Origin of the sequence: Neisseria mucosa, assembly GCA_003028315.1 — a bacterium.
GTDB classification, from domain to species: domain Bacteria; phylum Pseudomonadota; class Gammaproteobacteria; order Burkholderiales; family Neisseriaceae; genus Neisseria; species Neisseria mucosa.
Genome location: CP028150.1, coordinates 980,415 through 1,038,085, shown reverse-complemented (window position 1 = coordinate 1,038,085; position 57,671 = coordinate 980,415). Strand labels below are relative to the sequence as shown.

Below are 57,671 nucleotides of genomic sequence, written 5' to 3'. Positions count from 1 at the left end.
AAATAAGGGGTTCAAAAACCTGCTTCCCGATAACCGCCGGGTGCGCAGTTTGGAAGACGTGCCCAAAGGTCGCGGGATAGATGGTATATACGGTAATCCTAATCCGCCGCCGCCGTACATTGTTACGGAGACGAAGTTCAGGACGGCAGTCGGGGAGTACGTGGACAGCGACGGGACGCTGACGAGGGCGAAGAATGTCGAGGGGCTGTTGGGGAATACCAAGGACGGGAAGCAGATGAGTAATAGGTGGATTAAAAATAGATTGGAAAAAGAAATTGGTGATGCACAAGCAAGGAAAGTTGAACAAAGCTATGAAAGTTGGCTGATGATAGTCGGACCGGACGGTAAAGTCGAAACCATCTACAAATTGGATCAAAATGCCAAAGTCGTTGGTACGGTTAAAATTTAAAAAGGAAAGATAATGTGTGAATTTGAAAAGAACAAACGGGCTATTTATTTGATAGAAAATAATTTTCTTCGTAAGAAAAAATTTTTGGAGGAATATAAAGATATAGAATTTTGGTCTATGGAAATTCCTGAGTGGATTGCTGGGCAAGGAGAAAAACAGGTGCGAAACTGGTATTCAAGCCGTAGCGATACACAACTGTCAGACTATATGAAATACGTCCAGCTCCTCTATTCCGCAGGCATTCCCATGCCCGAAGTCGTTTCCGCCACCCATGACATGCTCGAACGCTTCCACAAGCATTTCGACATTGATTTCCCCGAAGACAAGCTGCAACTGTGGGAAGCCGATTCCTACGCCTACATCCTTTGGCTGCTGGGGCTGGCCGTATTGTCCAACCATAAAGAAAGCCTCAACCGCATCCCCGGCTGGCTTTCACCCGATTTGGACGAAAACGGAGAGCGCATTCTTGGCGGTGCCCCACTAGTGGATGCACCGATGAAGGCATTGCTGGATTTGGTCGGATATCGGGGCAGGGTTCAGGTCAATCCCGAACCGTTTTTTCCAAAAAGCGTCTATATGCTGATACCCGACATCATCCATCCGCCCAAGAATCCCGACAACCCGTTTGAACCTTCGGGCATTCCTCGCGGCAGGCTGCTGCGGGACTATCTGAAAGGCTGGTACAAAACTAATAAGGATACTTATTGGTATGACTACCATAAAGTCAGGGATGGAGAATTGTTCTTCGGCTACTGGGCATTTGAAACCGCCATCTTTACCCTGCTGCTTCATGCAGATATGGAAGGTCAACCCTTAAAGGCAATGAGTTTTTATCCGAAGGACTATATCGAATATGCCCGCAAACACGGGTTTGCGGTATTGGACGGCATATAGGATGGCAATGGGAAAGGCCGTCTGAAAACTGAATTTCAAAGGAAAAATAATGTGCGAATTTGAAAAGAAAAAACGGGCTATTTATTTACAAGAAAAATTTTATATTGAAAATAAGAATTTTGCTGAAACAAAAATACAAGAAGATGTTTTGTCCATACAACCTCCTCAATGGATTTTGGATGATCCTTTTCAAGGTGCTCGGCGTTATCATAGAAAATTAAGTTGGACTCAAATAACTGAAGCAATGGAATATACCCAACTCCTCTATTCCGCAGGCTGCCCCATGCCCGAAGTCGTTTCCGCCACCCATGACATGCTCGGACGCTTCCACAAGCATTTCGACATTGATTTCCCCGAAGACAAGCTGCAACTGTGGGAAGCCGATTCCTACGCCTACACCCTCTGGCTGCTGGGGCTGGCCGTATTGTCCAACCATAAAGAAAGCCTCAGCCGCATCCCCGGCTGGCTTTCACCCGATTTGGATGAAAACGGAGAGCGCATTCTTGGCGGTGCCCCACTGGTGGATGCACCGATGAAGGCATTGCTGGATTTGGTCGGATATCGGGGCAGGGTTCAGGTCAATCCCAAACCGTTTTTTCCGAAAAGCGTCTATATGCTGATACCCGACATCATCCATCCGCCCAAAAAACCCGACAACCCGTTTGAACCTTCGGGCATTCCTCGCGGCAGGCTGCTGCGGGACTATCTGAAAGGCTGGTACAAAACTAATAAGGATACTTATTGGTATGACTACCATAAAGTCAGGGATGGAGAATTGTTCTTCGGCTACTGGGCATTTGAAACCGCCATCTTTACCCTGCTGCTTCATGCAGATATGGAAGGTCAACCCTTAAAGGCAATGGGTTTTTATCCGAAGGACTATATCGAATATGCCTGCAAACACGGGTTTGCGGTATTGGACGGCATATAGGATGGCAATGGGAAAGGCCGTCTGAAAAACCTCCATTCAGACGACCTTTCTACCGTTTATCCCATTTGCTTTACCGTTGATGACGTTCAAGTTACCATACGAACCTCATTGTCATCTTTAAAATCAACGCCATGACTGCCCGCCAATCCTACCATCTCACCTTCGCCCGTTTCTCCCCCTCCCTCTCCGTCAAATCCTTTACCGCCTCCGAAGCCGCCAACACCGCCTACCGCGTCGAAATCACCGCCACTTCCACCGATTCCTCCCTGCCGCTGTCTTCCTACCTCAACCAGCGCGCAGCGTTTGAAATCCGTCCGCAGGAGGCCGTATTGTCCGAAGTCGCCGCCGCTTTTTCAGCCGGTTCGGACGACGCTCCGGCGAAACAATGGCAGGGCATTGTGACTTCATGCGAGAAGCTGTCCGTATCCAAGGATGAAACCGTTTACCGCTTTGTTTTAGAGCCGCGTTTCGCGGCTTTAAAACATTTCCAAACCTCCCGACTGTTCCAACACCAAACCGTCCCCGACATCATTACCGCCGTCTTCAAGCACCACGGCTTCTCCGGTGTCGACTACCGTTTCCAAAAAAGCCGCAGCTACACCGTCCGCGAGTATGTGACCCAGTATCTCGAAAGCGACTTCGCTTTTATCAACCGTCTGTGTGAGGAAGAAGGCATCTGGTATGCCTTCGAACAGAATGAACAACATGGCGATGTGGTCGTCTTCGGCGACAGTCCCGAACACTACTTGCGCAGCCAAGGCCTACCCGTTTCCTACCGCCCCCATGCCGGATTGGAGAGTGTCGGTACCGAAGCATTATTCAACCTCAGCATCCGCCACAACCCCATCGTCGAAGGCATACGCAGTGCCGACTACAACTACCGCAGCGCCGATACCGACCTCTTCGCCGAAACCGACAACAAACAATCCGAAGAATCTGCCGACAACACCGTCTTATTGGGCAAACAGCAAAACTGGGGCCTTCATCCCAAAACCCCCAACGAAGCCCAAGTTCAGACGACCCTGTTGAACGAAGCCGTCCTCTGCCGTCAAACCGTCGCAGCTGGCAGCGGCAACGTCGTCTCCATGACACCGATGAAGGTGTTCCAAACCGATACCGCCTTCCCCGAAGCACCTGACGGCTGGCTGGTACTCGGTATGGAACACAGCGGCAGCCGCGATACCGCCTACAGCCACACCTTTACCGCCATCCCCGCCCAACTCGCCTACCGTCCCGAACGCACCACCCCGCGTCCGCATATCGACGGTACCTTGCCGGCACGGGTGACTGCGGCGGAGAACTGTACCTATGCCTATATCGACGATATGGGACGTTACCGCGTCAAACTCCCGTTTGATTTGGACGAATGGAGTCCCGGCGGAGAAAGCCGTCCCGTCCGACTGGCCAAACCCTATGCCGGTCCCGAATACGGTCTCCACTTCCCCTTACACGAAGGCACCGAAGTCATGCTGTCCTTCGTCCAAGGCAACCCCGACCGTCCGTATATCTCCGGCGTCATGCACGACAGCGCCCATCCCGACCACATTCCTGCCGATTGGAACACAAGGAACGTCATCCGTACCTGGGCGAACAACAAACTCAGGATGGAAGACCAAAAAGGTCAGGAACACATCAAACTCGCCACCGACTACCAAAAATCCCAACTCAACCTCGGCCACATCGTCGACTCAAACCGCAACAAACGCGGAGAAAACGGCGAAGGCTTCGAACTCAGAACCGACGGCTGGGGCGCCGTACGGGCGGGTAAAGGCATACTCGTCAGCGCACAAAACCAAGATGCCGGCGGCAAAGTGCTGGATATGGACGATACCATCTCCCAACTCGAACAGGCACTCTCCCTGGCCAAAAGCCTGAACAAAGCCGCCCAAACCGCCAACAACCACCACACCGACGAAGCAACCCAAAGTGGCCGTCTGAAAGACGCCCTCAAAGACCTGAAAGAAGCCGGTTTGATCCAAACCGCCCCGGCCGGCATCGCCACCGCGACCCAACAAAGCCAACTGCACACCGCCAATGAAAATATCCACCTGGTAAGCGGGGCAAACACCGACATCAGCGCCGGCCAAAGCCTGACCGCCCATGCGACAGAGAGCCTCAACCTGTTTGCGCAAAGCCAAGGAATCAAAGTACAGGCCAATCAGGGCGCAGTCACCGTACAGGCACAGAATGACGAATTGCAGCTGAATGCTTTGAAGGATGCAACGTTAACCAGCAGCGCAGGAAAAATCACCATTGCTGCGAAGGAAGAGATTCTGATTACCTGCAAGGGGGCGTATATCAAGCTGAGCAACGGGGAAGTGGAGATCGGGAGTCCGAAGGTGGTGCGGGTGAGGGCGCCGTTGGTGGTGAATGGGCCAAACAGCATATTAAATAAAGTATTTCTTCCTGCCTCTCCTCTTCATAGATATGGTCGGCAATTTGTATTACAAGATGAATTGACGGGGGAGGTTTTAGCAAATGTATTATATAAAATTTATCAGGATGATAGACTTGTAATAAAAGGAAGGACAGATAAAAATGGACTGACTCATTATGTAACCACCACAAATCCTGAAAATATCCGCATTGAAATTAATACAAAGGAGTAAATTATGGCTAACGTTGGACGGCAAAATGCAAAAACTGAGTTATTAAATACGACTAATACAGGAAGCCCGGTCGTCGTGCCATTGCCTCCTGAATCTAGAGAGCTGACTGCAGGGGAAATTTCTTTGGCAAAATTGATGTTTAAGGACTCGATACCATATAAAAAAGTAAGGATAGTGAGAGGGGAGTTATTGGGAATGCCCGACCATTCTGAGAATGCAATGACGCCGTTTGGAGAAATACACTTGCCAAGTAAGAAATATGATGAAATCAAAGATTTTTATAATGGTTCCATAGAACAAAAACGATGGTTCATTCACGAAATGGCTCATGTCTGGCAGTATTTCGCCATGGATATCTGCGTTGCGTGCAGGGGAGTTGATATTGCAATGAAGGGCGGTTATTCACAAAAACATCCGTCTGGAAGATTAATGGCATATGCTTACGATTTATTAGGAGTGGATGCAAAGAAGGAGTTTAAGGATTTCAATATAGAGCAGCAGGCTGATATTATTTGTCATTATTATTTGGCTGTATATCATAGAAATTACTCAGTAAACCAAACTCAATTTCCTACTTTATTAGCTCAGCAAACAAGGAGGGAGTATATTTTAAGGGGCTTTTTGAAAAATCCAACGGATAAAAATTTAAAATCTATTGAGTGGAACTGGGGAATAAATGACCAAAACAAAAGTATTTTAGGAAGGGCAGTAAATCATAGATTCTATCGAAGAGGGACAAAATTTTATTCATTTTAATCTTCTTTAAATAAGGATAAGGATATGAATAGGAGTATATTTTATTGTGCTATTCTATTATTAAGTCTTGAAGTATATGGATTTTCATCATCACCATATCCTGATGGAAATGTGAATGTTTTTATTAAGGATAATAAACCATGTATATATATAGATAAGTTAAATTTAACAGGAGGATATACTTTAATTGTTAGTTCTACAAAAAGTTTGACTGAAGATGAATTTTGGTTATATAAAAACTCATTTGAAAAAAATTATCCTACTAGAGATAATTGCATTATTGCTGATGACACTAATTTCAAAGGTCTAATTTTTAGAAATAATGCAATTTATAATTTTTCATTAGAACCAAGTGTAGTACCTGAATTTGCTGATTTCACTGGTATGGCAAGTAGTTATTGCCTGAAAGAGAAAAATGGAAAACTTGAATTATATTATTCAAACTTATCCATTGATGAATGTCGGGAACAAAAACAAAATATTTTTGTTGAACATACCGAAATTTCTAAAAAACAAGAAAATTGGTTTAATTTATTGATTAAATGGTTTAAGAATTTATGGAAATGATAAAAAATAGACTGATTTCTACATGCTATTACGCCATGGGGAGATATTAATTTTCCCCTCGTTCCTATTTCCCAAAATCGTATGCCAGATGGTCAATATCACCATTATTATATGGATGATTTTACCCTACGAAGTAAAGATGGAAAAATTCCGGCTAATCCATCACTTTTAGTGCATGAGGTAACCCATGCGTGGCAATATCAGTATGCAGGAATAATCTTTAGTGTAATAGCATTAGAATGTCAAGCATTAAAATTTGCATATAATCCGTATAATTATTCATTATCTGAAAAGATGAAACCTAGACAACAAGTTTTAAGATCATTAAAGATCAAAGGAAAACTACCAGATGCGTTGTTCATGGATGTTACGCCATACAATCCAGAAGCGTTAGCTTCTATAGTGGAGGATTATTATTATCGATTTTTAAGACAAGATAAGAATGGAAATAAGATGCCAGATATGGGAACAAGGTTTACCCATAACAAACAGGGAAATGCAAATAAGAATGTAAATGATTATATTATGGTATTGAGTGGGTATGTTATGGCATAAGGATTTATGAATGAGAGACGCTAAATTAGAGGTAGAAAAATTTATTTATATGCTAATCCCAAAAATTGTAATTGGTTTAATTACTATTACCATTATATTTTCTTTTTATATTTATTTTTCAGCTCTTTATGAAAAACGAACAGTAAAGTTAGATGCTATTTTAGATTCACAGAAGAATGTAGTTGTTTTTTCTCCTGAACTTGAGGAGGATGACTACATTTGGGAATTTATTCTAGGAATTTTTAAAAATGGGGAATATCTTCATGAATATGATGTTAATATTTATTGCCAATATCAAGAATGGGATAAATTTAAAGAAGAGTGCATAAAGAAATCTATAGAACAGCAACCTAAAAATAAAGAAAAGGTTATTCTTGCTGGACAAAATACAGTTATTATTCCTAGAGCACTATTAGATAAAGGAACATTTTCTGTAGCTGTTCGAACAGGAAAATATGAAAGAGAGTCTTCAGTATTATGGTTCTGCTTCACGAATGGGGAGTTAGTTGTAGAAAATAGCCTTACTGAAACAAACTCAAGGTTTACAGAACTTTGCAGATCTAACTTCGATAAATCTGAGTGATATTAAAATATGAAATTTATATAAATATGTTAGGCCAATAGTTATCTCAGATTGCTATGTAATCTTTTATTGGAAAAGTTTACTAAATGGAGTTTTTAAATACACTGTCTATAAAGAAAAACTCTATCTCAATGGTATCTTGGTACTGAAAATAATTAAATAGGAAGATAGTAAATACCTAGCGGTAGTAGGAGTCCGCGCATTATAATGCAGTTTGGTACCGAGAAGAAAGATGGAACAAAGCGCAGCGAAGCCGAAATCCTCGCTATCTGGGACACCGTATTGCCAACTTTAAAACCAATTAAGTAAATTAAATTTGATAAGGAAGGCCGTTTGAAAAATACCATGTTTTTCAGACGGTCTTCTTCTCGTTTATCCCTTTCCCTTTACCATCAGCACGATCATAGATACTATACCTTTATCATGATATTATGTTTTGCTGGAATAGCGAAGTTGCATACAAACACCGTAGCTGCAGGGTGAGTTTCTGCGCTTATATCACACCCTTTCTCGATTAAATTGACTATTATGCACAAATCCCTCAAATATACCCTAATAGTTTTAGGCTTTCTGGCAGCAATGTTTATTTGCTTTCTCCTTTGGTTGCAATGCAATCCTATCCATATAGGAGGCGCCAACGGTCAGGTTAAACCCGCGTATTGCAGCATAGGGGAAAAATGGCAAGAAAAACAACGGAAGAAAGAAACCATGAAGACCATTGAAGAAATCAAAAAGAACCTTGAGTTTACCTGCGTGCATGAAAAACGCCCACCTCTATCCGAGGAAACACAGCAACTCTACAACTACGCGCTGCACCGTGATTTGAACCATATGTGGCCTGGCCAGAGGGGAGACGGTTTTTGGGATGAACTATTGCCCTATTACCGCATTGCTGCCGCCAACGGCGACTATAAGGCAAACATACGGCTGCAGTTCCTGCTTAGCGATGGCTGGACGAAGGTTCCCGATATTGAGGCTGAAGCCGAAACCCAGAAATTGTATAAAATGCTGCACAAACAACTTCCAGCTACCGCCTACTATCTGCTTAAGGGCTACATCGAAGATGGCTACGGTGTCAGTGCACCACCCGACAGTGAGCTGGCATTTTTACGCAAGGCTGCGGATATGGGCAGCAGGGATGCACAATATGCACTGGCGGAAAAAATAGCTTGGCTTGATGATGAACCGACGCGGGAGTTTCGACTGAATTTGATGCGCAAGATACACCAATGTGCTTCTGAACAAGGACAGGGGGCTTCTTCTTTAGAACTGGGTAGCCATTTACAGAATAGGGATAGATTTGATGAAGCAGTAAAGGCCTATCATCAAGGAACAAAAAATGGTAACCATTTGTCTGCACTTATTCTTTCTCATGCATTTAAGGCAGGAAAAGACAAAGGTAGTAACGACTTTTTAGATGTTGAAGCTGATGAAGAACGTGCCCGCCGTTATGACATTATTAATACCTATCTTTCAGATTACGGATTCATGTCGCCGACCGTTCCTGATTTGGATGACATCGTCCCGCTACCGCCGGCACCTTTACCCGCATGGGACGGCAAAATCGCCTTTCAACGCTGGGTGGAGGGAGAAGAACCCCAAAAGCCCTCGGACGAACTGATGAAAAAGCTAGCAGATAAAGTAGGATTGGACATGAAAACGGGGCTACCTTTGCCTGAACAGTCCCAAACTGAAGGCACTAAGGCTTATCCTACCTATCCTTATCAATCGAGCTCGCGTGGACCGAAAACACTTTCTTTGTGGAGCAAGTTAAAAAAACTGATTTCTTAGGTTTAGTTGCTATTTGAAAGTTTTCCAGATCGCAGTTTTGAGGTAAGAAATTTATGAAGTTTTTACGCAACAAATTGAGAAAGAATAGGTTAGGGTGAAAACTCAACGTTTACCAAAGTCGTCTGAAATTTATACATTTCAGACGACCTTTTCAGTTAAAAATAGTAAACCGCTCCGAAACGCGGTAAAAAAAGCAAATATCAAAGTCGGCAAACCGCCACTGCATCCCCTATGCGAATTTTTACGCCTGGATCCTAAAGTCTCCCGATTGGATTGACTATTATGCATAAATCCCTCAAATATACCCTGATAGTTTTAGGCTGTCTGGCAGCAATGTTTATTTGGTTTCTCCTTTGGCTGAAATGCAATCCCATCCATATAGGCGGTGCAAATGGTCATGTTAAACCCGCGTATTGCAGCATAGGGGAAAAATGGCAAGAAAAACAACGGAAGAAAGAAACCATGAAGACCATTGAAGAAATCAAAAAGAACCTTGAGTTTACCTGCGTGCATGAAAAACGCCCGTCTTTGTCTGAAGAAACGCAGCAACTCTACAATTATGCTCTGCACCGTGATTTGAACCATATGTGGCCTGGACAGAGGGGGGACGGTTTTTGGGATGAACTATTGCCGTATTACCGCATTGCCGCCGCTAATGGCGATTATAAGGCAAACGTACGACTGCAGTTCCTGCTCAGCGATGGCTGGACGAGGGTTCCTGATATTGAGGCTGAAGCCGAAACCCAGAAATTGTATAAAATGCTGCACAAACAACTTCCAGCTACCGCCTACTATCTGCTCAAAGGCTATATTGAAGACGGCTACGGTGTCAGTGCGCCCCCCGACAGTGAGCTGGCATTTTTGCGCAAGGCTGCGGATATGGGTAACAGGGAGGCGCAATATACGTTAGGTCAGATGATCAGTAATTTAGATGATGAAGAAACACGTGAATTTCGATTAAAGCTAATGATGAAGTTATATCGGTGTGCTTCTGAACAAGGGCAAGGTAATGCTTCTTATTGGTTGGGTATGTTTCTTCCTGACTATCATAAATATGATGAAGCCGTTAGAGCCTATCATCAGGGGGTAAAAAACGGTAATTATTTATCTGCTTTTATTCTTTCTAATGCGTTTAAAGCAGGAAAAGAAAAAGGAAATAACGACTTTTTAGATGTGGAGACTGATGAAGAGCGTGCTCGCCGTTACGGTATTATTGACTCTTATCTATCAACTTACGACTTCATGTCACCTACCGTTCCCGACTTGGACGACATCGTTCCGCTACCGCCTGCACCTTTACCCGAATGGGACGGCAAAATCGCCTTTCAACGCTGGGTGGAGGGAGAAGAACCCCAAAAGCCCTCGGACGAACTGATGAAAAAGCTAGCAGATAAAGTAGGATTGGACATGAAAACGGGGCTACCTTTGCCTGAACAGTCCCAAACTGAAGGCACTAAGGCTTATCCTACCTATCCTTATCAATCGAGCTCGCGTGGACCGAAAACAGTTTCTTTGTGGAACAAGTTAAAAAAACTGATTTCTTAGGTTTAGTTGCTATTTGAAAGTTTTCCAGATCGCAGTTTTGAGGTAAGAAATTTATGAAGTTTTTACGCAACAAATTGAGAAAGAATAGGTTAGGGTGAAAACTCAACGTTTACCAAAGTCGTCTGAAATTTATACATTTCAGACGACCTTTTCAGTTAAAAATAGTAAACCGCTCCGAAACGCGGTAAAATACGCTCCGTTTCCAACACGACGCCTGAATCGGCAGGCTTTTATTATGGACCTTCCCAGTTCGTTTTTACTGAACTTCCCTTCCGGTTTATCCCGAAATACACGATAACCATCCCGCCGAAATGCCTTCCCGCATCCGGCGGGCGGAGCATTTATGAATATCGAACAAACCCCTCCGAACCTTGAAAACGACGGTATCGAAAGCAACATAGAGCGTGTTTCCTCCGATTTCAATCGTATCCACGCGCTGTGCAGAATCCTCTCGCCCGCCTTTCCGCAAATTGAAGAAGGCGGGCCGATCGAGGATGAGGCGTTTAGAGTAAGGTTTGATATTTGAAATTCAATGTATATTTGGCCATAAAAAAAACACACCTTGACCTTGGCAGTTGGAAGGATGTTCAACTTTTGAGGTGTAGTTCACTTCCATTCAGACGGCCTTTCCACCACCAATCCCCCCAGCTTGACCGCCCGCTCCCGTTCAAACTACCATACCGACCCCATCGTCATCTTGGAAATACCCGACCATGACTGCCCGCCAATCCTACCACCTCACCTTCGCCCGTTTCTCCCCCTCCCTCTCCGTCAAATCCTTTACCGCCTCCGAAGCCGCCAACACCGCCTACCGCGTCGAAATCACCGCCACCTCTACCGATTCCTCCCTGCCGCTGTCTTCCTACCTCAACCAGCGAGCAGCGTTTGAAATCCGTCCGCAGGAGGCCGTATTGTCCGAAGTCGCCGCCGCTTTTTCAGCCGGTTCGGACGACGCTCCGGCGAAACAATGGCAGGGCATTGTGACTTCATGCGAGAAGCTGTCCGTATCCAAGGATGAAACCGTTTACCGCTTTGTTTTAGAGCCGCGTTTCGCGGCTTTAAAACATTTCCAATCCTCCCGACTGTTTCAAAACCAAACCGTCCCCGACATCGTCGCTGCCGTCTTCAAACACCACGGCTTCTCCGGTGTCGACTACCGTTTCCAAAAAAGCCGCAGCTACACCGTCCGCGAGTATGTGACCCAGCATCTCGAAAGCGACTTCGACTTTGTCAACCGTCTGTGTGAGGAAGAAGGCATCTGGTATGCCTTCGAACAGCATGAACAACATGGTGACGTAGTCGTCTTCGGTGACAGTCCCGAACACTATTTGCGCAGTCAAGGCTTACCCGTTTCCTACCGCCCCCATGCCGGATTAGAGAGTGTCGGTACCGAAGCACTCTTCAACTTAAGCATCCGCCACAACCCCATCGTCGAAGGCATACGCAGTGCCGACTACAACTACCGCACTGCCGATACCGATCTCTTTGCCGAAACCGACAACAAACAGTCTGAAGAATCAGCCGACAATACCGTCTTACTGGGCAAACAGCAAAACTGGGGCCTTCATCCCAAAACCCCCGACGAAGCCCAGGTTCAGACGACCCTGTTGAACGAAGCCGTACTCTGTCGCCAAACCGTCGCCAACGGCAGCGGTAACGTCGTCTCCATGGCGCCGATGAAAGTGTTCCAAACCGATACCGCCTTCCCCGAAGCACCCGACGGCTGGCTGGTACTCGGCATGGAACACAGCGGCAGCCGCGATACCGCCTACAGCCACACCTTTACCGCCATACCCGCCCAACTCACCTTCCGTCCCGAACGTACCACACCGCGCCCCCATATCGCCGGCACACTGCCCGCACGGGTGACCGCGGCAGAGAACTGCACCTACGCCTACATCGACGACATGGGGCGCTACCGCGTCAAACTGCCGTTTGATTTGGACGAATGGAGTCCGGGCGGAGAAAGCCGTCCCGTCCGACTCGCCAAACCCTATGCCGGTCCCGAGTACGGCATCCACTTCCCCCTGCACGAAGGTACAGAAGTCATGCTGTCCTTCGTCCAAGGCAATCCCGACCGCCCGTATATCTCCGGCGTCATGCACGACAGCGTCCATCCCGACCACATCCCTGCCGACTGGAACACAAGGAACGTCATCCGTACCTGGGCGAACAACAAACTCAGGATGGAAGACCAAAAAGGTCAGGAACACATCAAACTCGCCACCGACTATCAGAAATCCCAACTCAACCTCGGCCACATCGTCGACTCAAGTCGGGAAAAACGCGGAGAAAACGGCGAAGGCTTCGAACTCAGAACCGACGGCTGGGGTGCCGTACGGGCGGGCAATGGTATATTAATTAGTGCAGACGGTAAGAGTCCATCTGATAAAGTATTAAATATGCATGAGGCTATAAGTGTTCTAGAGGAAATGTTAGGATTAGCTCAAAGCTTGGATGAAGCTGCGCAAAGTGCACAAAATGAATTGGCAGAAATTAAGATACAAAGGGAGCAACTGGAAAATAGCCTTAAAGAATTAAAACAAGCAGGGATTATCCAATCCGCTCCAAATGGTATTGCTAGTGCAACTTCGAAAAGCCAAATTCATACAGCAAAAGAGTTTATTAATTTGGTTAGTGGACAAGATACAGGCATAACTTCAGGAAAAAATTTTACTGTTCATGCTGCAGATAGTCTTAATCTGTTTGCCCAAAATAGTGGAATGAAAATACAAGCGAATAAAGGTAAAGTGGCTATTCAGGCGCAAAATGGTGAATTGCAGATTAATGCTCGAAAAAATTCAGCCTTAACCAGTACAGAAGGTGAAATTACGATTGCCTCAGATAAAGGAATTTTATTAGTTAGTCAGGGAGCTTACATTCGAATTAAAAATGGAGAGGTTGAAATTGGTGGTCCAAAAATGTTGCGTTTTAGAGCTCCATTTCATGTGACAGCCAATCATTCCGAGGACTATCCTCTGGCTATCCCTAATCCAGGCAATGACGAAATGTTTGTATTAAAAGATGAACGTACGGGTATGCCTATCCCTAATTTTGCTTATAAAATTACTATGGCAAACGGTAAAATTTATCGAGGCGTAACCAATGAAAAAGGGGAGGCATTCAGGGTATATTCAGGAAGTAAACTGGAGGGGATGGTTTTTGAATCTGACGATGACGAATCTAGAGAAATTTAAATGATATAGGAATATTGGATATGGGATATTTGGTATTAATGTTTCAGGTGTTGTGGGAGGAGGTAGGCAGATACATTTTTTTTCTGGTTGTTAATGCCTACTGTATCATTAGAATGTATCAAAACCGTCATTGGAAATATTGTGCAGTTGTTTTCATTCTGCTCAATGGCTGGGTAATTTACGGATACTGGGTTGATATCATTAATTCGTATCTTTATTGGAATCAATAAGATAGTAAAAAGGCCGTCTGAATGAAACACAGGAAAACAAATTTACTGTTAGGCATGGTAGCAGCGGGCTATCTGAGTATTGTATTGGCAAACATAGGATTAAACAGAATGATTGAAGGCAACGGCAATTCCGAACAGGGAAAAGGCATGGTTTGGGGAATTACGATGGCAGATGCAATATTGGTTAACGCCACACCGGAAAATTCTTCATATTTAACATTGGATGCAGAAGCAATAGATGTATCAAATAAGTACAGTTCTGATTTTTATTTGCAGAACGGAACAGTATTGCGAAATTTCTTTGGTACGGGTTCTATATGGGGCAGAGGAGGGTATTTGGGAAGAACGGCAGAGTTTGATTTACTTCCCGAAAGGCTGACTTTTACCTATTCCTCTCAGTTTGAAAATAAATTTTATCAGTTGGATGAAGCTCTCCCGACAGACAAGATACGTCCTATGATGGCAAAAAGTTACAGGGTATTCAATAATGCAGTAGAGGACACAGAAACTCCGCAATATGAATCTCCCAATGATTTTGAATTGGCTGTTGCTCCTGACGGCTGGGTGACGCTGAACCTTACCAATGTCTTTATCCGCAAGGAATTGATGTCCTGGCAGGCAAAAGAAATCATGCCTTCTGTGGAAGAGGCTGCCAAACATCATTTCAATGAAATGTGGTATTACAGAGTCGCACGTTTTCACAATCTTGAAGAACGGAAAGAATACTTAGACAGCGTCCGTAAAGAACACCCCAATTTCTACCACTCTTATATTGATGGACCCAAAAAGGTGAGTGCGGAGTGGTACAAACAGATGCAAACGAAATATCCATGGAACTTGGAAGTTGAAGTGGATGGGGGAGAATGGAACGGCGAATACTATATGGAATTCGCTAATACAGAGCGCTGGACAGCCATAGGTAAGGATAGAATCGAAGAAGAAAAGAATACAATGAAGGCAATTCCGACTTACATCAAGATATGGTTGATCGAAAAGGAAACGGGTAAGCGGTGGGGTATTAGATTGCATCCATTTAAGACTGAAGAACAAGAGCAGAATGATTATAAAATTATATACGACGATATTCGGCTGAACAGGCTGTATAGAATATTTCAACAGGCGTTTCCTGGAAGGACTCGAGTGCATAATATTAGTACACCATCAATGAATCAGTTTGCTACTTTGAAATTGAAATTCAATGATTATTTTGAGTTGATAGAAGCATATATTCAAAAAGATGGACAAAAAATTGCATTGCCAGATGCTAAGCTCCATCAACGTTACGAAATCAACAATAATGCGTATTATTAAGGAAAGTATCATGAGTAAGGAAAAAGTAACCAACGACGGAAAGGCCACCCAAAGTAGTAACAAGGTAAAAGGTGAAGGTAAAACCAACGGTGAAACAGGATCTCAACGTGAAGTTTATGTTGACAGCTTTACCATCAATGTATTTTTTGATGGTACAAAAAATAATCTATACAACATTGAGCATAGGAAGAAAAATCCTCAAATGTATAAGGGCAAAGAAACAGCCAGTAAATATGAAAGCTATTTCAATGATCATTCCAATGTGTCGTATCTGTATCAAGCAAGAGAACAAAAAGCTAATATAGGCTGGGCTTATATCGAAGGGATCGGTACCGGTGCAGAGCAAATTAATCATTTGGATAGGGAGAACAAAGATCGTGCACGTAAAGGTTTTCCGCTGAAGGACAGAGAATATTATACAGATTCGCAACAGGGATTTGCTTTCGGTAGTGGTTATACCGGTATAGGAACCCGTGTTTTTCAATCATTTGAGAAGATTCAGACTATGGTCAAGCAAAGTTTAGGTGATCGGATCCCGACGATCCTTATACTGAACATATTCGGTTTCAGCAGAGGGGCGGCAGCTGCCAGGCATTTTTTACATAGAGTAAAAACGGAACCTCAACTGTTTAAAGGGTGGAATCTTAAAAGAGAAAGAATTATCGTCAATTTTGTTGGCTTATTTGATACTGTATCGTCATTTTCGCCGGAATATACTATACCAGAACCGACAAGTGCATTTGATAATGATGTAAAGGAATTACATCTCAATTTCGAACGCGGTTATGCAAGTAAAGTTTTTCATTTGACAGCTGCAGATGAATACCGACAATATTTCTCTCTAACAAATATAGACAGTGCCATTAATAATGGTTTTGGAATGGAGGTTGCCATTAGTGGCGCACATGCAGATGTTGGTGGAAGCTATCAATCCGAAGCGCAAAAAAAACCGTTTCCGGTTAAGAAAAATGTTCCAGGTATGAAAAAATGGTTTCAAGAGCAAGGGTTCTTTAAAGAAAATGATATTAATTGGTTAAAAAGTAGAACCTCTCAAAATGCGATGGTGGGGGCAATCGAAACTCCAGAGATGATGACAGCAATACGGAAAAATGTAATACCCAACGATTATGCCCGCGTTGCATTCAGGATTATGCGCTTGATTGTGGAAACGCACTGCAGTGACAAGGTTATTGCATTTAACAGGGGTAGGATAAAAGAGAGAGAGACTTCCCAATTTCCGGAAATCATCGAGCTACTTAACAAATTGCCTTACGATATACAAAAGGTATCCAAAAATACCTGGGGAAAAAGCTACAATTTTGAACTGAGTCAGTATTACTCACCGGAACAGGTACGGAAAATCCGTTACAAGTATATTCATTGGTCTGCAAAAGATGAACTTGGATATGAACTGAGAACAAAAAATGGATTGCCATTTAGAAAAATACACGAAGGTTGATGCCTCGTGTAGTGCTGAGCTATCCAAAATCATCTTCAGACAGTATTGATAGATAGAGAAAGGATATAGTATGAAATGGAATATTCCCGATATTCCTGAAGCAGAAGAGGTTTTCAGACCTATATATAAATGGTATTGTTTGGTAGCTTTAACAATGTTATATATTCTAGTAGCCATATTGTTATGGTTTACAGAAGATTCTACATTGATACAGAAAGCCTTATATTTGTGCCTACCTTTGCTAATTGTTGGTATTTTCTTTCTTTCTATAAGAATACATAAACAATATCAAAAAGAAGCATGGGCAGAAGAAAAAAAGCATATTGAATCTAGATGGAAACAATGGGCAAATAAAAAAATTGCGTTATTGAGGAATGGAATTTATTTACCACAAGAAATTTTAATAGATGGAATACTGAATGATACTGGGGGAACATTTCATAATGAGGTGTTTTACTTACCTGAAGATACTTTTAAGCGGGCAATATGGGAATGTTTAGAGTCATTGGATGAACTGTTGCAGGGAACTTTGCTAACCAATATTCGGTTTTATATTGATAGTGATAATTATCAATATAAGAAAGATTGTTTCGATTATTTAAAAAAAACAGCTAACTTATTTCAAAACATCATCAAAAATGATCTTTTGTGGGTTCAAGAAAATAATGGCAATATTATTGATAGCTGGATGGAAGATATGGCAGATGGCTTGCATGTGCTTATTTCACCTGCCATTAATAATTCTTCGAATGCAGAAAGTCATTTTACTGAGAATATTATATGGTTTATCTTTTCAAATGAAAAATCGGTTGAGGACAAAAAAATCCATATCAAAAATTATATTAGTAGAGGGCTTAACATTGATTCTACCAATAAAGCAGAAGTATCTTCAAATCTAGAAAAATTTCTTCGTTATAGCGATGTTGAAAATCGTGCTATACAATATTGGATTGATAGCTATAGTTTTTTGACTTTAGAAAAATACGAACTATTACCTTATTTGTTTTCGTTGAAAACAAAAAATATAAAAAAATCGGTAGAGAAGTATTTGGGGAGTTCGCCCCTAAATATGAATTGGCTTTTAATTGCCTTGACGACTAAAAACTTACATTCCAAAAATGATATAGTTATTATTATCTATTCAAGTGACTCTGAATATGAAATGAACTTAAATATAATTTCTACATAAATTTATTAGTCAACATATCAACTTTACTTTGATTATGCTGGATGGTTATATTTTGTGTTTAGTTCAGTAAGCATAGGTTGAGTTAAAAACCAATATGTACCAAGGTCCTTGGATTCGGATTTCAAGTGCAACACTAGGGTACCAGTGGTTGGAACAGATTTAAGAATAAAACACTTGGCGTTTCGTAGCCAAGTGTTTTTCTTGGCCGGTGGTTCAACTCATCTTGAACCCTGCGTATCTCCCGATCGCTGATGTTTCGGAAATCGGTTTGTTTGGGGAAATATTACCGGATGAGTCCGTTGGTGTTCTCATTTAGCCCTTTCTCCCAAGAATGGTAAGGGTGGCAAAAATAGGTTTTCGCCTTCAATGCTTTGGCTATTTTGGCGTGTTGGTAGAACTCTTTGCCGTTATCCATGGTGATGGTGTGGACTCTGGCTTTATATGCCTTTAATACCCTAATGGCCGCCCGGGCAGTGTCTTCGGCTTTTAAGTTCTTTAATTTGCAGATGATGGTGTAGCGGGTAACGCGTTCGACCAAGGTCAATAACGCGCTTTTCTGATTTTTGCCGACGATGGTGTCGGCCTCCCAATCGCCGATGCGTTTTTTTTTGGTCGACAATGGCAGGTCGGTTTTCTATGCCGACGCGGTTGGGCACTTTGCCTCTGATCCATGTGCTGCCGTAGCGTTTGCGGTAGGGTTTGCTGCATATTCTGAGATGTTGCCATAAAGTGCCGCCGTTGTTTTTGTCTTGGCGAAGGTGGCGGTAAACGGTGCTGTGATGGAGTGTGATTTGGTGGTGTTTGCGCAGGTAGGCGCATACTTGTTCGGGGCTGAGTTTGCGGCGGATAAGGGTGTCGATGTGCTGAATCAGCTGCGAATCAAGCTTAGTAGGGTTTTCGCCGGTACTGTTTGGTCAGCCGGCTTTGCCGTTTTGACGAACTGAACATCCCCGATTACAGCACCTTATGCCGCTACCGCAACTGGCTGGCGCAAGACGACACCCTGTCCGAATTGCTGGAACTGATTAACCGACAACTGGCCGAAAAAAACCTAAAAGTAGAGAAGGCATCTGCCGCCGTCGTTGACGCCACCATTATTCAGACAGCCGGCAGCAAACAGCGTCAGGCCATAGAAGTCGACGAGGAAGGACAAGTCAGCGGCCAAACCACACCGAGTAAGGATAAAGATGCCCGTTGGACAAAGAGAAACGGCCTCTACAAACTCGGTTACAAACAACATACCCGTACCGATGAGGAAGGCTATATTGAGCAACTGCACATTACCCCCGCCAATACCCATGAGTGCAACCACCTGTTGCCTTTGTTGGAGGGCATTGCCGAAGATACGACCGTCTATGCCGATAAAGGCTACGACAGTGCGGAAAACCGACAACATCTGAAAGAGCATCAGTTGTTAGACGGCATTATGCGCAAAGCCCACCGCAACCGTCCGCTGACGGAAGTGCAAACCAAACGCAACCGATATTTGTCGAAGACCCGTTATGTGGTCGAACAAAGCTTTGGTACGCTGCACCGTAAATTCCGCTACGCCCGGGCAGCCTATTTCGGACTGATTAAAGTGAGTGCGCAAAGCCATCTGAAGGCGATGTGTTTAAACCTGTTGAAAGCGGCTAACAGGCTAAGTGTGCCTGTTGCCGCCTAAAAGGCGGCCCGGATGCCTTATTATGGGGCGTCCGGGGAGGATTAGGGGGTATTGGGGTAAAATCAGGAGGTATTGGGGGAGGGAAACAGCCGAAAACCTGTGTTTGGATTTCGGCTGTCGGGGGAAGGGCTTTTTTGCAAAGGTCTCAGAATGCGAATTTCGATTTAACTTCGGCACACCGTCCCGGCAGCTAAAAATCCTGCGGGATTGGTGTGGAATTTAGGGCTAATCTACGTCAGCCCCTTTATTTAAAGGCATCATCATCATGCACGATGACCTTATTGACATAAACCGGCTGCACCAGTGTTTCTTCATGAAAGGTAGGCGACTCTGCCTATGGCACAGATGTTTTGGTAGTCATTGGGAAGCCGACAACGTATTGTGCGCAGAATGCGTTTCTTCGCGTTGGATATCTATTTGCGGTGCCAAAGGCTCATGCTCTAGCGATGGAGAATCCTGCTTACCGGTTTCAGGCTTCACTTTGAATACGGTAGTGGGGCTTCTACCGGCTGACTTTCTGCTGGCAAAACCATAGGAGCTACAGGCTCAGATACAGACAAATACTCCTCCACATCAACCGCTTTTATCGACACTTCTTCCAGTACCGGAGCTTGCGTAGTTGGTGTAGTTTCTGTTGTTATCCGTTTTTCTACTGTTACAGGCGCCTCCGTTTGGGCTGGTGTTTCTACGGTTTCAGAAGTTTCCACCTTGGTTGGCGTTTCTACCTTTTCAGGTGTTTCTACTTGGGTTGACCCTTCTACCACTTCAGATATTTCTGCTTTGACTGGCGCTTCTACTGTTTCATGTGTTTCTGCTTTGGCTGGCACTTCTACCGTTTCAGATACCTCTGCTTTAGCCGACGTATTACTTTCCTTATTTTCTACGGGTTGTCTCTCAGCTGGCGAAGTTGTTTTTGATACTACCAGAGTCTCCGAGCCAGCATTTGTAAGACCAGATTTCTCGGTATCTGCCTGTTTGGCATCCTCAGTTTTCACACTTTCTTTAACAAGGTCGTCTGGATTTGTCTTGTCTTCAGACTTTTTACCGTCTTCCGATTGGTTAGTCTGTGTAACTTCAGGATAAGGAATCGGCTCTTCTGACTTGCCTGCCGTTTCTTCCGGTTTATCCTGTTCTGCCTTAGCTTGTTGGGATTCCGTAGCTTTTAATTTCGCATTGTCTTGCTTAGACTCAGGCTTGCCTCCTGTCGAACCTGATTTCTGCTGATTAAGCGGATACTCTCGAATAACGACTTCGGCAGGCGGAGTTTCGGTATGCGGCACATGGCAGCTCTCGCCCATTTTGATGAAATCAATCCCGGAAATCAAAAAATTGGTATTTTCCAGATTTCCTCTCAGCCTGACATAGATTGGTGTGTTTTCAGGCGTATTTTTTCTGACGCTGATGATTTCCGCTGCGGCTTCATAGCCGTTTCCACTACCGGGAAGCAAAGTGTAATTGTTTTTCAAATCACAACTTCGAATCCGGACATAATTGTTTTGAGTGACCAACATGCCTTCCAGCTCTTTGGCAAAGGCGGTTTGAGCGGTTGCTGAAAGCAACACGCCGCAAGTAAGGAAAATGTGTTTAACCATATTTTATTTCTTAATTTTCAAAGTAATCTATTTACGCCAAAGAAAGCTTATGTCCGGCTGCGTTTAACGGAAACCGTCCCCTCAGGCATAAAATAAGTGTCTATCACTACCGCACCCACGTTTTCGATTTCGCATTCCAGCTGATAACACAAGACCATGATATTGTCTTTGGATTCAGTGAGGTGGATATCCAAGTTCCTTAATCTCGGCTCGTATTTCAACAAGGTTTTTCTCATAAAATACCGCAAGTCATGCGCGCTGGACGGCAGGTTTTTATAAACCATGCTGAGATCGGGAATCCCATAATCCGGCAGATGTTTCAAGGAACCGCTCCTGCTGTTAAGAATGCGTTGGATATTGTCCAAAACACTGCGAACCAACTGGAAGCTGCCCGGCAGGTCATCTATCGGCAAACCGTCGGAATAAAATCCGGTCAGTTTCTCATAGAGTGCGGCATCCATTATTTGACTTTCTTGACCGTCTCTTGAAGCAGGACTTTGTTATCCACCAATTCGATAACGACCGGTTTTTTATTGGTCAGCTGCTTTTTGGTAATCAACATTTTCCAAGTCTGCTCTTCCCCTACTTTGTTGTAGAAAGCGACGACGCCGACATATTTGGTGTCTTTATTCAGCGTTTCATCAAAGCTGATGGTCTCCCCCGGTCGGATGGTATATTGCTTGTAACCTTCCGCTAGATCGTTGCTCAAGATGGTTTTGTCTTGATTGAGCAAATCGCGATATGAGGCAACTTCATAATTTTGCTTGTCTTTCAACTGATACACTCGGACGACTGTCGACAGCGACTGCCCGCGCTCGTTTTGATTCAAACCGTTTCGTGCAATCAGGTCGATTTTCAAAATCTTGAGTTTGGTATAAAAAACACTTTTCGTTGCTTCAACCGTTCCATCTTTCATGCCTTGCCAAATCCCGCATCCTGAAAGCATGGCGCATAAAAGGGCTAATGAGCAGACTGACGTAATTCTGGTTTTTTTATTCATGATTTTCCGTTTTCTTGAAGTTAGTTTGAGTAAGTATAGTTCGCTATTTTTATTTGTTTGTCTTGGTGCATCGCACCTAAACCGGTATTAATCCCCAATATTTGTTTTTTTTCCAAACGGCTTTTGGGTATCCATTGTTTTTTAATATTCAGGTAAACACTCGCATCAAAACGACGACCCAAATAGAGTTTTAATAATTCGAGCAATTTTTGGTGCAATTGCTGCTTTGGCAACAGAAGCTGCGCGTTGTCAAATGTATCGGGTGTAATTTCAATACGCACCAAATGACTGTAATCTTTTATCCGTCCGCCCAAAGATGCGCTTCCCCCGTCTAACCGCAAACCGGCTTTCCCCAGTTTGCGGTCCTTCTCCAAAATGACCCACTGCGGCTGGAACTCTTTTACTTTTACGTCGGCAAAGGGAAGAAGGTATCTGACAATGCTGACAATCCCTTCTTTGGTTCGGGTTCGTTGGTAAAAAATACTGAACAATCCCAAAATCCTGCTATCCAGCAGAGGATGCATGAATTTCCCGTTGACCATGCCTTGCCCGATTAGGTGCAAGAGGGAACGCGATAGGTCATCCTGCCCCTCCCGTTGAAACAGAAACGGATAACGGTATTTTTTCCATGCTTGGAAAAACAGGGTCGTGATTCGGTGGTTAAAAATATCTAAAAATGCTGCCAGGCTTTCACTGCCGTCTTTATGTGTCGCAATATCGTTCAGGAAGTAATCCGGCAAAACCGCATCGACACCGTACAAACCTAAAAATGTCGTCCTGACAGTCGGCAGATCGGCTTCTGCGTCATATTCAACCGATGCAATCTCCCCGGAAGGGAAAGATAAAGACTTTACCCTTCTAAATCTTACGGTTGACTCGACAGCCTTTTCTTCATTTCCTTCGGCAAGGGTTTCCAGAACCCGGCAAAATTGGAAGAAATTCATTGTTGCCGCATTGCGTACAATAAACTCCCCCAATTTCTCTTGGAAGATTTCAGACGACCCGCTTTCGCGCTGCGCTTTATTTCTAGGAATCTCCCATAAGGGAAGCGTTTGCCTGTCGTTATTTTCTTTGGCGCTTTTGTGCGCCGTTTCTAAAACCGTGTGATAGTTGTTTTGCTGTCTTTCCATGTATATGTTTTCCCGGATGGCAGAGAAACAATGCTGAACCGGGTAAACAGGTTCAAATCAGCATACATTGCAAAAAATTCGTTCAATAATTCTCCGAACAAATAAATTTCCGCCTCACCGCTAAATGCGGTTGAATCAAATGTTACGGTAATATGAATTCCGCGATGGACTGCGCCACGCTCGATTCTCTGTACTGTTTCATGTTTGACATCAACAATACCATTCAGTCTGCGCTTGTTCAGCTCGTCTTCAGTCCAGTCGTAAATGGACAATGCCCCTTTCAAACTGTCGACATTCAATAGTGATAAATAGTTGGGTGACAAATGGGACAATATGCGCCATTGGAATCTATCCTCTGTCGGCGGGTAGCAAGACAATGTCGGCGTAGTAAGGTTTCTGACCATTTTGATATTTGGTTCAGCGATATCGTCGTCTTGAATTTGGGTTTCCCTCAGACTTTTACGCGGCAAAGCACCATTTGTCCCGACCACCTTCAATGAAAGCGTCTCAGTAGGCAATATGTCTTTTCTATCCCACAACAATCCGCCAAGCATGATAAATGTTTCATGTCTTCCTGATACGCCTTGCTTGACTTTGGTATGGAAATACCTTTCCGGCGCATCATATTTCATCAATCCGCCACGATGCTGGAATGAGGAAAAAGGAATATAGGGATAACGCTTACCTGTTTCATGATTAACCGCCTCTACCTCTTCGACGGAATAAACTTCAACGGCCATACCTTCATGTAACAGCGGCTTCACCTGATATTCGAACGCCTTATGATCCACTCGGATAGGCTCTGCTTCCATATCAAACAGATTGATGGCAGGCACGCAGTTCAATTTCAAACAGTCAGGAGGGAATCGAAGCTCTGAAGGGTATTGCTTGGAAAGAACCACATTCACGCTAAACTCATTAATCCGTTCCGACCACGCTCCGGCATCGATGCCCACTAAATCAATAAAGAAAAACTTCTGTTTGAAACAAAAATATTCCAGCAATAGTTGATAGCCGCTAAAGCTGTTATTGACTTTCTCCCACAACCTTTCATCTTCAGCAAATCCGACTGCCTTAAACTGTATATTGCCGGCAGATGGCAATTCGGCATGATGCAGGCTGATTCGCGCTGTCTGATTCAACAAAGCATGACGCAATGCGAAGGCAATCGGTTCATCAGCGGAAATATAAATTCTGATTTTGGAAAAATCTAAATTCTCTTTCTGTATTTGCCGGTGGATACCGAAAGTTAATTTGATGACGCTTTGACCATTCGCATCATAATCCAACAATGTATGCAATATGCTCAAAGGCTGGAGCGCAACATCAGCAGTGGTCCGATACAAGCATCTGGTCAATCTATCGTTGATATTGATAGGTTCGGACTGAACGGACAATCCTTTTTTAACGACTTGCCCTCCTTGCAACTTTTTATTATCCGGAATCAATTCCAAAACAGTCAGGGAAGGAATCATCCTCAGATAATGTGGCCACAGCATATGGACCAACCCCTCCGTCAATTCCGGAAAGTCATCATCTAATTTTTGTCTGATTCTCCCTGTCAAAAAAGCAAAGCCTTCAAACAGTCTTTCTACATAAGGATCGCGCGTACCTACTCTGTCTAAATTCAGCATTGCGGCACGATCAGGGTGGGCTTTTGAAAACTCTAATCCCGCCTCTTTGAGATACCGCATCTCTTCTTCATAATAGCGTAATGTGGGATCTGACATAATATATGCTTAATAAATTAATTCCAATGCACGGACAACATCTGCCTGCATCAACTCTGTCCGTAAAAATTCGAGCTGTCCGACTGCCTCAATATCTTTATTATCAAGGTTTTCACTTAATAGTTGATACCAAAGAGCATACACTTCAAACGTAAAATGTCTGTCCCACTCTTTAACTGTCAACACTTGCATCTGCTTCGAAGCCTGTTCCAACAGTTTCACTGCCCAGTCCGCCTTTTGGGCGCTTACAGCCAACCGAGCCATCATCACCCATTTCTTAACCTGCCCCGAACCTGTCTGCCACTCCGGTAATGTTTCCAACCAAGCAAATGCAGCGTCTAAACCGTGTTCTTGTGTTTGCAACAGCGCCTGTTGCCAGTAACTTTCTTGGTTTTCCTCCTGTGATGACGGTTCTAACGCTGCCTTTTGAATGGCTTGGCTACTCATCTGCTTGCGCGTGGACGACATGACCTTTTGTTCCAACCACTTAAGCGTATCGGCAGATACAAACGGGAATCCGTTATCAAAACTTAAACCGGTCAGGCCTTCGCATCGGGCCAATAAGGATTTCAACTCAAATAGTGATGAATCAACTTGGGAAAGGTATAAACCACCTAGCGCCTGTTGACCTTGCCATGCGTAATATTGCAAATCCAGCCAATAGTGATTAGCACCTTCCAAAAAAGCCGCTTCCACTTTATCGAGCAAATCGCGCCATTGCTGCTCCTGAACCAAACGATTCAGGTTTGCCAATAAATCGGCCCTCGGAGCCTTCAAACGCGTCTGACCGTTTTGATGAGGAGGAATGCCGTTCAATCCGCCCCAACGGACGGCTCGAATCATCTTGTTTGCAGACCAATAACCATCATCCTGTTCTCTCAAGTAGGCAGCATTAATCCTGACTTGGTCAAGTAAAGCTTTAGAAGAGTTAACCTTTGTGACAGTCAGACTTTCAGACGACCCTCGACTCTCTTGATGAATTTGCGGCGTTGCCACTTGCTCAACAGGCGCACTGGTCTCTTGATTTTGATTTGAACTTGTCGGTGAGGATGAAAAACGAACAGATGACTCTTCAAAATATTGCAACAATGGGAATAAGCTGGGGCGCACTGCCTCTTCCCATCCATCAAAGTAATGTTGCAACGACATCAAAGCCGATAATGTCCGCTTAAGCTCCGTAGAATCGGATAATCCTACTTCTTTAAGCATATCCAACACCCTTTCACCGGACAACCAATTTAATGCATTACGTTTTTGTACCGGCTTTTTCGGCCACAGCGACTGATCGAATTTTTGCAACAACCCGCACAAAATCTCCAAGCCGTCCGAAAACCCTGCCAATCCCCTGTCTCTCAACAAGGCAAAAATGTAATAGGTTGCCACCCTCAGGTCTTTAGATTCACGCTTCAAGAGGCGTTCTGAAGCATCCAAAATCAATTGGTAATCCATACCCGAAAGTTTGGCCAGCTCAATTTTGATGGCTTCAAAATCATCTGCATAGGCCACATCCTCGCCGCAAGGATGGTCGTCTGAAACAGGCTCCAACCATTCTTGCCAGCGATGGATATTGTTATCGGTGATAGATGTACCTTCATCACCGAGTATCAGCTTTACCCATTGAGGTAATGTCATCATTATTTAACCTCAAAAATCTTATTCGGCAGATGGATATTTTTCAGATCCAACAGTCCCAACGGTCCTTTACCGGAATTGGTTCGCATATAGAAGCGCATCAATTTGTCTTTTTCCAGCGGGAACTCGACCAGATAAGTACTTCCATCAATCGGCGTAACCCTGGATTTTTCGAGCATACGGATGAAACCAAAACGTCCGCTGATTTCCTGAGTTTTACGTATACCTTCTGCCTCGGTTTCCCAAGAAATACGCAAACCGGCATTGCTGACATCACCCGGCCATTTAAATGGCTTCCACTCTGTCTGCTGGTTGAAATAATTCAATGATTGACCATCAATAACCAAGTCAAACTGAACAATCCCTTGCGTAGATGTCGGCTTCAGCTCAAAGCTGTAACCACCTTCTCCGTTAACAAAGAAATCCTCAGAAATTGCACTCAATTTATTCAGCTGTTGCAACAATCCCGGGTTGACTTTCAATTCGCTTCCCGGTGCCACAATCCATTGATTGCCTTGTTTGGTCAAAACGCCTGCCAATTGGGTCGTTACAAACTGATTCAATGCACCTTTGTTGATATCCAAGTATTTTGCCAATACGGGAATCGAAACTTCTGTTTCTGATTTGGCAAACGGATATCTGCCACCCAACTCGGACTGCATAGGATTAACAAAATTGCTTGCCCACAGATTATTGATATCTTTTTGGGCTACGCCTGCAATCGAATCCCATACGGAATTAAATGGCAAGACAAAAACGTTGCGCGCAAACGGCAGCAACCTGTCGCCCACACCAGCCTCAATCAAACGTGCATACTGCATACCTTCAAGAAATTCATTGTCTCCGCCGTTCAAAACACCTTGCACGGCCGATCTGGCTACACCACCGGTATCGGAAGAAGACGCCATTTGAATCAAGCGTTGTTTAATGGTCGTCACTCGCTCAAGGTAGCGTTGCAGGCTCAAATCGCTCTTCGGATTGATTTGTGCATCAATCAATTGCAACAAGGTTTCAAATTCTGCTTCCAACGGTCCTGCCAGATAATCATTGACTTTACCTTCCAAAGCATTGATGTGTTCAGCTTGTGAATTTAGTACCGTATCAGCAACCCTACGCGAGCGTGCAGACAGCTGTCTTGCCGCTGCACGTTTTGCAGCATCGGTAACCGCTGGATTCACGTCGATTTTTTTGCTATCCAACTGGCTGCTTTCTTTTATGGCATGAAACAATGCCACTAATGGCGAGCGTTTGGGATCCGCATAAACATGAAGTTGGTTTACCGAGTCCAAATTAGTCGCCCTAGGCTGCCATGTAATGCTGTTCATCATGTCATACCAGGCAGCAGCATATTCTTTGAAATAACGTTCTTTCAAACTGTTAATAGCCGCTTCCGTCACCGATGCCTGATGCAGATTTCCACCCAGCACCCAATCGTTACTCTTACTGTCGTTGGCAGCTTGCTCCAAAGCAGGTTTGATGTATTTTTCCCAGCCTTCGATTGTATACACGCGAGGCAAAGGTTTACCAACATTCCAAATGCCTTTCAAATCCTTATTCAGCAGCTCTGCCAATGTAATGGTTTTCAGCTTGGCATCCGTACCTTGTACGATGCGTTTGTATAACTGCTCACTGCCTTGGTCACGGTTGATCCAATCCACTAAAATCTGACGGCTTCGTGATACCAATTCAGACTGCTCCGTCTCAAGCCAACCGGAATGGGTGGCCATGCGTGGTACGAAGAATTGAGCCAAAATCTGTGCATCTTTGGCAGAAACATTCTGTGCTGAAAGCATTTCCACCAACTTTTTCGTCAGGAATTCAGCATCTTTTTTGTCTTTGGTTTTCTCCACATGAGATGTCATCATCAAATATGCTTTCAAGTCTTGATAAGAACTGTCTTGCAGTTCGAAGTCGTCCGGAATCTGCCCTTCGAGCATAGTCAAACCATCCAACTTATTCGCAAAGAATACGGTAGCCGGGCGGCTGACGACATCTTTAACCAAAATACCGTATTTACGATACGCGGCAGCCAACAACTCTTTTCTATGTTCATAGCCCAAGAACTTGGCTGTATATTGCAAGAAATCCCTGCCGGATTCCATTTCGGTAATACTCTGTTGCAGCTTGACTAATGCTGCAACTTTTTCCGAGCGTGATTTTGCCTTCTGAATGCTTTCCAAATCAGCATTCAGACGACCTATATTTTGATAACTGCTGTGTGCCCCCACTGCAAACACACTACCGACCAACAAAGCTACGGCACTCATCGCCAGATAAGTTTTTTCCGTTTTGGACAAATGCAGTTTCTTACCAGAACCCAAAACAGACAGATCATTAAACGCACGGTAAATCAGATCTCCTGATTGTTCAGGATTATTGGTTTGAATAAACGAAACGCCGGCAACTGTATCCAGTTTTCCCAAACTCCGTTTTTCAGCAGCAATATGATCCGCCAAAGCCTGACTTTGGGAGGGCAAGGTGGCAGACAGTTTTGCAATAGGTGTTTGGCGCAAATCTTCCTCAATTAGCTGCGTACCCAATGCTGCCAACTGGTTGGCAAACTGATCCAATTCTTTCGCCAACTCCGTTGCTGATACAGTCGAACCATATTTCAAAGCATGGCTGATGGCTGATGGCATTTCATCGGTTTCATTGGTCAGATACACCTGATTAATCGGCAGCTTCCATCCGAGCTTTTTCATTAACTCGGTCAATTGCGCAGCATTTTCGTGAATTGAGGATTTTGCCTGAAGCGAAACAATGCCTTCGGCAGGACGTTTACCCACGCCCCTCAGATATTGCCAACCGCCTGCAGGCTCCATGGCTTGTGCATCAATCCAAATAGCCGGTGCGGTTTCCACCCACAACTGACGGCGGATATCCGGTAAAGAGGCTTCCAGCAAGGCAGTGTCTTGGGTGACCACAAAAATCCAAGGCTTACGATGTTTTTTATATTGCTTGGTCAGCAAGTGGATATGTCTCAACTGCTCCCAGCGTTCCGACACACCGATCAAATGGGTAGATTCCGCACTGTCACCGCTTAAATCTTCGGGATTCAGATGCTTCAAATTGGAATGTCTGTCGGACACGCCTGACCAAAGCATTCGCGTCAACAGAGGGATAAAGAATATCAACGAGGTCACTACTGTGATACATGCCCAAACAACCGCTTTGGCTGCAGATGTATCAATTCCGAATTTATGACCTAAAAAGTAGAGTAAGACTGCACTGACGATGCTTAGAATAATAACCACTATGCCAGTAAAAATTGGCTTCATAATAACTTCCGAAAAATAAACTTAAAATCTAAAAACTTAATCTGTATTTTGAATATCAGAACTTTTGAATTATTAAGATGAAAGGCTTTTTGCCAAACCTGCCCCGAATCAGGCATGCGCCCCTAAAAACCTGTGACACTAAAAGGATTATGCAATTTTGTATCTTATTTCAGACAACCCGGCACTTTAACTCCGTGCAGATTCCATTCCCCTTAGTCGCTTCCGACAGTCGGCATACTGCTGATCAAAGCGCAGCCGCATGCAGTTTTACAACCGTCCACAGCGACATCGCGCCCTTTAAACGACATATATTGACTGCCTTCGATAATCGGATTGGTTCCATGCCCAGGTATGGGGCAAGAAACCAAATCGCCTACCAGAGCGGCAGGCTTTCCTTCAATGACCATATCCGAAGACGCTTGAACCACAACGCCTCCATGAGTAGTCGAATCTCCCAGCCTGATAATATAGTGGATTAACTTTAAACCAGTACGGCGTTGCCTCGCCTTGCCGTACTATCTGTACTGTCTGCGGCTTCGTCGCCTTGTCCTGATTTAAATTTAATCCACTATACCTTTCATAGTTTTTACCTTTTTAAAAAATTTACTTATCATATCAAAAAATAAATAAATTAGTAACTACCATTAAATATCAAATTCATACCGCTTATCAAAATGGTTATACAACGGGCAAAATTACGATGGTTTGAGTGCTAATCGATTTTTTAAAATAATAAATAAAACCTCTTTTATTCAAATATTTACAACAAATTAACTTCATACTGAATCAAGACAGGACAACGCCCGACCGGTTTTAAAATTAATCCACTATAAGAGACCTTTGCAAAATTTCCCAAAATCCCCTAAATTCCTACTCAGACATTTAGGGGCTTTCTCATGAGCACCTTCTTCCGGCAAACCGCCCAAGCCATGATTGCCAAACACATCGACCGCTTCCCACGATTGAAGTTAGATCAGGTGATTGATTGGCACCCGATCGAACAATACCTGAACCGTCAAAGAACCCGTTACCTTAGAGACCACCGCGGCCGTCCCGCCTATCCCCTGTTGTCCATGTTCAAAGCCGTCCTGCCCGGACAATGGCACAGCCTCTCCGATCCCGAACTCGAACACAGCCTCATCACCCGCATCGATTTCAACCTGTTTTGCCGTTTTGACGAACTGAGCATCCCCGATTACAGCACCTTATGCCGCTACCGTAACTGGCTGGCGCAAGACGACACCCTGTCCGAATTGCTGGAACTGATTAACCGACAACTGGCCGAAAAAAACCTAAAAGTAGAGAAGGCATCCGCTGCCGTCATTGATGCCACCATTATTCAGACTGCCGGCGGCAAACAGCGTCAGGCCATAGAAGTTGATGAGAAAGGACAAGTCAGCGGCCAAACCACACCGAGTAAAGATAAAGATGCCCGTTGGACAAAGAAAAACGGCCTCTACAAACTCGGTTACAAACAACATACCCGTACCGATGAGGAAGGCTATAGTCAATTAAAATCAAAATAGGACAGTAGCGCATCGTCAAATCGGGCGTAATCAGACAAAACGGTTCGCAGATACCGCTTAATATTCGCCCACACCTTCTCAATCGGGTTGAGCTCAGGCGAATAAGGTGCAAGAGGCAATACCTTATGTCCCAATTTTCCCGCCATTTTCCGTAAGACACCCATACGGTGAAATCGTGCATTATCTAAAATAATCACCGATTTTTGAGTCAATGCGGGCAGTAGGCATTGCTGAAACCACGCTTCAAAAAAGACTCCGGTCATCGTATTTTGATAAACCATCGGAGCAATCAGCCGGTTGCCGACTTGTGCGGACACCAGAGATAAGCGTCGGTATCTTTTTCCACTTATCTGCGCTTTCACTATTTGCCCTTTCAGGCCGCGGGCATAGGGACGGAACAGGTAGCGGTCAAATCCTGTTTCATCTAAATAAACGCGTTGGTAGTCAGAAAATTCGGCCGGCTGTGTCAAATAATGCGTCACTTTGGCCGGATCTTGTTCTTTGTAAGTGGTGGTCTTTTTTTGCGCATCATCCCCATCTGTTTGAGTGCATAGCAAACGGCGGCTGGCGTACAATCAAAATGTTTGGCGATTTTATGCAGATAGGCATCCGGGTGTTGCCCAACATATTGAGCCAGTTTTTGCCTATCCAATTTGACGGCATTTAGACCGGTAACTTGATGTTTTAGGCTGCCTGTTTGTTTTTTAAGGCGAATCCACAGGTAAAGCGTGTTTCTTGACAAGTTAAATGTTGCTGCGGTTTGGCTGATGTTTTTGCATTGTTCGTAATAGTTTAAAGCTTTGTTTCTCAAGTCCGCAGAGTATGCCATGGTTAGACCTTCAAAGTTGAGTATTGTGCTATTTTGTTTTTAATTAGCTATATATCGAGAAACTGCACATCACTCCTGCCAATACCCATGAGTGCAACCATCTGTCCCCTTTGTTGGAAGGCATTGCCGAAGGTACGACCGTCTATGCCGACAAAGGCTACGACAGTAAGGAAAACCGGCAACATCTGAAAGAGCATCAGTTGTTAGACGGCATTATGCGCAAAGCCTGCCGCAACCGTCCGCTGACGGAAGCGCAAACCAAACGCAACCGATATTTGTCGAAGACCCGTTATGTGGTCGAACAAAGCTTCGGTACGCTGCACCGTAAATTCCGCTACGCCCGGGCAGCCTATTTTGGTCTGTGTAAAGTGAGTGCGCAAAGCCATCTGAAGGCGATGTGTTTGAACCTGTTGAAAGCGGCTAACAGGCTAAGTGTGCCTGTTGCCGCCTAAAAGGCGGCCCGGATGCCTGATTATCGGGTATCCGGGGAGGATTAAGGGGGTATTTGGGTAAAATCAGGAGCAATTAGGGGCGGAAATAGACGAAAACCTGTGTTTGGGTTTCGGCTGTTGGGGGAAAGGCTTTTTTGCAAAGGTCTCAACCTACCTGTTCACAGCCTGTATTGCCGTTTTTGCTTGTTAACTTGGCTTTAGCCGATTCTGCATCAGTACATTTATAGGCATTGCCCAAACTATCCATCCAAACGGAAAGTTTGTAATCAGTACCGGTTTTTGGAGTGGCAAAAAGATAATAAGCCCTGCTATTTTTAGCGTCCTTATTTTTCATTTCACCGCTGAAGTCGTATTTGGCAGCAACCTCGGGCGCAGCTTTGTAGGTCTTAACCAATCCCGTATCTCCCTCAATTTCATCTTTTATTTTAAGGGTAGGATTTTTGACTAATTCGGTTTTTAAGGCATTGTTAATAGCAAGCAGTTCCGTATGTGCTTGGGATTGGTAGCCACGTTCGATGTATCGGATATAGGAAGGGTAAGCGATGGTACTGAGGATGCCAATAATGGCAACAACAATCAGCATCTCAACCAGCGTAAACCCTTGAGATTTAGTGATAGACGTATTCATGATTTTATCTATTTATTTTATTCGTTGGCCACATAAGATTGTAGTATAACCACCGTATTTTCGTTTTTTCCCCATGCTTTGGCGGTAACGCGGTAAATGGTACGGTTGTCGGTAGGATTGGTGCTTAGGTATTCGATGATATAACGCGCATCTTTTTTCGCACCACTATTTACACCTGGATATTTTATTCCATTCACATCAATGCATTTTGTTTTCTTTCTATTTTCAGAATTAAAGCACTTATCATCCTCTCGAATCCATGCCTCAACGCTTGAAGTACCGTTGACAGTAATTGTTCCTGCTGCAGTCGCGTAGGTATTTTTACTAACCTGCGCCGCTTTACATAGACCATCAGCACAATCATCAGTAAATGGTTTTTTACCGTCTTCGATTTCATAAATGTGGTTCTCACCTTCACGCAATGCTGCTTCCGCAAGTGTGGTAGCAAATTTATGGTCGGCGTCATTTGTACTGATACGCTGCTCGGTATTATAGGACTGGGTTGCGGTAACGACGAGCAAGGCGATGACGATCATGATCATCAGGACAATGAATAATGCGAAGCCTGTTTGTGCAGAGGCTTTAGCAGGATGGTTTAAAGTAATCGGTCTGCGCATTTGTTTCCTCCGCGTACAGTCGCGTTAATTCGATAGATTTGGACTTCATTTTTATCATTGTTTTTGCCTACATTGATACTGTTACCTCCGTTCAACAGGATCTCGATGGAGGCAGGTGTTTCTTTATTGGAAAATTCTTTAGTATATTTGAATTTTTCGTCTTTTTCCTGACTTGTTCCCTGATTTTGTGCATTTCCAGCAGTGGTGGGGGTAGGGGCTGATGCGGCTTCACTTCCTTCAAAGGTCTCAGGGCATTCTTCAGTATAAAAGTAATGGATGTCCATATTTTTTATTCCCTTAATCAGCAACTGCGGATTACTCCATGTACCGTTGTCAGCCAGTTGGAAACGGTACAAACCTTCTTGCCCATCTACTGTACCAACAGCGTAAGCATTTACCTCATGTTTCATGATTGAGATATTGCCTGCTTGGGAACTATCTGACTTTAAAGCTGCTTTACCATCGGTGATTTTCGTTCCTGGCTTGGTAATGTTAGTACAATTGCTGGCAACTGCAGTTTCTGCAGGCGGATCTTGGGCATCTATGCCGTATTGGAAAATCAGTGCTTTTCCACTCGGTGTAAAGTCCTTTAAGCCTAAAGAGTCTGTTTCTCTGACAGCGGGAAGTATTGATCCAGTACCCTTGAGTTTGAATAAATCTGCGGAACCGAAATCTTGAATAACGACTTGGTCATCGAAGCCTGACATATTGAAACAGCCAAAGTTACCAGCCATACGGGCATCACGCACGATTTGGTTAGATGCATTGCGCAAATCCTGTTGGACGTTTAGACGGGAGGTTGCAGCGGTGTTCAGGCTGCGGGCGGTAAAATAGCCCGAGCTGACGGCTAGCAGGACTATCATGCTCAATGCGCTTGCCACAAGGAATTCAATCAGGCTGAAGCCTTGCATACCTGCTTTTACCGGAATGTGTGGGCGGTTTTTATTATTCATTATCTTTCCCTTACGCGTACTTGGTAGGTGTAAACAATAGAGTCTTCGTGTCTTTTTATGCCGCTTGCTGCTTTGTCGCTTTCTGCATCTTTAAGCCATAACACTTTAATAACAGTATCAGCATCTGCCTTTTTGTCACAATGAGAATTAAATGATCCATCATAAGTAGGTTCTTTATTAGAACTGTCTTGGCAGATTTCATAATGAAATTCGGATTCAGGTAAAGCAGCACGCAAGGCTTGATCGAATTGTGCGATTTGTGCTTTTGCTAAACTTTTTTTGCTCATGCTGGTTGTGGGATCTAATTTTTCGTTTTTAGGATTATCACTAGAACCGGCAGTAATGTAGTCATCAATGTATGTTTTACAAAATCCACGCTGACCATTGTTACGAGTGCATTCTTCCAGCCTTGGATTAATCAGCATACCTTCAACTAAGTTTTGAGTGAGTTGGGATACGATGGTTTGCCCTTCCGCTTCGCGTACGCTGGAAACGGTACGCAGTTGGATGGCGAGCAGGGCGAGTACGCCGATTGCGAGAACGAACATGGCCACCAAGACTTCAATTAAAGTCATACCTGCTTGGTTGGGTTTGGAAAAACTTACCGAGCTCGTTTTGGTGAATCTCGATTCACGCGTTTTCAGACGACCTTTTGTACGTAATGTCATGGGTTTCATAGAGCTATATTTTATTGTTAGGGTTGTTTATTGGATTCTGGTTTAGATTCCGCATATTTACAGAGATCGCGTGAATCTGACTTGGCGCAGATTTCTACTCGTCCGCTACTGTCAACTAACACAATGCTGGCACGAGATTTTTTGGTGCTTTCTGTGTTTGCGGCGGAATCGGTCATGCTGATTTTGATATAGCCGTCCGAGTAGGTAAAATCAGTTTTTTTAGTGGGTTTATTGACAGAATAGCCGAAAGTACCATTCGGCTGGAATGCAAAGAAAACAGGCTGTGAATCAGAATTTTTGCCACCGAATTTGACATGGTCAAATTGATAGGCAACCTTATCAACACCCTTATGGTTATCAATATCCTTAGGGTTTAAGAGGGCAGCACGCAGGGAAATATCCACTTTGTCTTTGTATTCAATATCGTTATCTTTATCAGCGTAGGCAAGCAGGCCCTTCTGTTTGAAATCGGCGTTACACTTACCATCATGAACCCCATTTTTTTTGAATTGCACGGGACAGACATAGACAGGGAGATTGAGGCGGACTGCTTCGGCTCGTGCAAAACGCAAGAGATTTGCCACCTGCTCTGCCTGACTGGCTGCGCGGCGGGAGGCAATCCATTCGCTCATATTGGGAAGGGCGATAGTGGCCATGATGGCGGTAATAGCAATCACGACCAACAATTCGATTAAGGTAAAACCTTTTTGTTGTGCGTACATGAGTAGTAAAAACGTCTAGAGTTAAGTAATGTGTTTTATTATCCGACTTAGAATATTTTTATCGCCGGTAATTATGCGGTTTGGCTCATTCTAAACGATATTGGGATGAATTGCCTAATAAAATATGAAATTTGCTTGGTTTTTAGACTGATTTGTCTCAATCTTCCATCAATGCCGATTCGGGAATGTAGGCTGCATTGTCGAATTTGGTAAATTGTCCCATCCAAGTGAGGAATACTTTCCCGACAGGACCGTTACGGTGTTTGCCGATAATACATTCCGCGAGACCTTTCATGGGCGATTCTTGGTTATAGTATTCGTCTCGGTACATAAACATAATCAGGTCGGCATCCTGCTCGATGGCACCGGATTCCCGCAAGTCGGACATCATTGGGCGCTTGTCGGTACGCTGCTCTACGGTACGGCTCAACTGCGACAAAGCAATAACAGGAACTTGCAACTCCTTCGCCAAGGCTTTGAGGGAGCGCGAAATTTCGCCGAGTTCTGAGGCGCGGTTGTCCGAGCGGCCTGAACCTGCCATTAATTGCAGGTAGTCGATAACGATTAAGCCCAATTTTCCGTTGAACTGGCGCGCAAGACGACGGGCGCGGGCGCGCAATTCGAGTGCGGTCAAGCCCGGTGTTTCATCAATATACATAGGCGCATCGGAAAGCTTGACCACAGCTTCATTCAGACGACCCCAGTGTTCATCTTCCAATCTGCCCGTTTTCAAAACGCTCTGATCAAGCCTGCCCACCGAACCCAGCATACGCATCACCAGTTGCGCGCCGCCCATCTCCATCGAAAATACGGCGACAGGCAGCTTGCCCTCTACGGCAACATGTTCCGCGATATTGATGGAAAAGGCAGTTTTACCCATAGAGGGACGACCTGCCACAATAATCAAATCACCGGGCTGGAGACCTGAGGTTTTTTTATCCAAGTCGATAAACCCTGTTGACACACCGGTAACTTCATCCGGATTATCGCGTGAATAAAGCATGTCGATGCGCTCGACTACTTCCTTCAAAAGCGCAGGCATTTCGAGAAAGCCCTGTTTGGATTTAGCCGTACTTTCTGCAATTTGGAACACCTTGTTTTCCGCTTCATCTAAAAGCTGCCCGGCATCCCTGCCTTGAGGATTGTAGGCACTACGGGCAATTTCAGTACCGACTTCGGCAAGTTGGCGCATGATAGAACGCTCGCGCACGATTTCGGCATAGCGGCGTATATTCGCAGCGGACGGCGTGTTTTGCGCCAAAGTAATCAGGTAATTGAATCCGCCCGCCGCCTCTAGTTCCTCATTGCGCTCCAAACTTTCCTGAACGGTAATCACGTCGGCAGGACGGCTTTCATTAATCAGATTGGCGATGGTGCGGAAAATCAGGCGGTGTTCGTGTCGGTAGAAGTCTTCACCGGTAACTACATCGGCGATTCTGTCCCAAGCCGAATTCTCAAGCAAAAGACCGCCCAAAACGGATTGCTCCGCCTCCATAGAATGCGGCGGCAGCGACAACGCGCTGACTTCGCGGTCTTCAGACGACGTATCGGGATAATCGTTCATGGCGGCAATCCTAAATGAATGGAAATTGGAATCTGCTATTATAGCGCAGCGCAAGTTTAATTGGTTTTCCTGATTTAAAGCAGGTAAAATAACGATGCTGTCCGGTTTATCCCGAGCAGCGGACACTACCAAAATACAATCATATAAAATAATTTAGGAGCACTAAAATGGAACATAAGCTGCCACAACTGCCTTATGAACTGGACGCATTGTCCCCGCATCTGAGCAAAGAGACTTTGGAGTTCCACTACGGCAAACACCATCAAACCTACATCACCAATCTGAACAATCAAATCAAAGGTACCGAATTTGAAAACCTGCCTTTGGAAGAGATTGTGAAAAAATCTTCAGGCGGTGTGTTCAACAACGCAGCGCAAACTTGGAACCATACCTTCTACTGGCTGGGTTTCACGCCTAAAGGTCAAGGCAAACCTTCCGGCGAACTGGCCGCCGCCATCGACGCCAAATGGGGCAGCTTCGAGAAATTCCAAGAAGCATTCTCCGCTTGCGTGGCAGGTACTTTCGGCTCCGGTTGGGCATGGCTGGTGAAAACCCCTGCCGGCGAATTGGATTTGGTTTCCACTTCCAACGCGGCCACTCCGCTGACCACTGAAAACACTCCGCTGCTGACCTGTGACGTATGGGAACACGCCTACTACATCGACTACCGCAACAGCCGCCCCAACTACCTGAAAGGTTTCTGGGAAATCGTCAACTGGGACGAAGTCGCCAAACGCTTTGCTGCTTAAATAATCGGTTGATATGAAAAGGTCGTCTGAAAACTTGGATTTGGGTTTTCAGGCGACCTTTTGTTGTTGCTTATGATTTCTCTGATATTTTAGAAATATTGGAAATGGCTGAAACTTCAGAAACTTGGATTAGTTCCTGGCAATAAGATGAATGGCAGCGCAAGTTTGGTAACACGATATATGCCTGCTTATTTCCATCATAGGCAACCGAAGTAGATGCAACTTGTTTAAACATTTTATAAACGGATTTTAAAAAATAAACGTCGTCTGAAAGATACAGTCTTTCAGACGACGTTGGTGTTTCAGACATTGATTAAAACGGCGTAATTAAGCCAAGCCTTTTTTCTCCAGATAGCTTTCGTAATCGCCCAGATAGTGTTCGTAACCGCCCTTGCCGTCCAGCTCGATAATCTGGGTGGCGAGCGAGGAGACGAATTGGCGATCGTGCGACACGAAAATCAGCGTGCCGTTGTATTTCTCCAGCGCCATGTTCAGCGATTCGATGCTTTCCATGTCCATGTGGTTGGTGGGTTCGTCCATAATCAGCACATTGGGTTTCAGCAACAGGAGTTTGCCGTAGAGCATACGGCCTTTTTCACCGCCGGAGAGAACCTGCACTTTTTTCACCACGTCGTTGCTGCCGAAGAGCAAACGCCCCAAAGTGCCGCGGATGACCTGTTCGTCGTCGCCTTCTTGGCCCCATTGGCGCATCCATTCGCTCAGGTTCATATCGACATCGAAGTCGTTTTCATGGTCTTGAGGGTAATAGCCGACGTTGGCTTTTTCCGCCCATTTGATGGTGCCTGCGTCGGGGGTGAGGCCGTCTGAATATTCGGGGTTGAACGCGCCGGCAAGGAGTTTCAGCAGGGTGGATTTACCCGCGCCGTTGGGGCCAATGATGGCGAGGCGCTGGCCGGCTTCGAGGATGAAGCTCAGTTTTTTAAACAACTGGGTTTCAAAGCGTTTGGCCAGATTTTCTACTTCCACCGCCTGACGGTGCAGCTTGGCTTTTTCATCGGCTTCAAAGCGGATATACGGGTTTTGGCGGGTAGAAGGTTTGACTTCGACCATCTCGGCTTTGATTTTGTCTGCCTGTTTCAGACGGCTGGTTGCCTGACGGGCTTTGGATTTGTTGGCGGAGAAGCGGGCGACGAACTCTTGCAGCTCTTGTAGTTTCTCTTTTGCCTTGGCGTTGTCTTTCAGGGCGCGTTCGCGCGATTGGGCGGAGGCGAGCATGTAGTCGTCGTAGTTGCCCGGATAAATGGTGATGGTGTTGTAGTCCAAATCCGCCATGTGGGTGCAGACTTCGTTCAAGAAGTGACGGTCGTGCGAGATGATAATCATGGTGGAGTCGTATTGGTTCAACACGCCCTCCAGCCAGCGGATGGTATTGATGTCCAAGTTGTTGGTCGGCTCGTCAAGCAAGAGAACATCAGGTTTGGAGAACAGGGCTTGCGCCAGCAATACGCGCAGCTTGAAGCCCGGGGCGACTTCCGCCATGGTCGCATTGTGCAAATCTTCGGAAATGCCCACGCCGCTCAACAGTTCGGCGGCGCGTGCTTCGGCGGTGTAGCCGTCGTATTCGGCGAACTTGGCTTCCAGTTCGGCGGCTTTCATGTAATCGTCTTCGGTGGCTTCGGGGTTGGCGTAAATCGCATCACGTTCGGTCATCGCCGCCCACATTTCGGTGTGCCCCATCATCACCACGTCCAGCACGCGCATGTCTTCGTAGGCAAACTGGTCTTGGCGCAGCTTACCCAAGCGTACGCCGTTTTCAATCGCCACTTCGCCCGCAGTCTGTTCCAAATCGCCGCCGAGGATTTTCATGAAGGTGGATTTGCCCGAACCGTTCGCGCCGATCAAGCCGTAGCGGTTGCCTTCGCCGAACTTGACGGATACGTTTTCAAACAGCGGCTTCGCGCCGAACTGCATGGTAATGCCGTTGGTAGAAATCATTATTGGTAAAACCTTTATAAATATAGATAAACAGGGTGTTATAATCGCCGGCGATTGTAGCATATTTTGTATAGGTCGTCTGAAACGGGGGCGGAGGAAATGGAAACTGAAAAAATCTATTACGCCGTGATTATTCTGTTGTGTGCCGCATCCATGCTGCTCAGTCCGTTTCTCTACATCCGCCGCACACGTTCAGGCGCAGAATTACGTCACGCACCTCGGCAATGGAAGCCGATTATTATTGCGAATTTGGTGATGATCATTGCTTTGGTGGCATGGTGGATATGGTTTTGATGATTTGATGAAAGGTATAAGAATGAATAAATTGATTTTAAGCACATTACTGCTCGCATTTTCCGTCGTAGCAACGGCATCCCCCGTATTTGAATGTATCGACAAATCAGGGCGTAAAACCTATACGCAGACCGGCGGCAAAAACTGCAAACCGGGCAATATCGGCAGACCTTCGGTTTATACCTCCGCCGCACCGTCCGCACACTCGGCATCAGCAAACGCTGCTTCAGGAAAAGCTCCATCCGAACAAATGCCACCTCCACCAGCCAGCGCAATACCCGGCTCATCTTCAGCGCAAAACGAATTGGCTCAGGCACAGAAAAATCTGGAAGAGGGCAAACAGGTCCGTTATGGCAACGAGCGAAACTACGCCCGCTATCAAGAACGGATTAAAGGTTTGGAGAATCAAGTGAAAGCCGCGCAGGAACGGGTTAATGCGGCAAACAGTATGGGTGGTGAAGGTGAGATGATGCCCGAGTATTGATAGAGAAAAAGATGTCAATAAAAAGGTCGTCTGAAAAACCGTTTCGTTTATTTTCAGACGACCTTTCAATCGGAGGGGCAGGCGCAGCTTTCCGAGTATCGCGGTTAACTGTGCTATTATGTCGATATAAATATTCCGTCCGAAACGCTTATGAACGATGCAGACGATTATTTGGGCAAGATGCCTTTTTTTATTGTATTCCTCGACCCGCTGCACACGGATTTCCACAGCAGCGGCAAGCCTCTGAACGAATACATCGCCCGTCATCCGCTGATGCACGACAAGTTGCACCGCCCCGCTTTTGCCGCCAAAGTGTTGGAAATGGCGGCAAACAGCAGCAATATGCGTGTTTTTGTCCGCAAAGCAGATGCGCTGATTAAGCATCCGCTGCATTATATTGTCCGTAACGGCGTTTTCCGAACCGAAGAGCAGATGTGGGCGTTTATCAATTCGCCCGAAAACATCGCCGCCGTCAAACAACCCTAAAAGGCCGTACCCCCATGCTTTTGTTTATTGATAACTATGACAGTTTCACCTACAACATCGTCCAATATTTTGCCGAACTCGGTCAGGAAGTCGTCGTCCGCCGCAACGACGATATTACGCTCGAAGAAATCGAAGCTTTGAAACCGCAATATCTCGTTATCGGGCCGGGTCCTTGTTCGCCGAAAGAGGCGGGCATTTCGGTCGCTGCCATGCGCCATTTCGCCGGTAAGCTGCCGATTATGGGCGTGTGCCTCGGGCATCAGACGATAGGCGAAGCGTTCGGCGGGGATGTGGTGCGGGCAAAAACGCTGATGCATGGAAAAGTTTCGCCCGTGTTCCATTTGAACAAAGGCATGTTTAAAGATTTGCCCGATCCCATTACCTGCACGCGTTATCACAGCCTTGTCATCGCCCGCGATACGCTGCCCGATTGCTTGGAAGTAACCGCATGGACGGAGGATCAGGAAATCATGGGCGTGCGGCACAAGGAATACGCCATTGAAGGCGTGCAGTTCCACCCCGAAGCCCTGTTGACCGAACACGGACACGATATGTTGAAAAACTTTTTGGAAGAATTTAAAGACTTCCAAGCGTCCGCTGCTTAAACCAAACGTCGTCTGAAAACTTTCAGACGACGTTTGACGTAAAAATACCCGTAAAAAGGATTGAACCATGATTACACCGCAACAAGCCATCGAACGCTTAATCAGCAACAACGAATTGTTTTACGACGAAATGACCGACCTGATGCGCCAGATTATGAGCGGACAGGTGCCGCCCGAACAAATCGCCGCCATCTTGACCGGATTGCGGATTAAAGTCGAGACCGTATCGGAAATCACCGCCGCCGCCGCCGTCATGCGCGAATTTGCCGCCAAAGTGCCGCTGGAAAATTCAGACGACCTCGTCGATATTGTTGGTACGGGCGGGGACGGTGCAAAAACCTTCAATATTTCCACGACTTCCATGTTTGTCGCCGCTGCGGCAGGCGCGAAAGTCGCCAAACACGGCGGGCGCTCTGTTTCTTCGTCCAGCGGCGCGGCAGACGTGATGGAGCAGATGGGCGCGGTGTTGAACATTACACCGGAGCAAGTCGCCGAAAGCATCCGTCAAACAGGCTTGGGCTTTATGTTTGCCCAAAACCACCACAGCGCGATGCGCCACGTCGCGCCCGTGCGCCGTTCGCTCGGGTTTAGAAGCATTTTCAATATCTTGGGCCCGCTGACCAACCCTGCCGGCGCGCCAAACCAGCTCTTGGGCGTGTTCCACATTGATTTATGCGGCATCCTGTCGCGCGTATTGAAACAGCTTGGTTCCAAACACGTTTTGGTCGTGTGCGGCGAAGGCGGTTTGGACGAAATCACGCTGACGGGCAAAACCCGCGTTGCCGAGCTGAAAGACGGAGAAATCCGCGAATACGACATCAGCCCTGCAGATTTCGGCATTGAAATCCGCCGCGATTTGGACGAAATCAAAGTCGTCAACGCGCAAGAGTCTTTGGAAAAAATGGATGAAGTGTTGAGCGGCAAACATGGCGCGGCACGCGACATCGTCCTGCTCAACGCCGCCGCCGCGCTCTATGCCGGCAATGTCGTGCCTTCGTTGGCGGACGGTGTCAAAGCCGCCGAAGCAGCCATCGATTCAGGCAAGGCAAAAGCGAAAAAAGAAGAATTTGTCCGCTTTACGCAGCAATTTGCCAAAGAGTAAGCAAAGGTCGTCTGAAAACGGGAAGCCAGTTTTCAGACGATTTTTTATAGCAACTCTCGAATATTCGGATATTGATAAGGCGTTTATTTATGTTGATGCTTCCCTTCAAATCGTCTGAAACCGTTTTTTCAGACGACCCATATCCTCTTAAATCAGATTTAACTATCGGATTTTAATGATAATTGGGAATGTGGTTGCATTGAAGGCGGGGGCGGTTTGTTATATAGTGAAATAAAAAAACAGACCGGATGATTGAGTCGGGGCGTTTTGCGTGCTTTATATAGTGGATTAACTTTAAACCAGTACGGCGTTGCCTCTCCTTGCCGTACTATCTGTACTGTCTGCGGCTTCGTCGCCTTGTCCTGATTTAAAGTTAATCCACTATAAAATAAGAGTTGGTTGGCATTTGTATCGGGCAGGGTTGGGATGATGCGTTGACGGTTGACGGCAGCGTCCGCAGACAGCCTGATATTTCAGAAGATTTTTGTTTCATTTGGGTCTTGGATATTTGTCCTATGACAACAATACAGGCAGATGAGGTGAAGATAATGAACGGTGTAACCAGTGCGCAATTTATTTCCGCAGGCATTCATTTTTATCCCAGATGCGGCTACAAGCGGCTGTCCGAGCAGGCGATCGCGGAGCATTTGAATTCGAATTTGGAAACGTTCAACAGGATGTTTGCCGATAAAGACGAATTTGTGAAGGCGATGTTGATTGAGTACAGCAATCGGGCTTTGGGGCGGGTGTCGTTCGATTTTGCCCAAAATATCGAAGATACGGAGCGGCTGTATCAGATTGTCTGGCGGCTGGCGGTAACGATACGCGAGCATTTGGCGTGGATACACAGGATGCTGCTGGACAGCGAAGAAGGCGTGGATTTGATTACCAAAGCGTTGAAAAAGCAGCATAAGATGCTTGCCTACGGGATGATCCGGCATATCAAGAAGTGCAACGGTAGGGAGGGTGTGTCGGAATTGGAATTGTTGAATCAGTTTGAGTTCCTCAATGGCGCGGTTATCTCGCCGATGATTATGAACACGCGCTACCGTATGTTGGGGATACTGACCGATGAGATGAACGGGCGGCATGAGGATTTGCTGACCGATTCGTCCATCCACCAAAGGATAGATTGGGCGTTTGCCGCGCTGTTTCCGCATTACCGCTCTAAGGCGCGTCCGTTTTGACGATTAAGGTGTAACGCAACATGAAAAAAGCTGTTATTGCTTCTCTTGCCGTCGCGCTGGCTGCGGGCGGTGTGTGGTATGTCCTTCAAAACCAAAAAGAAACCCTGCCGACATGGATCGCGCAATCCAACGGGCGGCTGGAACTGAACCGCATCGATGTCGCCAGCCTGTATCCGGGGCGGGTGAAGGCGGTACTGGTGGAAGAGGGCGCAGACGTGAAAGAGGGCGATATTCTGGCGGAACTGTCGTCTGAAACCAGCAACAGCCGTTTGGAAGAAGCGCGGGCGGCGGAATTGCGGCAAGAAGAGGCGGTCGGGCGCGCCAAAGCTGCCGAAGCGCAGATGAAACAGACGGTTGCGCGCGCGCAGGCGAATGTGGACGCGAACAGGCAGCAGCTGCGCGTGGCGAAAATGGAGCTGGACAATGCCCGTAAATTGCTTGCCGACCAGCTGGTGTCGCAATCGGAAGTTACCAAGCGTCAGGCAGATTATGAGCGCGCTGTTGCAGCAGTCAAAGCAGCCGAAGCGGCACGGGACGAAGCGCAGGCGACGGTAGCGCAAAGTGCCGCCGCGCAAGCGGAAGCGCGCGCCGGTGTCGAACAGGCGAGGGCGGCAGTCAAATCGGCCACATCCGCCAACGATGATATGAACATCCGCGCGCCGATAGCCGGCAGGGTGGAATACACCATTGCGGAAGCAGGCAACGTGGTCGCGGCGGGTTCGAAAGTGGTCAGCCTGCTTGATCCTGCCGATGTTTCGATGAATATTTTCCTGCCGACCGACAGCATGAGCCGTCTGAAAGTCAATGATGATGCGCGTATCCGTTTGGACGGCATTGACGCGGTGTTCCCCGCCAAAATCAAATTTATCGCGACGGACGCCCAGTTTACGCCCAAGTCGGTGGAAACGGTCGATGAACGCGCGAAGCTGATGTTTAAAGTGAAATTGCAAGTGCCGCGCGAAACGGCGGTGAAATACAACCGCCTGCTGAAAGGCGGGCTGACGGGCAATGGTTTCGTAAAAACCGACGCCAAGGCAGCATGGCCTGCCGAGTTGGCGGTGAGGTTGCCGAATTGATAGCGCTCAAATTCGGACGGCCTCAAGTTAAAACAAAGGTTTATGGCTAAAAGAGGTCGTCTGAAAACGGGATTTTGCTTTTCAGACGACCTCTTTCCATTCAAGCATCACCACTATATAGTGAATTAAATTTAAATCAGGACAAGGCGACGAAGCCGCAGATAGTACAGATAGTACGGAACCGATTCACTTGGTGCTTCAGCACCTTAGAGAATCGTTCTCTTTGAGCTAAGGCGAGGCAATGCCGTACTGGTTTAAAGTTAATCCACTATAAAAAGAACATCTATCCGGAAGCGCAGCCCGAAGCGTCTCCATCAAATCAGGACAAACAAAATGAAAACCAAAACATGGCGCATTGAAGAAGGTGCGCCTTATCCGATGGGCGTGTCGCTGACTGAGGAAGGGGCGAATTTTGCGCTGTTTTCCATCCATGCCGAAAAAGTCGAGCTGTGCCTCTTTGACAAGGGAAAGGAAACCCGTTTGGAAATGCCTTCGCGGCGCGGGTCGGTGTTTTATGGTTTTGTGCCGGAGGTCGGGGCAGGGCAGCGGTATGGTTTTCGTGTTTACGGGCGTGCTGATGCGCCGGGCGGCTCGTGTTTCAATCCGAACAAATTGTTGATTGACCCGTATTCCAAAAAAATCGACGGCAAACCGAGTTATCGGGACGATGAGGAAATGGCGTGGTTCCGTCCGGAAGACAGGCGGGACAATGCGGCGGTGGCACCCAAAAGCGTGGTGGTGGGCGACGATGATTTCGATTGGGGCGACGACCGCCGCCCGAACCATCCGTGGGGCAGGACGATAGTGTACGAAGCCCATGTGAAAGGCTTTACCAAGCAATTCCCCGATTTGGAACACGCGGGAACGTATCAAGCGCTGACCGATCCGCGCGTGGTTGATTATTTGAAAACTTTGGGCGTTACCGCCGTCGAGCTGCTGCCGGTACACCAGCATTTGGACGAATACCACCTGCAAAAAATGGGCTTGAGCAATTATTGGGGCTACAACACTTATTCCCATTTTGCCGTCGAGCCGTCTTATGCCGCCGATGCCGAATGCGCAGCGGAAGAGTTGAAGCAGGCGGTCAAAGCCTTGCATCAAGCAGGTTTGGAAGTGATATTGGATGTCGTGTACAACCATACCGCCGAGCAGGATGAAAAAGGCCCGATGCTTTGCCAGCGCGGCATAGACAATGCTTTGTGGTATTGGCTGAAGCCCGACGGCAGCTATGAAAACTGGTCGGGCTGCGGCAATACGTTGAACATCGTCCGCCGCGACGTAACCCGTTGGGCGGCGGACAGCCTGCGTTATTGGGCGGAAACATTTCATGTGGACGGTTTCCGTTTCGACTTGGGAACGGTATTGGGGCGGGAACCCGATTTTCAGGCTTACGGACGCTTTTTTCAGGTGGTTTACCAAGACCCCGTGTTGGCATGCTGCAAACTGATTGTCGAGGCGTGGGACATCGGCGAAGGAGGCTATCACTTGGGCAATTTCCCGCAGCCTTTTGCTGAGTGGAACGGACGTTTCCGCGACGATATGCGCGCGTTTTGGGTGTGGGAAAGCGGCAATTTGGGCGCGTTTGCCGAACGTCTGGCGGGGTCGTCTGATATTTTCAACCACAGCGGCCGTCATCCTTCCGCCAGCATCAATTTCATCACCGCACACGATGGTTTTACGCTGCGCGATTTGGTCAGCTACAACGAAAAACACAACCATGCCAACGGCGAAGACAACCGCGACGGGCATAACGAAAACATCAGCTACAACCACGGCATCGAGGGCGAAACCGAAGATGCGGCAATTTTGGAAGACCGCTCCTACACCGTCAAAGCCTTGCTTGCTTCGCTGTTCCTTGCCAACGGCACGCCCATGCTGCTGGCGGGTGACGAGTTCGGCAACAGCCAACAGGGGAACAACAATAGTTATTGTCAGGACAACCCGATTACTTGGCTGGATTGGCAGCAGGCGGACGAAGCGTTGCAAGGCTATACGCGCGATTTAATCCGCCTGCGCCAAGAAATCAAATTATTGGGCGATGATGTCTGGTGGAAACAAGAGCGCGTCCGCTGGCTCAATATTCAAGGCGAACCGATGAGCGAGCTTTGTTGGCACAACCGCGGCGCAAAAGCCATGCAGATCGTTTTGGATGATGAATGGCTGCTGTTGATCAACGCCAAACGTAGTCAACAAATATTTAACCTGCCTCAAGGAAGTTGGCAGATTTCTTGCGTACCATCCGAGAAGTTTAATTACAATGCAGACGGCAAGCTGACAGTCGAACATATGGGTATTTGGATTTTGCAGCGTAAGAATACATCGCCGAATATATGACATATGTCATTAATAGGATGTTTTTAAAAGAAAACCCTATTATTTACACTGCCTCGGTTATAATGCCGAAGATGAGTAATAAATTTACCTGATTAACTTTGCTTGACGGAACATAAAGGCATACGGCTTTTCAGACGACCTCAGACTGCCAAAAGATACAAATTCCCCGCTTCATCATCCCATCCCCAACAGAGAAAGGCTATCATGGCTAAGAAAAAACAACCCATTTCAGGTTTTGATTATGTCATGCCGAAACCGGATGCCGAAACCATCCGCAAGTCCATCGTCTATAAATTGATTTTCATTTTGGGCGTCGATCCGAAAGAGGCGACCGAACACCAATGGCTCAACGCCGCCATGCTCGCCGCGCGCGACCTGATTGCGGAAGACTTCCTTAAAACCCGCCGCGCCCACATTGACAACGGCAAACGCATGGTTTACTACCTCTCCATGGAATTCCTATTGGGACGCGCCTTCGTCAACGCTTTGATTAACGAAGGCGTGTATGCCGAATTTGAAGAGGCGTTCAAACAATTGGGTAAAGAGTTCGCCGACATCTGCGAACAAGAACAAGACCCCGGTTTGGGCAACGGCGGTTTGGGCCGCTTGGCCGCCTGCTTCCTCGACTCGCTCGCCACCTTGCGCATTCCTGCCATGGGCTACGGCATACGCTATCAATACGGTATGTTCAAACAAGAAATCGTGGACGGCCAGCAGGTCGAAAAACCCGATTTGTGGCTCGACCAAGATTTGGCATGGCAAATCGGCCGTCCGAACAAACAATACGCCGTCAGCTTCGGCGGACAGGTCATCAATATGGGTGACAAAAAAGAATGGCATCCGAGCGAAGAAATTTCCGCGATGGCATACGATGAAATCATTCCCGGCTACGGCGGCGACGTTGCTAATCCGTTGCGCCTGTGGACGGCTCACGCCGGCAACCGCTTCGATTTGGCAGACTTCAACCGCGGCGATTACGCTTCCGCCGTCCGTGCGCAAAACAGCGATGAAAACATCTCGCGCGTCCTCTATCCGAACGACTCCACCGACAGCGGCCGCGAACTGCGCCTGAAACAGGAATATTTCCTGGTTTCCGCATCCGTACAAGACATCGTGGCGCGCCACAAATGCCGTTTCCCCAGCATCAAAAACCTAGCCGATAAAGTCGCCATCCACCTGAACGATACCCACCCCGTGCTGGCGATTCCCGAGCTGATGCGCATCCTGATTGACGAAGAAGGCATTGCATGGACCGAAGCATGGAATATGTGTTGTAAGATTTTCTCTTACACCAACCACACCCTGATGAGTGAAGCCTTGGAAACTTGGCCGGTCGATTTGATGGGGCGCCTGCTGCCGCGCCATTTGGACATCATCTTTGAAATCAACGCCTACTTCTTGAACGCCCTGCGCGCCATCGGCAACTTCGACGACGACTTCGTCCGCCGCGTGTCCATCATCGATGAGAACAACGGCCGCCGTGTCCGCATGGCATGGCTGGCAGTCATCGGTTCGCACAAAGTCAACGGCGTGGCGAAAATCCACTCCGACCTGATGACCACTTCCATCTTCGCCGACTTTGCCAAAGTGTTCCCAGAACGCTTCACCAACGTAACCAACGGCGTAACCCCACGCCGCTGGATCAACATCGCCAACCCCGAGCTGACCCGTTTCCTCGACAAACACTTGGGCGAACAAGACTGGCGCCTGCATTTGGACAATCTGACCAAGCTCAACGAAAAAGTTGACGATGCAAGCGTGCAGGCAGAATTCGGCGCAGTGAAAAAAGCCGCCAAAGAACGCCTCGCCAAATACATCGAAACCGAATTGGGCATCAAGGTTAACACGGACGCGCTGTTTGACATTCAAATCAAACGCATCCACGAATACAAACGTCAGGCGTTGAACGTGATGCACATCGTCGACCGCTACAACAAAATCTTGGAAAACCCAGATTTCGACTGGCAGCCGCGCGTTTTCATCTTTGCCGGTAAAGCCGCATCCGCCTACTACATGGCGAAAAAAATCATCCGCCTGATTAACGACGTAGCGAAAACCATCAACAACGACGAACGCATCCGCGACCTGATTAAAGTCGTCTATATCCCGAATTACAGCGTCAGCCTCGCCCAAATCATCATCCCCGCCGCCGATTTGCACGAACAAATCTCATTGGCAGGCACAGAGGCATCCGGCACCAGCAACATGAAGTTCGCCCTCAATGGTGCGCTCTGTATGGGTACGCTGGACGGCGCGAACGTTGAAATTCTGGAAAAAGTCGGCGCGGACAACTGCTTTATCTTCGGCAACACCGTTGAACAAGTGGAAGAACTCCGCCGCAACGGCTACGACCCGCTGGGCTACATCGAACGCGATCACGACCTGCGCCGCGTCGTCAACCAAATCAGCAGCGGCACGTTCTCCCCCGAAGAGCCGAACCGCTACAACGACGTCCTGCAACCTTACGGCGATTTCTATCAACTGATGGCGGATTTCCGCAGCTACATTGACACGCAATACAAAGCGGACGAACACTACCGCAATGTTGCCGCATGGCGTAGATCCGCGTTGATCAACATCGCCAATATGGGCTTCTTCTCGTCCGACCGTTCCATCGCCGACTACTGCCGCGATATTTGGTACATCAAGCCGCTGACTTTGAAAGAGCTGCCTAAACACCAATAAAGTGGATATCGATTAAGCAGTAAACAGGAACAGCCGATATGGGAAAATATCGGCTGTTTTTTATTGTGTAATATTTTAAGAGAGGCTCATAATATTATTCTTTTCCAGGAGGATAGGTGAGGATAGGTATTTAGATATAAAATAATTATAAATAAATTGATGTGTTATCCCAAAAGCCTTGATTTGTCCACTCTTTTGACGAACGGCTATTTTTTTGGATTAACGTTAGTTGTATAAATTCAAACACTTATTTACAATACGCAGTTTTGGTTTAAACTGCTAAACCTATATTTCGAAATATCCGAACAATAAAAATTTCAAGGAACACTTATGCCGTTGCTGTCGATTGAATTCGCGGTATTTTTTATTGCTTTTCTACCTCTTTATTGGGCATTTTTCCGTATGCCGTCAGTGCAGAATGTTTTGCTTCTGCTGGCGGGGATGGGCTGGCTGTATCACTTGAATCCCATCTTTGCCGCCATAATTGCCTGCTATTCGTCCTGCGTGCATTTGCTCGGCCTGTTGATGTCGTCTGAAAAGGAAAACGTACGGAAATTCTGGCTGGGCTTCGGCGTAGCGGCTGCTTTGGCAGTATTGTGTTTCTTCAAATATTTCGACTTTTTCCGCCCGTTTATCCGCCAATACACGGGGCAGAGCGAGATTGTCGATATCTTGATGCCTTTGGGGCTGTCTTATTACACATTTCAATCTTTGGCTTATTTGGTGTACTGCTGCCGTCATCCGATGGGCGACCGCTTTGCGTGGCATGAATTGCTGCTGCATTTGAGCTTTTTCCCAACGATTACTTCCGGGCCGATTATCCGTGCCGCGGCGTTTAAAAGCATAGATGGCGAACAGGCGGGGGCTTTGGAACAGATTCGGACGGCAGAACCGCGCGCATTGGTGCGCCCCGCGCTGGCGGTGTGCTTGATTTTGCTGGGCATTGCTAAAAAATGGTGGCTGGCGGGTGCGCTGGGAGACGGCTGGGTATCGCCCGTTTTCGAGAATCCCGCCCAATTTGACGGCTGGGGCGTGTTGTCGGGGGTGTACGGCTATACTTTCCAGCTTTTCTTCGATTTTTCAGGCTATTCGGATTTGGTAATCGGGATGGCGATGCTGCTCGGTTTCCGCCTGCCGAAAAACTTTGCGGCACCGCTGCGCGCGTTCAATATCCGCGACTTCTGGAACCGTTGGCACATCAGCCTTTCCACTTGGATACGCGACTATATTTATATTCCCTTGGGCGGCAGCAAACACGGCTTCGTCCTGACGCAGTTCAACTTGCTGCTGGCGATGGTGTTGTCGGGCGTTTGGCACGGCTACGGCTGGAATTTCCTGCTGTGGGGCGCGCTGCACGGCGTGGCATTAATTTTGCTCAACTGCGGCGACAAAATATTCGGGCGGGACGGTTCACGTCGTCTGAAAATCTTGCGTCCGCTTGCCTGGTTCGTCACTTTCCATTTCGTCTGCTTCACTTTCGTCGTGTTCAACACCGGCAGCCTCGCCGATACGCAGATGGTATTTGATGCCTTATTCGCCAACGAAGCAGGTTGGGCTGCACCGAAACAGGCGGATGTCCTGCTGCTTGCCGCGTTTGGCCTGATGATTTTGCTCTACCCGTATTTGCTTCGCCTGTTTGACGGCGCAGTGGCGGCATTGGAAAAAATGCCGATGTGGCTGTGGTTTATACCGCTGACGCTGGTGTTGGTGTTGATTATCGTATTGGCGCCGTCGGGCATCCCGGGCTTTATTTACGCCGATTTTTAAAAGGACAATCAGAATATGAAACGTTTTATTTCCCTGTTTGCCTCCCTTTTGGTTTGCGCCTTTGGCGCGGCGTGGTTCAGTCAAGATTCCATCAATGCCTATTGGCAGCAAACCTATCATCAGGCTTCGCCGCTGGAGCCTTTGTCCGAATACGAATGGTGGCGCACGGGCGCGAAGCTGCAACAAGACGCATACGCCTTTTCAGACGACCTCAAAGCACGTTTGGCAGGACAGCCTGTGATTGCCGAACCGGAACCTCAAATTGCTGAAAACGACGGGTCGTCTGAACAAAATGCGCAGCTTAATGCGTCCGAACCGCACGAAAAAAACCGTCCCGCCGACGGACGTCAACCACAAACGGCACAAAACGGCGGACAACCCGAAGCACATCGTCTCCCCATTACCCCACCTGCCAATATCGTTCTCGGACAAGGCGACAAAGTCTTTTTTGCCGGCGACTCGATGATGCAGGGCGTTGCACCTTTTGTTGAAAGAAGCCTGAAAAAACAATACGGCATCCAGTCGGTGAACCTAAGCAAACAAAGCACCGGATTGTCCTATCCCAAGTTTTTCGACTGGCCGAACACCATTGAGCAAACGCTGAAACAACAAACCGACATCCGCCTTCTGGTCGTTTTCCTCGGCCCCAACGACCCGTGGGACTTCCCGAAAGGCAAAAAATACCTGAAATTCGCCTCGCCCGAATGGTCGGAAGAATACCTCAGCCGCGTCAACCGCATCCTGGCCGCCGCCGAACAACACCATGTGCAAGTCATTTGGATGGGCATCCCTTATATGAAACAGGCAAAACTTAACAAGCAAATGCGATATCTCGACAAACTTTTAGCAGACGAGATCAGTCCAAAAGCCCTGTGGATACCGACCGACAAACTCCTCAGCAACGGCTCGGACACCTACGCCGACTCCGTCAACATCAATGGAAAAATCATCCGCTACCGCAGCAAAGACGGCATCCACTTCTCTGCTGAAGGACAAAAACTGCTCGCGGATAAAATCATGGAAAAAATCGTTTTTCAGACGACCCCTGAAATGAACGGCGAAGAACGCACGGAACAATTATCCGCACGTTAAGCCCGTATCGGCAGCAAAAGGACGGCGTTTAGTTTATCCAATGCCGTCTTTTTCGTTACAATAGCCCTCCGCCGCGTCAAAAGACGTCGTCTGAAACCACACACAGGAAACTCATGAACATCAAAACCCTGTCCGTATCCCTTACCGCATTGTGCCTGTCTGCCGCTGCCCCCGCCGCCGATATGCTGCTGGAAAACTACGGCAGCAGCCGTCCCACATGGCTCTCCAAGCTCAAAAAACTCGACCGCAGCTCGGACGGCAAATTCCGCATCCTTCAAATCGGCGATTCACACACCGCCGGCGACCTTTTCACCGAACAACTGCGCCTGCGCCTCCAACAAAAATGGGGCGACGGCGGCATAGGCTGGGTTTATCCTTCGAGCGTCAAAGGACAGCGCAGCGCAGCCGTCCGCTATGACGGCTCATGGCAAACCGTCAGCAGCCGCAGCGTTTCAGACGACTTCCCCTTAGGCGGCATCATCGCCAAAGCCAACGGCAGCAGCGTTACCATCAGCGCCAAAGACGGCAGCAGCGGCGAGAAGCAGATTTCCGTCTTCGCCAAACCCGTCCTGCCCGAACAAACCCTGTCATTCAACGGACGCGAAGTTCCCGCCGGAAGCAGCGGCTGGCAAATCATCCGCAGCAACGGCCGCCTGCCCCTGACCCTCAGCAGCTCCATGCCTTGGGACATCGGCTACATCAATATCGAAAATCCTGGACGCGGCGTAACTGTTTCCGCACTCGGCATCAACGGCGCGCAACTGACCCACTGGTCCAAATGGCGTCCCTCTTGGCAGGATGACCTTGCCCAAACCCGCGCCGACCTCGTTATCATCGCCTACGGCACCAACGAAGCCTTCGCCCGCGATTTGGACATTACAGCCACCGAACAAAGCTGGCGCAGCTACATCCGCCAAATCAAACAAAGCCTGCCCGACGCAGGCATCCTGATTCTCGGCGCGCCCGAATCCCTGAAAAGCACTTCAGGAAGCTGCGGCACACGCCCCGCCACCTTAAGCAGCATCCAACAAATGCAGCAACGCATTGCCCGCGATGAAAAAATCATGTATTGGTCGTGGCAGAACGCGATGGGCGGCGAATGCAGCATGAAAAGCTGGATGAGCCAAGGCCTCGCCGCTAAAGACGGCGTCCACTTCTCAGGCAAAGGCTACCGCCAAGCCGCCGACCGCCTCGCCGACAGCTTGATACAAATGGCGGATTAAACAATAAAGGTCGTCTGAAAATTTTCAGACGACCTTTTGCTATGTTCGGGTTATCTCTACGCTTTCGTTTAAGGTTGCAAAGCGCAGGCAAAACAGAACGCAGCTCCCTTTGAATCTTAAATATCAAGCCGAATCATGATGCGGACGATAAAGAGGGTCGTCTGAAAGTGGGAAAAGGGGCTTATTCACATTTTCAGACGACCTTTGCTTGATGGATGGAGGTTTTACGGCTTCCTTTATCCGTTTCGGAATAAGCAATATAAAAAAGTATTCTTTGTGTTTGCCGCAATTTCACTTAGAATGCGGCTCTTGCACACTTTTTCTTCAGGAGAGGATTATGTTGAAAAAATTCGTACTCGGCGGCATGACCGCATTGGTTTTGGCAGCCTGCGGCGGAGAGGGCGGCAGCGCGTCTTCTTCTGCTCCCGCCCAATCTGCCAACGCTTCCGGTTCTTTAATCGAGCGTATCAACAATAAAGGTACGATTACCGTCGGTACCGAAGGCACTTACGCGCCGTTTACCTACCACGACAAAGACGGCAAGCTGACCGGCTACGATGTGGAAGTTACCCGCGCCGTTGCCGACAAACTGGGCGTGAAAGTCGAATTTAAAGAAACGCAATGGGATTCGATGATGGCGGGTTTGAAAGCGGGACGTTTCGACGTGGTGGCAAACCAAGTCGGTTTGACCAGCCCCGAACGCCAAGCGACATTCGACAAATCCGAGCCGTATAGCTGGAGCGGTGCGGTCTTGGTTGCGCGCAAAGACAGCAACATCAAATCCATTGACGACATCAAAGGCGTCAAAACTGCGCAATCCCTGACCAGCAATTACGGCGAAAAAGCCAAAGCGGCAGGAGCGGAACTCGTACCGGTGGACGGTTTGGCGCAATCGCTGACCCTGATTGAACAAAAACGCGCCGATGCGACTTTGAACGATGAGTTGGCAGTTTTAGACTATCTGAAGAAAAACCCGAATGCGGGCGTGAAAATCGTTTGGTCTGCTCCTGCCGATGAAAAAGTCGGTTCCGGCTTGATTGTCAATAAAGGCAATGATGAAGTCGTAGCGAAATTCAGCACGGCAATCAACGAGCTGAAAGCTGACGGCACGCTGAAAAAACTGGGTGAACAATTCTTCGGAAAAGACATCAGTGTTAAATAATTTTCTTGCTTCGCTGCCGTTTATGACGGAAACACGCGCCGACATGATTGTCAGCGCGTTTTTGCCTATGGTCAAAGCCGGTTTTATGGTGTCGCTGCCGTTGGCGGTGGCGTCGTTCCTGATCGGGATGGTGATTGCCATCGCCGTGGCTTTGGTGCGGATTATGCCTTCGGGCGGCATTGTACGGAAAATCCTGCTGAAACTGGTGGAAACTTATATTTCCATCATCAGGGGGACGCCGCTGTTGGTGCAGCTTGTGATTGTGTTTTACGGACTGCCGTCCGTCGGTATTTTCATTGATCCGATTCCCGCCGCCATCATCGGTTTCTCGCTCAATGTCGGCGCATATGCTTCCGAAACCATACGTGCAGCGATTTTGTCCGTGCCTAAAGGGCAGTGGGAGGCAGGTTTCTCCATCGGCATGACCTATATGCAGACTTTTCGCCGCATCGTCGCGCCGCAGGCATTCCGCGTCGCCGTGCCGCCTTTGAGCAACGAGTTTATCGGCTTGTTCAAAAACACCTCGCTCGCGGCGGTGGTAACGGTAACGGAACTGTTCCGCGTCGCGCAGGAAACGGCAAACCGTACCTACGACTTCCTGCCCGTCTATATCGAAGCCGCTTTGGTTTACTGGTGTTTCTGCAAAGTGCTGTTCCTGATTCAGGCGCGCCTGGAAAAACGCTTCGACCGCTATGTCGCCAAATAAGGGGAAGCCATGATTAAAATCCGCAATATCCGCAAAACCTTCGGCGAAAACACCATTTTGCGCGGCATCGATTTGGATGTGGGCAAAGGGCAGGTGGTCGTCATCCTCGGGCCTTCCGGTTCGGGTAAAACGACGTTTCTGCGCTGCTTAAACGCGCTGGAAATGCCCGAAGACGGACAAATCGAGTTCGACAACGAGCGACCGCTGAAAATCGATTTTTCTAAAAAACCATCGAAGCATGACATCTTGGCGCTGCGCCGCAAATCCGGCATGGTGTTCCAACAATACAATCTCTTCCCGCACAAAACCGCGTTGGAAAACGTAATGGAAGGTCCGGTTGCCGTACAAGGCAAGCCTGCCGCCCAAGCGCGCGAAGAAGCTTTGAAATTGCTGGAAAAAGTCGGCTTGGGCGACAAGGTTAACCTTTATCCCTACCAGCTTTCCGGCGGTCAGCAACAGCGCGTCGGTATCGCCCGCGCATTGGCGATTCAGCCCGAGCTGATGTTGTTTGACGAACCCACTTCCGCGCTGGATCCCGAATTGGTGCAAGACGTATTGAACGCCATGAAGGAATTGGCGCAGGAAGGCTGGACGATGGTTGTCGTGACCCACGAAATCAAGTTTGCGCTGGAAGTTGCCACTACCGTCGTCGTCATGGACGGCGGCGTCATCGTAGAGCAGGGCAGTCCGAAAGAGTTGTTCGACCACCCTAAACATGAGCGCACGCGGAAATTTCTGCAACAA

44 protein-coding genes and 12 pseudogenes (2 of these 56 cut by a window edge) are annotated in these 57,671 nt (G+C 47.0%); 36 read left to right on the top strand and 20 right to left on the bottom strand.

Going from position 1 to position 57,671, the window contains the following annotated elements; all coding sequences use genetic code 11:
- The 16 genes and pseudogenes from NM96_05080 to NM96_05005 all read left to right on the top strand — a co-directional run.
- Positions 1-409, top strand: partial view of a hypothetical protein gene (locus NM96_05080; GenBank protein AVR78791.1) — the 3' portion only. It extends 227 nt beyond the left edge of the window; only the last 409 of its 636 coding nucleotides appear in the window; its start codon lies beyond the left edge, outside the window; its stop codon occupies positions 407-409.
- A 12-nt stretch (positions 410-421) separates the two neighbouring features.
- Complete coding sequence (locus NM96_05075; GenBank protein ID AVR78790.1) at positions 422-1,303, top strand: DUF1911 domain-containing protein; 882 nt, start codon at positions 422-424, stop codon at positions 1,301-1,303.
- A gap of 49 nt (positions 1,304-1,352) precedes the next feature.
- Complete coding sequence (locus NM96_05070; protein AVR78789.1) at positions 1,353-2,234, top strand: hypothetical protein; 882 nt, start codon at positions 1,353-1,355, stop codon at positions 2,232-2,234.
- Between the two features lie 131 nt (positions 2,235-2,365).
- Positions 2,366-4,843 carry a type VI secretion system tip protein VgrG gene (locus tag NM96_05065; GenBank protein AVR78788.1) on the top strand — a complete coding sequence of 826 codons (2,478 nt, stop codon included), beginning with the start codon at positions 2,366-2,368 and terminating at the stop codon, positions 4,841-4,843.
- A 3-nt stretch (positions 4,844-4,846) separates the two neighbouring features.
- Positions 4,847-5,599 (top strand): zinc protease, encoded by a 753-nt coding sequence (locus NM96_05060; GenBank protein AVR78787.1) that lies wholly within the window; start codon positions 4,847-4,849, stop codon positions 5,597-5,599.
- A 24-nt stretch (positions 5,600-5,623) separates the two neighbouring features.
- Positions 5,624-6,166, top strand: coding sequence for a hypothetical protein (locus NM96_05055; GenBank protein AVR78786.1), 543 nt, complete (start codon positions 5,624-5,626; stop codon positions 6,164-6,166).
- Positions 6,167-6,277: 111 nt separating this feature from the next.
- Positions 6,278-6,721, top strand: a complete 444-nt coding sequence (locus NM96_05050; GenBank protein AVR78785.1) for a hypothetical protein — start codon at positions 6,278-6,280, stop codon at positions 6,719-6,721.
- Between the two features lie 10 nt (positions 6,722-6,731).
- Positions 6,732-7,304 carry a hypothetical protein gene (locus tag NM96_05045; GenBank protein AVR78784.1) on the top strand — a complete coding sequence of 191 codons (573 nt, stop codon included), beginning with the start codon at positions 6,732-6,734 and terminating at the stop codon, positions 7,302-7,304.
- A gap of 528 nt (positions 7,305-7,832) precedes the next feature.
- Positions 7,833-8,978: pseudogene (locus NM96_05040) on the top strand (hypothetical protein).
- Positions 8,979-9,377: 399 nt separating this feature from the next.
- Positions 9,378-10,523, top strand: a pseudogene (locus tag NM96_05035) (hypothetical protein).
- A gap of 460 nt (positions 10,524-10,983) precedes the next feature.
- Positions 10,984-11,157, top strand: a pseudogene (locus tag NM96_05030) (magnesium transporter).
- Positions 11,158-11,353: 196 nt separating this feature from the next.
- Complete coding sequence (locus NM96_05025) at positions 11,354-13,837, top strand: type VI secretion system tip protein VgrG (protein AVR78783.1); 2,484 nt, start codon at positions 11,354-11,356, stop codon at positions 13,835-13,837.
- Positions 13,838-13,857: 20 nt separating this feature from the next.
- Entirely contained in the window at positions 13,858-14,067 is a 210-nt protein-coding gene (locus tag NM96_05020) for a rod shape-determining protein MreD (GenBank protein ID AVR78782.1), read from the top strand.
- Positions 14,068-14,088: 21 nt separating this feature from the next.
- Positions 14,089-15,378 (top strand): DUF2931 domain-containing protein, encoded by a 1,290-nt coding sequence (locus NM96_05015; protein ID AVR78781.1) that lies wholly within the window; start codon positions 14,089-14,091, stop codon positions 15,376-15,378.
- Positions 15,305-16,837 (top strand): DUF2235 domain-containing protein, encoded by a 1,533-nt coding sequence (locus NM96_05010; GenBank protein ID AVR78780.1) that lies wholly within the window; start codon positions 15,305-15,307, stop codon positions 16,835-16,837. Before NM96_05015 ends, NM96_05010 begins: the two co-directional genes overlap by 74 nt.
- 70 nt (positions 16,838-16,907) lie before the next feature.
- A complete protein-coding gene (locus NM96_05005) occupies positions 16,908-18,026 on the top strand; it encodes a hypothetical protein (protein ID AVR78779.1) in 1,119 nt (372 codons plus the stop codon).
- Between the two features lie 133 nt (positions 18,027-18,159).
- Here the strand turns inward: NM96_05005 and NM96_05000 are convergent.
- A pseudogene (locus NM96_05000) lies at positions 18,160-18,971 on the bottom strand (IS30 family transposase).
- On the opposite strand from NM96_05000, the pseudogene NM96_04995 reads away from it, so the two are divergent.
- Positions 18,931-19,689 (top strand): annotated as a pseudogene (locus tag NM96_04995) (IS5/IS1182 family transposase). The pseudogenes NM96_05000 and NM96_04995 sit on opposite strands and share 41 nt — an antisense overlap.
- A gap of 142 nt (positions 19,690-19,831) precedes the next feature.
- Positions 19,832-19,912 (top strand): annotated as a pseudogene (locus NM96_04990) (IS1595 family transposase).
- Positions 19,913-19,933: 21 nt separating this feature from the next.
- Here the strand turns inward: NM96_04990 and NM96_04985 are convergent.
- The 8 genes and pseudogenes from NM96_04985 to NM96_04950 all read right to left on the bottom strand — a co-directional run bounded on the left by NM96_04985 (position 19,934) and on the right by NM96_04950 (position 30,527).
- Positions 19,934-21,281: pseudogene (locus NM96_04985) on the bottom strand (hypothetical protein).
- Positions 21,282-21,328: 47 nt separating this feature from the next.
- The gene (gene tssE, locus NM96_04980; protein AVR78778.1) at positions 21,329-21,742 is read right to left on the bottom strand and encodes a type VI secretion system baseplate subunit TssE; all 414 of its coding nucleotides are present in this window, start codon (positions 21,740-21,742) and stop codon (positions 21,329-21,331) included.
- Positions 21,742-22,281, bottom strand: a complete 540-nt coding sequence (gene tssJ / locus NM96_04975; protein ID AVR78777.1) for a type VI secretion system lipoprotein TssJ — start codon at positions 22,279-22,281, stop codon at positions 21,742-21,744. The genes tssE and tssJ overlap by 1 nt, the downstream gene beginning before the upstream one ends.
- 20 nt (positions 22,282-22,301) lie before the next feature.
- Positions 22,302-23,411, bottom strand: coding sequence for a type VI secretion system baseplate subunit TssG (tssG, locus tag NM96_04970; GenBank protein ID AVR78776.1), 1,110 nt, complete (start codon positions 23,409-23,411; stop codon positions 22,302-22,304).
- Positions 23,375-25,141, bottom strand: coding sequence for a type VI secretion system baseplate subunit TssF (vasA, locus tag NM96_04965; GenBank protein ID AVR78775.1), 1,767 nt, complete (start codon positions 25,139-25,141; stop codon positions 23,375-23,377). The genes tssG and vasA overlap by 37 nt, the downstream gene beginning before the upstream one ends.
- Positions 25,142-25,150: 9 nt before the next feature.
- Positions 25,151-26,776 carry a type VI secretion system protein TssA gene (gene tssA / locus NM96_04960; protein ID AVR78774.1) on the bottom strand — a complete coding sequence of 542 codons (1,626 nt, stop codon included), beginning with the start codon at positions 26,774-26,776 and terminating at the stop codon, positions 25,151-25,153.
- Positions 26,776-30,051 carry a type VI secretion protein IcmF gene (locus tag NM96_04955; protein ID AVR78773.1) on the bottom strand — a complete coding sequence of 1,092 codons (3,276 nt, stop codon included), beginning with the start codon at positions 30,049-30,051 and terminating at the stop codon, positions 26,776-26,778. Before NM96_04955 ends, tssA begins: the two co-directional genes overlap by 1 nt.
- 212 nt (positions 30,052-30,263) lie before the next feature.
- On the bottom strand, positions 30,264-30,527 hold the full coding sequence (locus NM96_04950; GenBank protein ID AVR78772.1) for a PAAR domain-containing protein: 264 nt from the start codon (positions 30,525-30,527) through the stop codon (positions 30,264-30,266).
- Positions 30,528-30,947: 420 nt separating this feature from the next.
- On the opposite strand from NM96_04950, the pseudogene NM96_04945 reads away from it, so the two are divergent.
- A pseudogene (locus NM96_04945) lies at positions 30,948-31,556 on the top strand (IS5/IS1182 family transposase).
- 2 nt (positions 31,557-31,558) lie between these two features.
- Here the strand turns inward: NM96_04945 and NM96_04940 are convergent.
- Positions 31,559-32,406, bottom strand: a protein-coding gene (locus tag NM96_04940; GenBank protein AVR78771.1) for an IS630 family transposase whose coding sequence is annotated in 2 segments (ribosomal slippage) — positions 31,559-32,091 and positions 32,091-32,406 — 849 coding nt in all. Because the reading frame shifts where the segments join, the coding sequence is not laid out codon by codon here.
- 50 nt (positions 32,407-32,456) lie between these two features.
- Between NM96_04940 and NM96_04935 the strand changes: the two are divergent.
- Positions 32,457-32,858: pseudogene (locus NM96_04935) on the top strand (IS5/IS1182 family transposase).
- 41 nt (positions 32,859-32,899) lie between these two features.
- Here the strand turns inward: NM96_04935 and NM96_04930 are convergent.
- The 7 genes and pseudogenes from NM96_04930 to NM96_04900 form a co-directional block, all read right to left on the bottom strand.
- Positions 32,900-33,003: pseudogene (locus tag NM96_04930) on the bottom strand (filamentous hemagglutinin).
- Positions 33,004-33,486: a prepilin-type N-terminal cleavage/methylation domain-containing protein gene (locus tag NM96_04925; protein AVR78770.1), complete on the bottom strand. Its 483-nt coding sequence runs from the start codon at positions 33,484-33,486 to the stop codon at positions 33,004-33,006.
- Positions 33,487-33,503: 17 nt separating this feature from the next.
- Positions 33,504-34,103: a pilus assembly protein PilX gene (locus NM96_04920; protein AVR78769.1), complete on the bottom strand. Its 600-nt coding sequence runs from the start codon at positions 34,101-34,103 to the stop codon at positions 33,504-33,506.
- Positions 34,082-35,056, bottom strand: coding sequence for a pilus assembly protein PilW (locus NM96_04915; protein AVR78768.1), 975 nt, complete (start codon positions 35,054-35,056; stop codon positions 34,082-34,084). The genes NM96_04920 and NM96_04915 overlap by 22 nt, the downstream gene beginning before the upstream one ends.
- A complete protein-coding gene (pilV, locus tag NM96_04910; GenBank protein AVR78767.1) occupies positions 35,056-35,631 on the bottom strand; it encodes a type IV pilus modification protein PilV in 576 nt (191 codons plus the stop codon). The genes NM96_04915 and pilV overlap by 1 nt, the downstream gene beginning before the upstream one ends.
- A 119-nt stretch (positions 35,632-35,750) precedes the next feature.
- A complete protein-coding gene (locus NM96_04905) occupies positions 35,751-36,455 on the bottom strand; it encodes a prepilin-type cleavage/methylation domain-containing protein (GenBank protein AVR78766.1) in 705 nt (234 codons plus the stop codon).
- A 157-nt stretch (positions 36,456-36,612) separates the two neighbouring features.
- Positions 36,613-38,019: a replicative DNA helicase gene (locus NM96_04900; protein ID AVR78765.1), complete on the bottom strand. Its 1,407-nt coding sequence runs from the start codon at positions 38,017-38,019 to the stop codon at positions 36,613-36,615.
- 167 nt (positions 38,020-38,186) lie between these two features.
- Between NM96_04900 and NM96_04895 the strand changes: the two genes are divergently transcribed.
- Positions 38,187-38,768 (top strand): superoxide dismutase [Fe], encoded by a 582-nt coding sequence (locus NM96_04895; protein AVR78764.1) that lies wholly within the window; start codon positions 38,187-38,189, stop codon positions 38,766-38,768.
- A gap of 327 nt (positions 38,769-39,095) precedes the next feature.
- Here NM96_04895 and NM96_04890 read toward each other — a convergent pair whose 3' ends face one another.
- Positions 39,096-40,724 (bottom strand): ABC-F family ATPase, encoded by a 1,629-nt coding sequence (locus NM96_04890; GenBank protein ID AVR78763.1) that lies wholly within the window; start codon positions 40,722-40,724, stop codon positions 39,096-39,098.
- 99 nt (positions 40,725-40,823) lie between these two features.
- On the opposite strand from NM96_04890, the gene NM96_04885 reads away from it, so the two are divergent.
- The 5 genes from NM96_04885 (at position 40,824) to trpD (ending at position 43,695) form a co-directional block, all read left to right on the top strand.
- Positions 40,824-41,018 (top strand): hypothetical protein, encoded by a 195-nt coding sequence (locus tag NM96_04885; protein AVR78762.1) that lies wholly within the window; start codon positions 40,824-40,826, stop codon positions 41,016-41,018.
- A gap of 22 nt (positions 41,019-41,040) precedes the next feature.
- Complete coding sequence (locus NM96_04880) at positions 41,041-41,502, top strand: lipoic acid synthetase (GenBank protein AVR78761.1); 462 nt, start codon at positions 41,041-41,043, stop codon at positions 41,500-41,502.
- 150 nt (positions 41,503-41,652) lie between these two features.
- Positions 41,653-41,988, top strand: a complete 336-nt coding sequence (locus NM96_04875) for a hypothetical protein (GenBank protein ID AVR78760.1) — start codon at positions 41,653-41,655, stop codon at positions 41,986-41,988.
- A 14-nt stretch (positions 41,989-42,002) separates the two neighbouring features.
- Entirely contained in the window at positions 42,003-42,593 is a 591-nt protein-coding gene (locus NM96_04870; GenBank protein ID AVR78759.1) for an aminodeoxychorismate/anthranilate synthase component II, read from the top strand.
- 67 nt (positions 42,594-42,660) lie between these two features.
- Positions 42,661-43,695, top strand: a complete 1,035-nt coding sequence (trpD, locus tag NM96_04865; GenBank protein AVR78758.1) for an anthranilate phosphoribosyltransferase — start codon at positions 42,661-42,663, stop codon at positions 43,693-43,695.
- 278 nt (positions 43,696-43,973) lie between these two features.
- On the opposite strand, the pseudogene NM96_04860 reads toward trpD, so the two are convergent.
- Positions 43,974-44,123 (bottom strand): annotated as a pseudogene (locus tag NM96_04860) (transposase).
- A gap of 87 nt (positions 44,124-44,210) precedes the next feature.
- On the opposite strand from NM96_04860, the gene NM96_04855 reads away from it, so the two are divergent.
- Positions 44,211-44,882 carry a hypothetical protein gene (locus NM96_04855; protein AVR78757.1) on the top strand — a complete coding sequence of 224 codons (672 nt, stop codon included), beginning with the start codon at positions 44,211-44,213 and terminating at the stop codon, positions 44,880-44,882.
- 20 nt (positions 44,883-44,902) lie between these two features.
- Entirely contained in the window at positions 44,903-45,958 is a 1,056-nt protein-coding gene (locus NM96_04850) for an acriflavin resistance protein (protein ID AVR78756.1), read from the top strand.
- A 134-nt stretch (positions 45,959-46,092) separates the two neighbouring features.
- Here NM96_04850 and NM96_04845 read toward each other — a convergent pair.
- A pseudogene (locus tag NM96_04845) lies at positions 46,093-46,273 on the bottom strand (hypothetical protein).
- Positions 46,274-46,291: 18 nt separating this feature from the next.
- On the opposite strand from NM96_04845, the gene glgX reads away from it, so the two are divergent.
- The 8 genes from glgX to NM96_04805 all read left to right on the top strand — a co-directional run.
- On the top strand, positions 46,292-48,292 hold the full coding sequence (gene glgX / locus NM96_04840; GenBank protein ID AVR78755.1) for a glycogen debranching enzyme GlgX: 2,001 nt from the start codon (positions 46,292-46,294) through the stop codon (positions 48,290-48,292).
- 204 nt (positions 48,293-48,496) lie between these two features.
- Positions 48,497-50,977 carry a glycogen/starch/alpha-glucan phosphorylase gene (locus tag NM96_04835; GenBank protein AVR78754.1) on the top strand — a complete coding sequence of 827 codons (2,481 nt, stop codon included), beginning with the start codon at positions 48,497-48,499 and terminating at the stop codon, positions 50,975-50,977.
- 330 nt (positions 50,978-51,307) lie between these two features.
- A complete protein-coding gene (locus NM96_04830; protein ID AVR78753.1) occupies positions 51,308-52,744 on the top strand; it encodes an MBOAT family protein in 1,437 nt (478 codons plus the stop codon).
- A 15-nt stretch (positions 52,745-52,759) separates the two neighbouring features.
- On the top strand, positions 52,760-53,836 hold the full coding sequence (locus NM96_04825; protein AVR78752.1) for a DUF459 domain-containing protein: 1,077 nt from the start codon (positions 52,760-52,762) through the stop codon (positions 53,834-53,836).
- Between the two features lie 113 nt (positions 53,837-53,949).
- A complete protein-coding gene (locus tag NM96_04820) occupies positions 53,950-55,059 on the top strand; it encodes a hypothetical protein (GenBank protein ID AVR78751.1) in 1,110 nt (369 codons plus the stop codon).
- Between the two features lie 334 nt (positions 55,060-55,393).
- Entirely contained in the window at positions 55,394-56,221 is an 828-nt protein-coding gene (locus NM96_04815) for an amino acid ABC transporter substrate-binding protein (protein ID AVR80271.1), read from the top strand.
- Between the two features lie 43 nt (positions 56,222-56,264).
- Positions 56,265-56,927, top strand: coding sequence for an amino acid ABC transporter permease (locus NM96_04810; protein ID AVR80270.1), 663 nt, complete (start codon positions 56,265-56,267; stop codon positions 56,925-56,927).
- Positions 56,928-56,936: 9 nt separating this feature from the next.
- Positions 56,937-57,671: the 5' portion of an amino acid ABC transporter ATP-binding protein gene (locus NM96_04805; protein ID AVR78750.1), read on the top strand. The gene runs 33 nt beyond the window's last position; the window shows 735 of its 768 coding nt (coding positions 1-735); the start codon lies at positions 56,937-56,939; its stop codon lies beyond the right edge, outside the window.

Coding starts and splice junctions, on each gene's coding strand:
- NM96_05075 (AVR78790.1), top strand. CDS start 422: ATGTGTGAATTTGAAAAGAACAAACGGGCTATTTATTTGATAGAAAAT.
- NM96_05070 (AVR78789.1), top strand. CDS start 1,353: ATGTGCGAATTTGAAAAGAAAAAACGGGCTATTTATTTACAAGAAAAA.
- NM96_05065 (AVR78788.1), top strand. CDS start 2,366: ATGACTGCCCGCCAATCCTACCATCTCACCTTCGCCCGTTTCTCCCCC.
- NM96_05060 (AVR78787.1), top strand. CDS start 4,847: ATGGCTAACGTTGGACGGCAAAATGCAAAAACTGAGTTATTAAATACG.
- NM96_05055 (AVR78786.1), top strand. CDS start 5,624: ATGAATAGGAGTATATTTTATTGTGCTATTCTATTATTAAGTCTTGAA.
- NM96_05050 (AVR78785.1), top strand. CDS start 6,278: ATGGATGATTTTACCCTACGAAGTAAAGATGGAAAAATTCCGGCTAAT.
- NM96_05045 (AVR78784.1), top strand. CDS start 6,732: ATGAGAGACGCTAAATTAGAGGTAGAAAAATTTATTTATATGCTAATC.
- NM96_05025 (AVR78783.1), top strand. CDS start 11,354: ATGACTGCCCGCCAATCCTACCACCTCACCTTCGCCCGTTTCTCCCCC.
- NM96_05020 (AVR78782.1), top strand. CDS start 13,858: ATGGGATATTTGGTATTAATGTTTCAGGTGTTGTGGGAGGAGGTAGGC.
- NM96_05015 (AVR78781.1), top strand. CDS start 14,089: ATGAAACACAGGAAAACAAATTTACTGTTAGGCATGGTAGCAGCGGGC.
- NM96_05010 (AVR78780.1), top strand. CDS start 15,305: ATGGACAAAAAATTGCATTGCCAGATGCTAAGCTCCATCAACGTTACG.
- NM96_05005 (AVR78779.1), top strand. CDS start 16,908: ATGAAATGGAATATTCCCGATATTCCTGAAGCAGAAGAGGTTTTCAGA.
- tssE (AVR78778.1), bottom strand. CDS start 21,742: ATGGATGCCGCACTCTATGAGAAACTGACCGGATTTTATTCCGACGGT.
- tssJ (AVR78777.1), bottom strand. CDS start 22,281: ATGAATAAAAAAACCAGAATTACGTCAGTCTGCTCATTAGCCCTTTTA.
- tssG (AVR78776.1), bottom strand. CDS start 23,411: ATGGAAAGACAGCAAAACAACTATCACACGGTTTTAGAAACGGCGCAC.
- vasA (AVR78775.1), bottom strand. CDS start 25,141: ATGTCAGATCCCACATTACGCTATTATGAAGAAGAGATGCGGTATCTC.
- tssA (AVR78774.1), bottom strand. CDS start 26,776: ATGATGACATTACCTCAATGGGTAAAGCTGATACTCGGTGATGAAGGT.
- NM96_04955 (AVR78773.1), bottom strand. CDS start 30,051: ATGAAGCCAATTTTTACTGGCATAGTGGTTATTATTCTAAGCATCGTC.
- NM96_04925 (AVR78770.1), bottom strand. CDS start 33,486: ATGAATACGTCTATCACTAAATCTCAAGGGTTTACGCTGGTTGAGATG.
- NM96_04920 (AVR78769.1), bottom strand. CDS start 34,103: ATGCGCAGACCGATTACTTTAAACCATCCTGCTAAAGCCTCTGCACAA.
- NM96_04915 (AVR78768.1), bottom strand. CDS start 35,056: ATGAATAATAAAAACCGCCCACACATTCCGGTAAAAGCAGGTATGCAA.
- pilV (AVR78767.1), bottom strand. CDS start 35,631: ATGACTTTAATTGAAGTCTTGGTGGCCATGTTCGTTCTCGCAATCGGC.
- NM96_04905 (AVR78766.1), bottom strand. CDS start 36,455: ATGTACGCACAACAAAAAGGTTTTACCTTAATCGAATTGTTGGTCGTG.
- NM96_04900 (AVR78765.1), bottom strand. CDS start 38,019: ATGAACGATTATCCCGATACGTCGTCTGAAGACCGCGAAGTCAGCGCG.
- NM96_04895 (AVR78764.1), top strand. CDS start 38,187: ATGGAACATAAGCTGCCACAACTGCCTTATGAACTGGACGCATTGTCC.
- NM96_04890 (AVR78763.1), bottom strand. CDS start 40,724: ATGATTTCTACCAACGGCATTACCATGCAGTTCGGCGCGAAGCCGCTG.
- NM96_04885 (AVR78762.1), top strand. CDS start 40,824: ATGGAAACTGAAAAAATCTATTACGCCGTGATTATTCTGTTGTGTGCC.
- NM96_04880 (AVR78761.1), top strand. CDS start 41,041: ATGAATAAATTGATTTTAAGCACATTACTGCTCGCATTTTCCGTCGTA.
- NM96_04875 (AVR78760.1), top strand. CDS start 41,653: ATGAACGATGCAGACGATTATTTGGGCAAGATGCCTTTTTTTATTGTA.
- NM96_04870 (AVR78759.1), top strand. CDS start 42,003: ATGCTTTTGTTTATTGATAACTATGACAGTTTCACCTACAACATCGTC.
- trpD (AVR78758.1), top strand. CDS start 42,661: ATGATTACACCGCAACAAGCCATCGAACGCTTAATCAGCAACAACGAA.
- NM96_04855 (AVR78757.1), top strand. CDS start 44,211: ATGACAACAATACAGGCAGATGAGGTGAAGATAATGAACGGTGTAACC.
- NM96_04850 (AVR78756.1), top strand. CDS start 44,903: ATGAAAAAAGCTGTTATTGCTTCTCTTGCCGTCGCGCTGGCTGCGGGC.
- glgX (AVR78755.1), top strand. CDS start 46,292: ATGAAAACCAAAACATGGCGCATTGAAGAAGGTGCGCCTTATCCGATG.
- NM96_04835 (AVR78754.1), top strand. CDS start 48,497: ATGGCTAAGAAAAAACAACCCATTTCAGGTTTTGATTATGTCATGCCG.
- NM96_04830 (AVR78753.1), top strand. CDS start 51,308: ATGCCGTTGCTGTCGATTGAATTCGCGGTATTTTTTATTGCTTTTCTA.
- NM96_04825 (AVR78752.1), top strand. CDS start 52,760: ATGAAACGTTTTATTTCCCTGTTTGCCTCCCTTTTGGTTTGCGCCTTT.
- NM96_04820 (AVR78751.1), top strand. CDS start 53,950: ATGAACATCAAAACCCTGTCCGTATCCCTTACCGCATTGTGCCTGTCT.
- NM96_04810 (AVR80270.1), top strand. CDS start 56,265: ATGATTGTCAGCGCGTTTTTGCCTATGGTCAAAGCCGGTTTTATGGTG.